Here is a 57,671-nt window from a genome sequence, read left to right on the forward strand (position 1 = left end):
GAGCGTCAGGGCGAGCAGCAGCGTGCCCACACCATCGAAGCCGGGCCGATCAGTCTTCGATCCCCCGCGATCGACGGGCAGGTGGCGGTGCGCGAGAAGAAAAGTCACGACACCCAGCGGCAGGTTGACGAGGAAGATCGCCCGCCAGCCGAGCCCGGCGATCAGGGCGCCGCCGAGCGACGGGCCGAGGGCGGTGCCGACCGCGGACATGGTTCCGAGCAGCCCCATGGCGCTGCCGGTCCTCGCCTTCGGCACCGTCTCGCCGACGAAGGCCAGGGTGAGGGCCATCATGACGGCCGCTCCCAAGCCCTGCGCCGCGCGGGCTGCGATCAGCATCCACAGGGCCGGCGCGACGCCGCACAGCACCGACGCCCCCGTGAACAGGGCGATGCCGGCCAGCAGCAGCCGGCGGCGTCCCATCGTGTCGCCAAGCCGCCCGACGCTGACGATCAGCGTGGTGATGGCGAGCAGGTAGGCGAGGACGATCCACTGGACCTCCTGGAACGAGGCCGAGAACGCCTGCGCCAGCGTCGGCAGGGCGACGTTGGCGATGCTGGTGCCCAGTGAAGACAGCAGCATCGACAGCGAGAGGCTCGCGAGCGCCCAGCGGATTGAGGCGTTCGCCTTTGCGTATTCGCCGGGCGCGGTCGCCGGCTTCGGCATCGTCAGGAGCATCGTTCTTCCCTCCGGCAGGCGGTGGTTTCAACACGCCGGGGAAGCTCAGGCAAACGCCGGCATTGCGGAAGACGCACGGATTGCACTTTATTCGTGCGTCTGACGCCATGTCACGATGCGACCGCGAGGGTGATGCGTGGGACCCGATCTCAACCTGCTCGTCACGCTGGACGTGCTGCTCGCGGAGGGCAGCGTCGCGCGCGCGGCCCGGCGGCTGGGGCTCAGCCCGTCGGCGATGAGCCGGGCGCTGGCGCGGCTGCGCGAGACGACGGGCGATCCGCTGCTGGTGCGGGCCGGGCGCGGCCTCGTGCCCACGCCGCGCGCGCTCGAGCTGCGCGGGCGGGTGAGCCAGCTCGTCCAGGAGGCGGAAGCCGTTCTGCGCCCCGCCGAGAAGCTCGACCTGTCGAAGCTGGCGCGGACGTTCACGCTGCGGACGAGCGAGGGGTTCGTGGAGAACTTCGGGCCTCAGCTCATCGCCCGCGTCGGCAGGGAGGCGCCGGGGGTGCGGCTGCGGTTCGTGCAGAAGGCAGACAAGGACGGCGCGCCCCTTCGCGACGGAGCCATCGACCTGGAGACGGGCGTGGTGGAGGACTCGACCGCTCCGGAGCTGCGTGCGCGGGCCCTGTTCAGAGACCGCTTCATCGGCGTGGTGCGGGCAGGGCATCCGCTCAGCCGCGGCGAGGTCACGACCGCCTGCTTCACCTCCGGCAAGCACGTCTGCGTGTCGCGGAGAGGCCACAGCCAGGCGCAGGTCGATGAACCGCTCGCGGCGCTGGGGCTGGAGCGGGAGATCGGCACCACGGTGGGCGGCTTCTCGACCGCGCTGGCGCTGGCCCGCGCGTCCGACCTGATCGCGAGCGTCCCCGAGCGGCACACGGGCACGTTGCGCGAGGGTGTGCACAGCTTTCCCCTTCCGTTCTCCACACCCGAGATCATCGTTTCGTTGCTCTGGCACCCGCGGATGGGAGGCGATCCGGCGCATCGCTGGCTGCGCGGATGCGTTCGCGAGGTGTGCGCGGAGCAACCCGATCCCCCCAAGGGAGTGTAGCGAGATGACGGTGGACCGGCGTGATCTCAGATGCACCCTCACGGCGCTGCTGGCCGCATGGGTGACGATGGTGTTCGGCGCGAGCCTGCTGATCGCGGCGTTCGGCCCGGGCCCCGGTCCGACGACCGTCCAGGAGCTCGCGCGGGCGGTGTGGAAAGGGGCGGACGACATTGGCCCGGCCGTGAAGCTGCTGCTGATCGTGCTCTTTGCTCTTCAGCAGCTCGGCGGCAGGCGGCGGCGCGATCCCCAGCGCTACGAGAAGAGCCTCGTCGCCGGTGGCATACTCGGGGCGTTCGCCATGCTGTACACCGTTGCCCTGATCCCGCGGTCGTACTCGCGCGGGTTCGGAATCGGGCTCACCGGCACGCGGTTCGACCTCGCCGTCCTGCCCCTCTACCTGTGCGCCGGCGCACTGGGAGGCGTGGTGTTCACCTTGTCGCGCGCGAAGTGCCGCGCAGCCCGTTCGTAGCGGTCACGCGGGTTCGTGCCCGACGGGAGTGCCGCGCGCGGCGTGCCGGCTACTTCGAGGCGACGGACGCCTGCAGCGCGGCCGCCAGCCCCGCGTCGCCGCTCAGGATCTGGGCCCAGGGAAGCTCGAGCCCCTTTCGCTTCCCCTTTTTCGTGATCCGCAGCCTCTCCGGCTCCAGCGTGACGACGTAGGTCGTGCCGTCCACCTCGATCGCGCGCTTGAGCGGCTTCTCCAGCTTCGTGACCATTCGAGCTTTCTCCCGGATAGAGGACCGTCAGACGCGCCGTAACGCCGTCACAACATCGGAGGTCGTACGTGAGCGGTTGCGCACCCATGCGGCGACCGCGGCGCGCCCGGGACCCCCGAAGAGATAGATGGGCACGCTCTCCGCGTGGCGGCAGAGGAGCCTGGCGCTCCCGGAAAAGAGGCCGGCGGGCTCGCAGTAAACCATCTCGTACCAGGGCACGAAGATCGGAGGGTGCCACGGCGCCCACACACGGATTCCAAGCCCGGCCGGCGTTATGAAGACCGTAACGTTGAGGTTCACGCCACGCGCGCGTGCCCATGCGAGGCGGAACACCTCCCCGCCGTCGCCTTTCGCGGTGCGATAGCGCGTGGCCAGACTGCTCCAGCCGTCGAGCACCGGAAGCAGACGGATGAAGGCGATCATCCCCGCCAGCATGAACAACGCGCCAAGGTCAGTGTTCAAGTCCACGCCGGCTTACGGGTGAGGGTTGAGGTCGCGCGTTCGCGGCAGCCGCTACTTGCCGATCAGCGCGCCGATGCCTGCGCCGAGCAGTGCGCCGGCGAGCGCCCCGCCCGCCGCGCCGAGAAACGTGAGCTCGCCAGCGCGGGGATGTGCCCGTTCTATGTTGTCCAACGCGAATCCGCCCGCACCGCCAACGACCCCGCCGAGCACGCCCCCGACGATCGCTCCCGCCTTCCAGTAGCTGCCGCGTGCCGAGGCCGGAGGTGTGAGCGCCGCCTCGATGGGAGCGGCCGATGCCAGCGGGGCGTGTGCTTCAGCTGGCGCCAGGAGACGCGGGTCGTACGCGGCCCGCAGTCCACCGGAGTTGGATGGCTCCGTGCGCGTGGCGCCCTGCGCGTGAACGGACGGCGCCGCGGCGAGGGCGAGGAGGAGCAAGAGCAACGATCGGATCATCATTCCACCGATGTGAGAGGATGGTTCGACGTGGCGGAAGCGAGTGAGTGCTGATGGCCGTTTCCACAGCCCCCGCGTTATGACCTGTTGTTCTGGCCGCAAAGAAGAACCCGGTGCGACCCACTAAGATCCCGCAGCGCTGGCCGGTCGAGTGTACACCACGTTTACCGTGCCTGGCCAGATGAGGCCCTCGCGACACGGCGGAGCAGCGCTGCCCGGTCCACCACGCGGCCGCGGGTGATGACGGCGGAGATCGAGCGGGTGTTGCGGATGTCCGCGAGCGGGTCGCGGTCCAGGAGGACGAGGTCGGCGGCGCGGCCCGGGCGGATGGTGCCGAGCGAGTCGAGCGCGCCCAGGTAGGCGGCGGGCTCGTAGGTGGCCGCGCGGATTGCCTGCATCGGGGTGAGGCCGGCGCGCACGAGGAGGACCAGCTCGTCGTGCAGCGACAGGCCGGGGTAGACGTAGGCGAGCGGCGCGTCGCTCCCGGCCATCAGCCGCACGCCCAGCCGGTGGGCCTCGCCGGTGCGCGCCAGGCTGAAGAACGCCGCGACGACGGCGGAGTCCCGGGGCGTTGCGCGATTCAGCCGCGTCCGCCACACCGCTTGCAGGGTCGGGGGCACCCAGGGGAGCGCGGTCGGGTGCATGACCGCGGTGTCGGTGCGCGCCAGGTAGGGCTGGTAGACGATCAGCGTGGGGGTGAGCCGCGTCCCGGCGCGCGCCATCTCGGCCAGGACGGCGGTGCAGCGCGGCGCATCGTAGCCCGTGCGCATGCGGCGTCCGTGGTCGCGGATCATCGCGAGCTCCGCGGATGGCGGCGCGCCGGCGGGCTTCGTGGACAACTCGCGGCGCAGCGTGGCGTCCTCGCGGCTGCAGGCGCGCATGAGGTCGTCCTCGTGCTCGATGCTGAGCTGGCCCGCGCGGATTGCTTCCAGCGTGGAGACCGAGTGCGGCACGTGCCCGGCGATGACGATCCCGCGGCGCCGCGCCTGGTCCGCCGCCGCGAAGTACGCGGCCCGGTTCAGGCTGCTGTAGACCTTGATGAAGTCCGCGCCCGCCTCCACAAGCGAGTCCACGGCGTGGCGCGCTTCGGCGTCGGTGGCAGCGCGCGCGACCCACGGCGCGCGGTTCACGGGACCGTCCAGCCGTCCGCCGACGACCATACGCGGGCCTTCGACGCGCTGCGCCGCCACCTCGCCGCGCCAGAAGCGCGCGGTGTCGACGTAGAAGCCCATGTCGCGCGCGCCCGTGACGCCCCACGCCAGCATCAGCGGGCCCGAGAAGTCCGCGAAGTCGTAGGCGAAGGCGTGCACGTGCATGTCCCACAGCCCCGGCATCAGCCACCGCCCGCGCCCGTCGATGCGCCGCGTGCCGCGCGGGACCTCCGTTTCTGAGGCAGGCCCCACCTCCACAACCTTCCCATCGCGCACGATCACCGTCTGGTGCGCGCGCACCGTTTCGCTCACCCCATCGATCAGCGCGACGTCGACGATGGCCAGCGCGGGCGGCGCCGCCTGCGCGCCGCAGCCCGTCATCGCCGCGGCCGCGAGGAAGGCGCGGAGCGTCCTTCTCACGCGTGGGGCGAGGCGGATGCGCATCGGCGGGGTGCTGTCGAGGGCAGGGGAGTTGTGGCGAGGAGCCACGATGCAGCATCGTATGGATCGTAGCACCCTCCACCCTCCACGCCAAGGAACGATCCGCCGATGTACAAGGCCGCCTCGCCGCTGCTCCCGTGGTGCGCCGCGCTCGTCGTGCTTCTCGCCGCAGCCTGCGCGCAAGCTCCCCTGCGGCGGCAGGAGGTGCGCATCGCCAGTGGCGGTGTAGTGCTGGCGGGGACCGTCGTGGCGCCGGCGGAGGGTGGGCCGCACCCGGCGGTGCTCCTGCTCCACGGCTCGGGGCCGGACGGGCGCGAGAATCCGTACTACGGCATGCTCATCGACGCGTTCGTCCGGCGGGGGTTTGCGGTGCTCGTCTACGACAAGCGCGGGAGCGAGGAATCGGGAGGCGACTGGCGGCTCAGCCCGTTCGGCGCGCTGGTCGACGACGCGGCTGCTGCGGCCCGGGTGCTTCGCAGGCACCCGTGGGTCGATTCGGCGCACGTGGGCGTCTGGGGTGGGAGCGAGGGCGCCGTCATCGCGCCGGAGGTGGCGCTGCGCGAGCGGCTGGCGTTCGTCATTATGCAGTCCGGCACGGGCGTCACCTTCGCCGAGCAGAACCTTCACCAGACCGCCGGGCAGGTACAGGCGCTGCCGCCGGAGGAACGACGCGCCGCGATGCACCTACAGCGGCTGAAGCACGCCTACGCGCGGACGGGCGCCGGATGGGAGGAGTTCGAGGCGGCTGCCCGGGCGGCGGCGGGGCGGCCGTACTCGGGGCTAGCCGGCCCCACGCGGCGCGACGACTGGTGGTGGTCCTGGTACCGCACGAAGATGGACTACACTCCCGTCCCGGCCCTGGCGCGGCTCCGCGCGCCGGTGCTCGCCGTCTGGGGCGGCGCGGATGCGCTGGTTCCCGTCGCGCGCAGCCGGGCCGCCGTCGCAGCCGCGCGCCGCGCGGCCAACCATCCGGGGGACTCGCTCGTCATCACCCCCGGCGCCGATCACGCGGTCCAGGTCCACGGGCTGCGCGGCGTGTTCCGGCGCGGCCTGCGCAACCGTCCGCTTCACCTCGGCCTGATGGTGAGATGGGCGGCGCGCCAGGTTACGTCGGGCGAGTGAACTCGCGGCAACAACAGCACAAAGTCCGCCTCCGCGGACTCCGGGTCCGATGCCGGGGTGCACGAGCCGGCTTCAGCCGCCTTCCCGTGGTTCCAGCCGGGGGATTATCCCCCGGCGACCCAGCCGCCGCCCTCACTGGTACTGGATGTACAGCGGCTTCGGCTCCAGGCGGAGGAGGTCGCGCGGGGACATCAGGGGGTGGCCCTGCTTGGTGTCGTTGTGGTAGAAGAGCTTGAAGCCCGCGTACTGCACCGGGTCACGCACCACGAACGCCTCGTAGGAGTCGCGTTTCAGAAACGGAGGGCCCCAGCCGTCCATGTGGATGACGAACTGCACCTCCGGGCGCAGGCGGATCGAGGGCGCGTCGGTGAGCATGCGGCGGGTGAACCGGTGCACCACCAGCACCTTGGGCGGCAGGTTGTGCTTGCGGACCAGGTCGGCCAGGAAGCCGGCTGCGTAGTTCACGTCGGCGGCGCTCATGGTGCCCACGCGCGTGCCGGGGCGCTGCCCCCCCTTCATGTAGAACTCCGGGTCGAGCCCCAGGTGCACGTCGGGATTGCGCAGGATCCACTCGAAGCGCGGCAGCAGGTTGCGGATGTTGTCCGTGCCGATCTGAAGGTCAACGAACAGCACGCCGTCCACCTCGCGCGCCCACCGGTGCACCATCCTCACGGTGGAGTCGCGCACGATCGCCCTGTAGTGCCCGGAAGGCCCGGCATCCGCCTGCGCCACCGATGCCACCAGGTGCAGGCAGGGCTTCACCGGGTGCGCCGGGTCCGCCGCGTTCCAGCGGGCCACCTCGCGCTGCAGCCGCTGCAGCATCTCGGCCTTGGGATACTGCCCGAGCGCGCCCATCCGCCGCGACGCCGGGTTGCCGTAGTAGCATACGATGCGCCTGCTGGGCAGGAGCGCGCCCGGGAGCGCGCGTGGGCTCTCGACCGGCCACCCCATGCGCCGCGCCAGTTCCGGGCTCTCCCCCGAGCGGCGCGCCACCGGCCGCGCGGCGGGTGTCGTGTCGCCCGGCGCCGTTGCGTGCAGCGGAGCGGCGGTCAGCGCGGCGGCGAAGAGCGCCGGCGCCAGCAGTGTGCGCGTGGTGATGGTCGGCTTCACGTGGGGGGTGTTCCGTAGAATGAGATGCAGGCTCAGGGCACCCACATTTACAACCGGCGCCGCTCCGCCGCCAGAGTGCGCAGCCGCCGGTCCACCGACGCGCCCGCGAACCTTCCGCGCCTTTTGGCTTGTTAATTGATGCGAACCCCGCGGCCAGCGGCAGGCGCTACTCCCTCCACCTGTCGCCGATCAACTGTCGAGGGAACGACGAGGAGATCTCTATGCCGAAGCAGAACGCGGCGCCCCGCCCGCCCAATGGGCCGAGCACGACAGGCGAGGAGTCGGGGAAGGGGCGGGGCAACAATCCCCCGAAGAGCCCGCCGAAAAAGTAGCCAGCCGAGCCCCCGGGGAACATCCCTGGGGGCTCACGGCTTTCCAGGAGAGCGCGCGGTCAGTCCGCCTCGAAGGCGTAGCTGTCGCCGAACCCGCCCTTGGTGAGCGTGCCGGTGGTGCCGTCTGGCAGCGTGATCCTGTACTTCTGCCCCGACGAGAAGAGCCCGGAGACGTCCTCCAGGACGTAATCCTCGGCGAAGACGTTGCGCGTTTCCAGCTTGCCTCCCCAGGTCTCGTGGAGCTCGCCCAGGTCTTTCCCAAAGAAGCCGGGCTCCTCCAGGTGGAGAGCCCCGTCTCTTTCGACGATCCGGTACCGATCGGCCATGTGGATGCGGGGAAGGGGTCGCGGAGTGAATCGGCGGGACTGAAAATGCTCGCCCGGCGCGGGCGTTTCAAGGACGAAATTTCACCGTCCATCCACTTCACGTCTTATCACGCCTTTTTTCTGAATCGAAATCCTTGACCATAGCACGGGGGCGTGCATAGGATTCGGCGCAATTGGCGCGGGTGTCTGGAAACTCAAGGAGAGGGGTGTAATGCGAAAATGCACATTTTGCAAAGCGGCGCACCTCGGAACGCCGAGCACCTGTTCGGAGTGCGGGCAATCCATACCTTCCACGACCCCGCTGTACAAGGCGACGGCCATTGCCTGTTTCGTGCTCACGGGACTCACCGTCGCCATCAATGCTGAACCCGCTCCTGACCCTGCGTTTGCGTTCGGTGGCGCACTCGGTGGTACTTTCGTCTTCACGGTTTTCGCGATGCTGTTGTTCGGTTGGACCCGGCGCTCACGGCGCTATGTGCCGTTCGCAACGCTCGTGCTCGCGGCGGTCGTATCCGCCAGCGAAACAGCGCGGCGAGCCGAGGAGGAACGAGCAGACGTAGACCGCAGGTTCATGGCGATGTTCACCGGAGGAGTGGCGGAGTTCGCCGCCGGCGACACGGTGCCCCCGGACTCTCCCGATGCCAAGCTTGCCTGGGCTGTGCAGCGTACGCTCAGTGAGATGTCGCGAACCATCCGGAATCCCCGGCAACTCGGCGTGGAGGTCGACACGATTCCGCCGAGCGCGTGGCTTACCCCGGAGTACGTGGCCACGGCGGACGCACACCCGGAAGTGGAACGCCACTTTCGGGGCTACATGGCGTACACCCAGCGAGCGAACGAATACCTGGGGAGAGATGTTCTCGGCATCTTGCAACGGAATCTGCGCGAGGCCGGGGTTCCACGCTCGGCCAGCGCAAGCGTGGTCCGGGGCTTCCGGCAGGCGTACACCTCTCACAATCAACTTCCCGTCTTATCGCGTGCGGCTGGAACGGCGGTTGAGGTGCATCAACTGCTCGCGTCAGCAGCACCGAGGATCAAGGTGGACCCGAACTCGGGAGAGGCGACGTTTGAGAATCGCGCAGACTATGAGCGGTTCCGGGAGCTCGCCGCGCTGTACGACGCACGCAACGATTCGGCGAGTCGCATCGTCGCGGAAAATGGGGCAAGCATCCGTGCACAATTTGGCTCTGCCAGCGGAGCGAATCGTTGACTGGGGGCTAACTTCCTGCTGAGGGGTGCGTGACATCCGCTCTCACCCGAACAGCGCCACCAGCGTCGCGCCGCAGCTGATCAGGAGCGCGCCCGCCAGCCGCGTGCGCGCCGCCGCGCGCTCGCGGAGGAGCACGATCCCCAGCACGGTCGCGAACAGGATTCCGGTGGAGGTGATGGCGATGACGTAGCCCGTCTGCGTTGCGCGGAAGGCGAGGTGGAGGGCGGCCTGCTGCAGCGCGAAACAGCATCCCGCGAGCACCACGAACCGCCCCCACGGCGTCCCCGCCGCGGGGAGGCCGATCCCCGCCGGCGCCTTCCACGCCATCCAGGGGAGGAGCGCCGCCAGCGCCAGGGCCGTGCCGAGCGCCAGCGTGGCGGCCCACGGAAAGGGCCCGACCGCGTCGATCCCCATCTTGTGCACCAGCGTCGCCAGGCTCCACGAGCACGCCGACGCTACGGCGAACCAGCTCGCCCGCTCCCGGGCCAGCGCCCGCAGCGGCTGGAGCAACGACGCCCCCGGCGCGAGCCCCACGCAGTACACCCCCACCGTCACCAGCGCGACGCCGAGCCCCGCTTCGCGCGTGGGCACCTCGTCCAGGAAGACGACCCCGCCCGCCATCACCAGCGGCGGAAGCAGCCCGAGCAGCGGCTGCACCAGCGACAGGTCGCCCGCGCGCAGGGCGAGCGTGAGGAAGATCGTGCCCAGCACCTCCGGAACCAGCACCATCCCCGCCGCGCGCCAGTAGGCGGGCGACAGCTCAGGCCACACCCCCAGCGCCGCCACGAGCCCCAGCAGGATCATCCCCGCCACCAGTCGCGCCGACACCGTGGTCACGATGGCGCCGCCGTGCCCCACGGCGCGCTTCAGCGAGAAACTCGTCCCCGCCGAACAGCACGCGGACATCAATGCAAGGAAAACCCACATCTGCGTCATCCCGAAACGGCAATCTCACACAGAGCCACGGAGGGAACAGCATGTACGCGGAGGGTCACCAGGACCTCTCTTCCGTTCTTGCAGTCTCCTCTGTGGCTCTGTGTGAGGCGGCAGTTGCTGTTCTTCACAAAGGAGCCGGCGCGTCCAACGCGGTGCCGTAGAAGGTGAGGAAGCTCTCCACGAGGCGCTCGGCGGACTCCTCCGGCGGGAGCGGCGCGTGCGCCCACACGTGGTGGATGGCGCCGAGGACGTAGTGCAGGCGCCGCGCCGACTCGTCCGCGGGGAGGTCGGGGCGCGTGGCGGCAAAGGCGGCGCGGAAAGTCTCCACGAACGGCGCCTGGTGGAGCCGGTACTGCTCCCACACGCGCGGGTCCGTGTCGGCGCGCAGGCGGCTGGCGAGGCGGGCGAAGTGAGGGTGCCGGAAGCGGAGCTCCAGCGCAGGCACCGCCAGCGCGTACAGCACCCCGGACGCGGTGCGGGGCGCGCGCTCCTCCAGGAGGCGCAGGCGCACGGCGTTCAGGGGCTCCAGGCGGCGCGCCAGCAGCGCCTCGATCAGCGCCTCGCGCGAGCCGAAGTAGTAGTTGATGGCGGCCACGTTCGCGCCCGCCGCCGCCGTGATGGCGCGCACGGAGGTCTCCGCGACGCCATTCTCGGCGAAGAGCCGCTCCGCCGCGTCCAGGAGCGCCTCGCGCGCGCTCTTTCGCGCCTCGCCGCTCATGCCTCGACGGCCAGCGGCGGGCCTGCCGCCTCGCGCATCGCGTCGCGCGGGCGGGCGCGGGTGGATGCGTGCACCAGGAGCGTCGCCACACCCATCGTACCCACCGTGAGCGCGAGTGAGCGGGGCGAGTGGTCGTAGAAGGCGCCCACCACGTATCCCGAGAGCGCCCCGCCCACCGTCTGGAGCGAGCCGATCACCGAGGACGACACTCCGGCCAGGCGGCCGTGCGGGGCCATGGCGGCGGCGGTGGCGTTGGGCTGCACCAGCCCCATCCCCAGCATGTACAGCATCATCGGCCCCAGCACCCCCGGAAGCCCGCCGAGCCCCAGCGAAGCCAGCGCCGCGATCGTCACCCCCGCCCCGAACACCAGCAGCACGCCGATGCGCAGGAGGCGCGCGGATTCCATGCGCGTCACCAGGATGCGGTTGAGGGTGGCGCCCGCCAGCAGCGCCCCAGCCGGCAGGGCGAAGAGGAGGCCGAAGAGCTCGCGCGGAACCCCGAACGCGTCGATGAGCACGAAGGGCGAGCCGCTGATGTACGCGAACATCCCCGCGTACGAGAAGCAGACCGTCAGCACGTTGCGAAGGCTGGCGCCGTGCGTCAGCACCGCGCGGTAGCTCTCCAGCAGCGCGGGCGGGCGCTCCGCGTGCGGCCTGCGCGTCTCGGGAAGGAGGCGCCAGCACACCGTCCACAGGATGAGCCCCGCCGCGGCGAGCACCAGGAAGATGGACTGCCAGCCGGAGAACGCCAGGATGTAGCCGCCCACGGTGGGCGCCACCAGCGGCGCCACGATCATGACCTGCGTGATCTGCGAGAGCACTCCGGACGCGTCCCGCTCCTCGAAGCTGTCGCGGACGATGGCGCGCGCCAGGATCGGCCCGACGCTCGCGCCCAGCCCCTGCACGAAGCGCCCGGCCACCAGCAGCGCCAGCGACGGGCTGGCGGAGCACGCCAGCCCCGCCGCCACGAAGAGTGCCAGCCCCGACAGCAGCACCGGCTTCCGCCCCACGCGGTCCGAAAGCGGCCCGCAGACGAGCTGCCCGACCGCGAATCCAACCAGGAAGAGGCTGAGCGTGAGCTGCGTCGACCCCACGTCCGCGCCGAACACCCGCTGGAGCTGGGGCATCGCCGGCAGGCTCATGTCGATGGAGAGCGCCGTGATCCCCGTCAGCCCCGCCAGCATCGCCACCAGCGGGCCGCGCCCGATCCGTCCCGAAACAACGACCGACATCTATCACCTCGATCAAACAAGCGTTTCAAACAGGTGCTTTATGATCGCGGGATTGCGTGCGGGTGTCAACCGCGTTAGAAACCATCCGGGCTCGGTGCGCGTCCAACAGACGTGCGCGGGCGCCCGCCGCCGGCAACGCTTTGCGCCAACATCTCCCTGGGACCCGTCATGCGCCGAACCGCTCTTGCCGCCGTGTTCGCCTTCGCGGCTCCGCTGTCCGCGCAGACCAACGACCTCCGCGTGGAGCCGTGCGACGTGCCGGGCGCGGGGGCGGCGCGCTGCGGCACGCTGCAGGTGTGGGAGAACCGGGCGGCGCGCAGCGGGCGCAAGATCCCCATCCGCTTCATCGTGCTCCCCGCGACCGGTGCGGCCACCAGGGACCCGGTCGTGCCCATCGCCGGCGGGCCGGGGCAGGCGACCAGGGACCTGGCGGCGCGCGTGGCGGACGAGCTGCGCGAACTGAGGGACACGCGCGACATCCTCCTGGTGGACGCGCGCGGCACCGGCGGCTCCAACAAGCTCCGGTGCTCCCTTTACGGCCCCTCCCTCGCCGAGTACCTGGGCGACTTCTACCCCGCCGACCGAGTGCGCCGCTGCGCCGCGGAGTGGAGCGGAAAGGCGGATCTGGGCGCGTACACCACCGACAACATGGCGGAGGACCTGGACGAGCTGCGGGCCGCGCTGCGGTACGAGCGGCTGAACCTGTACGGCACCTCGTACGGCACGCGCGCCGCGCTCGTGTACATGCGCAGGTACCCGCGGCGCGTCCGCGCCAGCATCCTGCACGGCGTGGTGCCCACCGGCTCCCGCATGCCGAGCCACATCGCCGCCGACGCGCAACGCGCCATCGACGGGGTACTGGGCGAGTGCGAGCGCGACGCCGCGTGCAACGCGGCTTATCCGGATCTCAAGAACAAGCTGCGCACCGTGGTGGAGCGGCTCGCCCGCGAACCCGTCGAGGTCACCGTCAGCGACCCCCGGAGCGGCGAGCCTGTGAGGCTCACCCTCACCCGCAACCTCTTTTCCGAGGGGCTGCGCTACATGACCTACGTCGCCAGCGCGGCGTCGCTCGTCCCCGCCGTGATCCACCAGGCCAGCCGCGGCGACTTCGGGCCCGCGGCCGAGCAGGCGCTCTTCGGCCGGCGCTTCATCATCGACGAAGGAAGCCACGGCCTCTACCTATCCGTCACCTGCGCCGAGGACCTCCCCTTCTTCGAGGAGGCTGAGGCGGTGAGGGAGGCGCAGGCAACGTTTCTGGGCGACTATCGCGTCAGGAACCAGAAGGCGGCGTGCGCGGCGTGGCCGGTACGTCCCGTGGAGCGCTCGTACCTGGAGCCGGTCCGCTCCGACGTACCCGTCCTGGCGCTGACGGGCCAGTGGGACCCGGCCACCCCGCCCGCGCAGGGCGACGAGGCGATCCGCAATCTCCCCAACGGCCGCCACATCGTCGTCCCCAGCGCGGGGCACGGCTTCGATGGGCTGCAGGGCACCAGGGGCTGCCTGGGGCCGCTCCTGGTGGCCTTCATCCGCACGGCGGACGCAAAGGGGCTGGATGCGTCGTGCGTCGCCTCCATCCGCCGCCCGCCCTTTCCGGTGCGCGCGCTGGCCACCACGCCCATCGCCATGCCGCCGGCGGAGCTGGAACGATTCACCGGCGCCTATACGGGAGAGCACGGCCTCCGGATGGAGATGAGGGTGCGCGACGGGCAGCTCCGCGCCTTCTTCCCCGGGCGAGAAACCGGGATGGTCGCGGTCGGCGCCGCAACCTTTCGCTTGCTGGGAGTGCCGCACCGGTCATTCACCTTCCATCGCGACGGCGGCGCGGTGACGGGCTTCACCCTGGAGGAGGGAGGCGGCCCACCGCAGCGGTTCACCCGGACCGGATCGGCCAATTGATGGGGAGCGGGATGCCTGTAGCCGCAACACTCTTGCGCCCGGCCGGTCGCGGTCGCATTTGTATCAGAGTCGCCACCAAACGTTTTTTCCCGGGCACGGGCCGGAGGCCGCACTCCGCACCCGGGCGTCCGCGGTCCAGACCACGCCACACCAGAGCGTTCGATGAGCCAGGACCGCAAGGACTCCACGATCTACCGGTTGCTCGTCAACGGCGGCGGCCAGTACTCCATCGTTCCGGTCAATGGCGCCGTCCCGGCGGGGTGGCGCGACGTGGGGAAGGCGGGGCACAAGGACGAGTGCCTGGCGTACATCGACCGCGCGTGGCCGGAGATGCGCCCCCGGCGCGGGCGCGTAGCCATGCACGCCCAGGGGCTCCGGTAATCGCCGGTTCCACCGCGTTTGGCTGATCCCGTCTGGGCGGCGCCCCCCGCCGCCCTCGCCCTGCACCCGCACGACGTGCACGTGTGGCGCGTGCGGCTCGACCTAACGCCTCACCTTCTCTCGAAGCTCTCCGCCGCCCTCGACGCCGACGAACAGGCGCGTGCGGCTCGCTTCCGTTTCGACATCCACCGCACGCGGTTCACGGCGGGGCGCGCCATCCTGCGCCACCTCCTGGCGCGCTACCTGGAGATCCGCCCGGACGAGATGGTCTTCCGCTACTCCGCGCACGGCAAGCCGTCGCTGGACGGGAGCGCGGCCGACTCGGGGTTGCGCTTCAACTTCTCCAACGCCGGCGGTATGGGGCTCGCCGCATTCGCCCTCGGCCGCGAGGTGGGGGTGGACCTGGAGGAGCTGGTGCGGGTGGCGGACTTCGCGTCGATCGCGGAGCGCTTCTTCTCCCCCGCCGAGAACGAGGCGCTGCTCGCCTTGCCGCCGAAATCGCGAGATGCGGCGTTCTTCACCTGCTGGACGCGCAAGGAAGCGTACATCAAGGCGGTGGGCGAGGGGCTCTCCATTCCGCTCGACTCCTTTGACGTCACCCTGGCGCCCGGCGACCCGCCCCGCCTGCTCGCCACGCGCGGCGAGCCCGGCGGCGAGCTCCGGTGGAGCCTCCACGAGCTCCATCCCGGCCCCGGCTTCGTGGGCGCGCTGGCGGTGGAAGCTCCCGCGCCGGCGGTGCACTGGTTCGATTGGGAGCCTCCCGCCGCGTAGTTCGACACGTAGGCATGCACGAGGAGGGGCGGCGCGCTATGTTGGGGCGTCGGCCAATTCCCCTTCATCCGAGCACGCTGATGACGAGACCTGCCTTCACCCGGCGCTGGTTCGTGGGCGCCGCCCTCCTCGCGCTCGCGGGCTGTGCGCCGGGCGCGAGCGTCCCCGCGCCCGCCGCCGAGCGCGCGACCACCGTGTTCGTGGTGCGCCACGCCGAGCGCGCGGCCGAGCCCGCCGCCGATCCGGGGCTGACCCCCGCGGGGCAGGCGCGCGCCGAAGCGCTCCCGCAGGCCGTGCGCGATGCGGGCCGCGTGACCGCCATCTACAGCACGCAGCTCCGCCGCACCCAGGCGACCGCGGCGCCGCTCGCCGCCGCCATGGGCATCGCCGTAACGACCCGCCCCGCCAGCGCCGCCAACTCCGCCACCTACGCGCAGGACCTGGCCCGCGAGATCCTCTCCCGCCACGCGGGCCAGACGGTGGTGGTGGTCGGCCACAGCAACACGGTGCCCGCCATCGTGGCGGCGCTGAGCGGCGGCCCCGCCCCCGCCCTCACCGAAGCCGACTACGGCGACCTCTTCCGCGTCACCATCCCGCGGACCGGCGCGCCGCGCGTGGAGCGGGGCCGCTTCGGGCCGTAGGGCGCGGGCCCCCTCCCCGCTCGTGAACTCGCTGCCCCTCCCCCAATAACTACCTGGGGGAGGGGCGTTTGCGTCGATCCGTGCGGTGCTTCAATGGCGGCTGCACGCACGGATCCCGTAGGGGCGCGATTCATCGCGCCCGTGCCCGGCGCCGCATCGCCGCCCGCTCCCGGCGCAATATCCGTGGGGACGGACCTGCGTGTCCGCCCTCGCCCAGCATGACTCGACGCCCGCCTCACGCATCGATCCTGTAGGGGCCGCCCCACGTGGCTGCCCGTGCCCCGTGCACGCGCCGTGGCCGCCTTCCAAAATCAAACGGCCTGCTCGAAAATCCACCCGCCGTCGTTCAATCCGTCACGAACCTGTAGATCGTGCGCGAGGTGTAGCGTTCGCCCGGGCGCAGGATGACGGGGGGGAAGGCGGGGTGGTTGGGAGAGTCGGGGAAGTGCTGCGGCTCCAGGCAGAGCCCGCAGCGGTGGGCGTAGCGCACGCCGTTCTTGCCGCGTGCGCCGCCGTCCAGGAAGTTGCCGGAGTAAAACTGGATCCCCGGCTCCGTGGTGTGCACCTCCAGCGTGCGGCCGCTGGCGGGGTCGTGCACGCGCGCGGCCAGCGAGGGCCCAGCGCCGTTGCGGCGGAGCACGAAGTTGTGGTCGTAGCCGCCCGCGTGCGCCAGCTGCGCGTCGCCGTCGTCGATGCGCGCGCCGATGGGGGCGGGGCGGCGGAAGTCGAACGCGGTGCCCTCCACCGGCCTCAGCTCGCCGGTGGGGATCAGCGTGGCGTCCACCGGGGTGATGAAGTCGGCCTCCACCTGCAGCTCGTGGGAGAGGATGTCGCGTGTGGGGTCGCCGGTCAGGTTGAAGTAGGAGTGCTGCGTCAGGTTCACCGGAGTGGGGCGCTCCGCGGTCGCGGCATAGTCCACCACCAGCTCGTTGGCGTCGGTCAGGCGGTAGGTGACGCGGGCGTGGAGCGCGCCCGGGTAGCCCTGTTCGCCGTCCGCGCTGGAGTGGGCGAGGGTGAGGGCGCCATCCGCCTGCTCGGCCTTCCAGAGCACCTTGTGGAAGCCGCGCCGCCCGCCGTGGAGGTGGTTGGAGCCGTTGTTCACGTCCAGCGCGTGCTCGACGCCGTCCAGCGAGAAGCGTCCGTCACGGATGCGGTTGGCGTAGCGCCCGATCAGCGATCCGAAGTACGCGTCGTCGGCGAGGTAGCCCTCCAGCGAGTCGTAGCCCAGCACCACGTCTTCCACCCGCCCCACGCGGTCCGGCACGCGTAGCGAGACGATCGCCCCGCCGAAGGCGATCACCCGCGCCTCCATCCCGCCGGAGCTTCGCAGCGTGAACGCCTCCACCGGCTCTCCGCCGGGGAGCCTCCCGAAAACCGAGCCCCCGCCGATCTCCGCACTCACCAATCCGCCTCCAGCCAAGGGCGTAAAAGCCTCACACAGAGGGCACAGAGGGAACCGCAAGACGCAGAGAAACCTTTCTGTTCCTTCTTGCTGTACCCTCTGTGTCTCTGTGTGAGGCAAGCAGTTAGGGCGTGCACTCCCCCGAAGGGCGCGCCAGGAGCCGTCCCGACTCGGCCGGGGAGCCGAAGTTGGGCGAGTTGTCCGCGTTCCAGGTGAACTTCTGCATGCGGATCACCCGGTCCCACCCCGGCGTGGTGCTGGTCTTGGCGTGGTACACGATCCAGTCCTCCGTGCCGTCCGGAGAGACGGTGAAGCTGGCGTGCCCCACACCGGGAACCCCCGGGATCGGCTGGAAGACCGGCCCGCTCTTCGTCCAGCTCGCCGCGCGAAGCGGGTCGGCGCCCGTAAGGCGGAGCTGCCCGAGGCGGTAGTGCTCCAGCCACGACTCGCGCGTGGAGTAGATCAGAAATGTCTGCCCCCCGTGCTTCAGGAACTGCGGCCCCTCCTGCAGGTCCAGCTCGGTGCCGCGCTCCCACGGCTCCACGGGCGAGCTGATGCGCACCCGGCTGCCGCTGATGGTGTAGGGGTTGGACATCGGCGCCGCGTACAGGTGCTGCGGAGTTCGGTCGGTGGTGGCGTCGTTCTCCCATCCCGACCACACGGCGATGCGCTGCCCGTTCACCTCCCCCACCGTCAGGTCGATCGCCCAGCGGCTGGGTGCGCCCCCGGCCAGGTCGTCGCCCGTGTAGAGCATCCCGCGGTCCACGTAGGCGCCCTGCGGGTCCGTTCCCACCGACTCCAGCACGCCCGCGCGCTGGTGCACGTACGGCGGCCCCGCCCGCCCGCCCGCGTAGTAGATGTACCAGCGGTCGCCGATGCGGTGAAGCTCCGGCGCCCAGATGTTGGTGCGGTTCCACCCCGAATCCGGCGCGGCCCACACGCGCACACCCGTCCCCGCCACGTCGGTGAGGTTCGCGGAGCGCGACACGTAGATCCCGTTGTCGCGCGACTGCACCATGTAGTACGCGCCGCCCTCGCGCACCACCCACGGGTCCGCCCCCGCCGCGCGCGGGTTGCTGAAGGTGCACTGCACGGGCTGCACGACGGGCGGCGGCGTGCTCTCGCCCGAGCAGGCGGCCAGCAGCAGCGCCAGCGCGGCGCAGGTAGAGGAGAGGGAACGGTTCATCGTACGACCCGTGGATGTGAGTGCAACGACGCTGCGGACGGCCGCCTGGACGGCCGTCCGCAGAAAGTCAGCCAGAGCCCCGCGTCACCAGCCGTCGTTCTGATCGACGTTGGGGTTCAGGTTGGTCTCCGTCGCCGGGATGGGGAGCACCGCCCGGAACGGTTGGAACAGATTGAAGTCCGGGTCGCGCGTCTTCAGGATGTTGATCCTGGCCGGGTCGGTCAGCCATCCGTGCCGCTTGAGCCAGAGGAAGCGCTCGTTTTCCAGCCCCATCTCCTTCAGGAACTCCGCCTCGATGCGGTCGCGCATCTGCGCCTGCGACAGGCCGTTGGGGAGCGGCGCCAGCCCGGCGCGAATGCGCACCCGGTCCACGAAAGGCTTGGCCGCCGGCGTCTGGCCGCTCTCGTTCAGCGCGTCGGCGTGCATCAGCAGCACACCGCCCAGCCGCAGCACCTTGATGTTGATCGGGTTGTCCCAGTCCTGCTCGCGCTTCTGGTACTCGCCGTACTTCTTCCAGAAGGCCTCGTTCGGCCGGTCCGGGTAGCGGGTGGCCCACGGGGTGCCGTACACGTCCATCCCGCCCGGCCGGTTGTAGAAGAGCGTGGCGTCCAGCCGCGGGTCCGGGGCGCCGCCGGTGGTGGTCTCCGCGCGGAGCTGGTCGAAGTACCAGCGCGTCGGCTCGCCGTCGCAGAAGCCCACGCCGCAGGGCCCCATCATCTTGATGATGTTCTGCCCGCGGCTCCCCGCCGCCAGCACTTCGGGGCCGCCGAACTGCACCTCGAAGATCGTCTCGCGGTTGTTGTCGTTGGCGTCCAGGAAGTTGTCGCCGTAGTTGCCGAGCAGCTGGTAGTTGGGGATTACCTGGGCGAAGCTCTGCGCGGCCGCCCCCCACTTCCCCTGCTGGAGCTGCGCGCGGCCCAGCAGCGCCAGGGCGGCGCCGCTGGTGGCGCGCCCCGCCTCGCTCGCCGGGTACGACGCCGGGAGCGCGGCGCGGGCCTCGGTCAGGTCCTTTTCCACCTGCGTCCACGCCTGCTCCGGCGTTACCTGCATGGGCCGGTCGGTGGGCACGGCCGGCTCCAGCACCATCGGCACGCTGCCGTACAGGCTCACCAGGTTGAAGTACATCAGCGCCCGCAGGAACTTGGCCTCGCCCACGATGCGGTCGCGGACGGCGGCGTCCATCTGGATGCCGGGGACGTTGGCGATCACCTGGTTGGCGCGGAAGATCGTCTGGTAGTGGTGCTGCCAGATCTCCCGGTTCACCTCGAAGTCGTAGCTCCCCAGCACCGACTTGGTGAAGTTCGCCAGGTCGCCCCACGGGCTGCGGCTGTAGCCGATGTCCGAGCGCATGTCGAAGGCGAACTGCAGCCAGCGGCCGTAGGTGCCGTTCTCCTGCAGGCCGCGGTAGGCGGCGTTGACCCCCAGCTGCGCGTCCTGCTGCGTCTTCCAGAAGCTGTCGGTGGTCTGCTGGTTGGGGTCGGTCTGGGTCAGGTCGGCGCATCCCGCGAGCATGGTGGCTCCCAGGACCAGCGCCGAAGCCGTCCGGCTGATCTTTGTCATGGCTCGGGTGGCCTTCGTTGGGGTGCGCATCAGAGGTTCAGGTCGATGCCGAGGGTGACCGACCGCGGGTTGGGATAGATCGTCCCGTCGTCGATCCCGCGCGTAAGGGCGTTGCCGGCGTTGATCTCCGGGTCCCAGTTGGAGAAACCCGTAAAGGTGTGCAGGTTCTGGATGTTCAGGAAGATGCGCGAGCCCTCGCGGTCCACCCCGAAGCGGCGGGTGAAGCGCGCCGGGAGCGAGTACCCCAGCACCAGGTTCTGGATGCGCAGGAAGGAGCCGTCCTCGATCCAGCGGTCCGTGTTGCTGCGCGCGTTGTCTGCCCCGGCGGCGCCGAAGACGGCGCGCGGGTCGCGGGCGCCGGGGTTGGTGGGCGTCCACGGGTCAAGGTCGGCCCGGTAGTTGGAGTTCTCGTCCAGCCGGTCCGTCCAGAAGCGCGCCACGTTGAACACCTCGGCCCCGCGCGAGCCGCGCATCGCCAGCCCCACGTTGAAGCGCCGGAAGGTGCCGTTCAGCGACAGCCCGCCCTCGAAGTCGGGGATGGGGCTCCCGGCCACGTAGCGGTCGTCGTCGTTGATCACGCCGTCGTCGTTCAGGTCGGCGTAGCGGATGTCGCCGGCCTTCGCGTTCGGCTGCACCACGCGGCCGGTGGAGTTCTTGTACGCCTGCACCTCGGCGTCGCTCTGGAAGATGCCGGCGGTCTGCAGGACGTAGAACTCGCCGATGCTGCCGCCCACCGCCGTGCGCGACACGTTGCTGAAGCCGGCGAAGATCGGCTGCCCGCCGTTCCCCAGCGCCGTCACCCGGTTGTTGATGGTGGTGATGTTGGCGCTGGTGGTGAGCTGCAGGTCGCCGCGGTCGATGCGGTACTCGGCGCCCAGCTCGAAGCCCCGGTTGCGGATGCTCCCCGCGTTCACCGTGGGGGCGGCGGTGGCGTCGTTGAACGCCGTGCCCAGGCTCCACGGCAGCGGCGCGTTCACCAGCAGCCCGTCGGACTTGGAGACGTAGTAGTCGGCCGTCAGGAGCAGCCGATCGTCCAGCAGCCCCAGGTCGACGCCGACGTTGGTCTGCGTCTGGTCCTGCCAGCGGATGTCGGGGTTGGCCAGCCGGAGCTGCGTGGCGCCCGACGCGATGGAGCCGCCGAACAGGTAGCTCTGGTTGGAGATCACCGACGCCGCGTACTGGAAGTCGCCGATGTCCTGGTTGCCCAGCGAGCCGTAGCTGGCGCGCAGCTTCAGGCTGGGCACGCCGGTCCCCAGCAGCGGCAGACCCTCGTAGAAGCTCTCGTCGCTCACCACCCACCCGGCCGAGCCGGACACGAAGGTGCCGTACTTGTTCCCCGGCCCGAAGCGCGACGAGCCGTCGCGGCGCACCGTGCCGGTAAGGAGGTAGCGGTCCGCGTACGAGTAGTTGGCGCGGGCCAGCAGCCCCAGCAGGCCGCTCGGGATCTCGAAGCCGCGGTTGTTGAAGTTGCTCGTGCCGGCGTCGATGGAGGTGATGTTCTCGTTGGCGAAGCCGCGGCGGTACGCCTCCAGCCGCTCGAACCGGCCGGACTGGTTGGACACGCCGGCCACCGCGCTGATGGAGTGCTCGCCGCGCGTGGCCTCGGAGTTCAGCAGGTGCTCCATCAGCAGCACCATGTTGTTGTCGCGCCGGTCCGTACCCTCGTTGAAGGTGGGCACGGTGTTCTGGCGGATCTGCTGCTGGCGCACGAACTGGCGGTAGCTCAGGTCCTCGTAGTCCACGCCCAGGTTCACCCGGTAGCGCAGCCAGGGGAGGAACGAGTACTCGCCGAAGACGTTGCCCAGCACGCGGTTGCTGACGTCGCGGTTGTCCTCGCGCTCGAACGCGCCCACCGGGTTGGTGCCAAAGGTGGCCAGCGCTCCGCCGCCCGAGCCGTAGCCGTAGCCGCTGGCGTTGTTGGGGTCGCGCACCGGGATCCCCGGCTGCAGGCGCACCACGTCCACCAGCGGAAAGCCCACCAGGTTGTTGCGCGTGCTGCGGGCGAGCGTGGCGTTCTGCCCCACGCGCCAGCGGCGGCCCCGCGCCTCGGAGTTCACCCGGAACGAGAACCGCTCGAAGTCGGTCTCGATGATGGTGCCCTTCTGGTTGAAGTAGCCGCCGCCGATCAGGTAGCTAGAGTTGTCGCCGCCACCGGAGACGTTGGCGTTGTAGTCCTGCACCGCGCCCTGCTGGAAGACGGCGTCCTGCCAGTCCGTGTTGTTGCCGATGGCGCTGTTGTCCGCCGCCATCCCCGCGTTCACGCGCGACATGTTGTTGATCTCGCTCCAGCGCGCGCCGCTCACGAACTCGATGCGGCGCGGAACCTCCTGGTAGCCGTAGTACGAGTTGACCGACACCCGGGGCGTGCCCGCGCGGCCGCGGCGGGTGGTGATGACGATCACCCCGTTGGCAGACTGGGCGCCGTACTGCGCCGCCGCCGACGCGTCCTTGAGCACCTGCACGGACTCGATGTCGCGCGGGTTGAGGTTGGGGTTCTGCCGCGTGTACATCCCGTCCACCACGTACAGCGGCGCGACGTTGCCCAGGAAGTTCTGTCCGCGCACGATCACCTGCGACTCGCGCCCCGGCTGGCCGGACGACGCGATGGTGACGCCCGCCACGCGCCCGCGGAGCGCCTCCTCCAGCGTGGCCGTCTGGCGGTCGCGCAGCGTGGCGGCCGACACCTCGGACACGGCGTCGCTCACCGTGGTGCGGCGCTGCTGCGTGTAGCCCACCGCCACCAGCCCCTCCAGCCCCACCGCCTGCGCGGCGAGGGTGACGTTGACGGTGGCGGGCGTGGCGGCGGACACCGTCACCGCCTGGGTGCGCGCGGCGTGGCCCAGCGCCGTTACGCGCAGGGTGTGGCTGCCGGGCGCGATGCCGGTGAGCGTGAAGCTGCCGTCCGGCCCGGTGACGGTGCGGCGGCCGGAGCCCACCACCTCCACGGTGGCGCCGGGGAGGGCGCGGCCGCCCTCGGCGGTCACGGTTCCGCTGATCTGGCCGGTGGCCTGTGCCGCCAGCGCAGCGGGGACGGCGGGGCCGAAGCCGGCGGCGGAGAAGGAGCCGAGGCACGCCAGCGCGCAGAGCACCTTGGCGGCGGTCCTGCTCTTGGGTACGACAGGGGTGTTCATGAAATCCCCTCCGGGGGTGCGGGTGATGGTGCGGTGAGGAAAGGAGCGCCTGGCGCCGGACGGCGTCCGGCGGCTGCTCGTGCTGCGGGGGGTGCCCGGCTGTGGCTGCTGGCGGTCATGGGCTCCGCGGGTGGCGGGTCACCGGAAGGGCCGTCCGGAAGGGCGGCCCGGTAAAGCGGGCGCGGGTGGAGCGCCCTGTCGCGGACGCGCCACCCACGCGATTTCCTCTTACCGCGCCGGCGGGGCGCGGAACAGCATCGTATCCGGGATGCGCTGCCGCGGCATCCGGGGGCCCTCCACGAACAGCTCCAGCACCATCGCGCCGTACGCCTGGTGGTAGCTGAGGGTGAAGGGGTGGAGCCCGGCCCGCAGCGCGATCGCGCCCTCGTCTTCCTGCGTGGCGGGCGACTGCCCCATCGACCACATCACCTGCTCCTCGCCGATCCACAGCGCCATGCCGTCGTCCGAGCGCGCCGCAAAGGTGTAGACGCCGGTGTCCGGGACTCGCAGGTAGCCGGTGAAGCGGAATCCGAACAGCTCGTCCCTGTCGCGCGGCGCCAGGGAGAAGCCGGGGAGCGTTCCGTTGCCGGTGGGCTCGGGGTCTCCCGGACGCGCCTCGAGCCGCTCCACCCGCTGGCGCACGGGCCAGTCGAGGCGGAACGGCGGCTCGGGGGAGTCGTCGCGGAAGTACGCGTATTCGATCCCCGGCACCACGCTCACCTCGCTGACCGGCGCGCGCCCGTCCGTCTTTCGGAACTCCGCCGTTGCCGCGGCCACGGGACGCCCGTCCACGAACGACGTCACGCGCACCGTGGCGCCGGCGCGGAGGGTGAAGGGCTGAAAGAGGGGGCTCTCCGCCGTCGGCTCGGTTCCGTCCGTGGTGATGCGCAGCTCGGTGGGGGTGCCCTGGTGGACGGAAACCTCCACCGAGTCCGTAAACACGCCGTACTCGGGGAGGATGAGGGGCGCCAGGCCCCGGTTGACCGCCGACAGGCGCGCCGCGTCGAACTTGAGGACGGCGCGGTCGTAGCTGAAGAGGCCGTTGACTTCCGTCTCCACGTCCGTGAGCTGCGTGTAGACGGCCGCGCTCATCCCGTGCGTGTCGCGCAGGCGGTACATCCGCTTCATCAGCAGGTCGTACTCGTCGTTCATTTCCGGCTGCGACTCGAAAGCGCCGCCGTACCCCCAGTTGTCCTCGTCGCGCTCGCGCCAAAGGTGGCCCTCCACCGGCAGCCCCAGCCCGCCGTACTCGCCCACGACGGTCGCCTTTTTGGGGGATGGCACCAGCGCCTGCGGGCCCCGGTAGCGGTGGACGTCGATCACGTCGCCGCTCGCCGTGTGCTGCCAGCCGCTCGCGTCGTCGATCAGGCGCGAAGGATCGGCCCGCCGCATCGCCGCCACCGTCTCGCGCGTCCCCTCCTCCGACCACTGACCCCACTTCTCGTTGAACGGCACCCAGACGATGACCGAGGGGTGGTTGTGCAGCCCCTCCATCATCGCGGCCAGCTCGCGGGCGAAGTGGCCGCGCGCCTCGTCCGTGTCGTTCCAGCCGCACGGCATGTCCTGCCACACGGGAAGGCCGATGCGGTCGGCGTGGTGGTACCAGCGGGAGGGCTCCACCTTGATGTGCTTGCGCGTGAAGTTGAACCCCAGCGCCTTCGTCCGCTCCACGTCCCAGCGCAGCGCCTCGTCGGTGGGGGCGGTGTACAGTCCGTCCGGCCACCACCCCTGGTCCAGCGGCCCCACGTGGAACCACGGCTCGCCGTTCAGCGCGATCCGGGTGAAGCCGCGCCCGTCGCGCTCCAGCCCCACCGTGCGCATCCCGAAGTAGCTGTCCACTTTGTCCGCTACCCGCTCGCCGTCCAGCAGCGTCACGCGCAGGTCGTAGAGGAACGGATCGTCCGGCCCCCACAGCCGCGGCGCGGGCACGGGGATGCGCATCTCGCTCCCGGCCACGCCCCGCGCGCGCCCCACCTCGCGCCCGTCCGCCAGCGCCACGGCCTCCACGGCCGCCCCCGCGGGGGCGCGCACGGTCAGCCGCAACGCCTCTCCCGCCACGTCGGGCGTCATGCGCAGCGACTCGATGGAGGCGGCGGGGACGGGCTCCAGCCACACCGTCTGCCAGATGCCGGTGACGGGGGTGTAGAAGATCGGGTGCGGCTCCGTGGCCTGCTTCCCGCGCGGCTGTCCGAAGCCGTCCGTGGGATCGTCCACCGCCACCACCAGCTCCTGCTCGCGTCCCGCCCGCAGCGCTTCGGTCACGTCCACGCTGAAGGCGTCGAAGCCGCCCGTGTGCTCCGCGAGCTGCCGCCCGTTCACGAAGACCCGCGCGCGCCAGTCCACCGCGCCAAAGTGGAGGAGGAGCCGCTCCCCCTCCGCGCGCTCCGCCCGAAAGGTGCGGCGGTACACCACCCGTTGCGCGCGCCGCCCCACACCGGAGAGCGCGGACTCGACGGGAAAGGGCACCAGGATGCGCTCGGGGAGGGCGCGTCCGAAGGGGAGCGCGTCGCCGTCGCCCAGCGCGGCGAACTGCCAGAGCCCGTTCAGGCTCTGCCAGCGCGGGCGCACCAACTGCGGGCGCGGGTACTCGGGGAGGGGATTCGCCGGATCTACATCGGCCGCCCAGCGGGTGAGCAGTGAGCCCGGCGCGGGGCGCCACGACGGCTCCGCGCGCGCGGCAGCCGGCGGCATCCCGATCCATGCTCCCATGCCGGCCACCGTAGCGGCGTTCATCGCGATGCGGGGCTCAGAGTGCGCCGCGCGCCGTCCGTCGCGCCGGTCCCGTCGCCGCCCGTCCTGCCGTCGCCGCTCGTCCTGCCGTCGCCGCTCGCGACGCGCACGAGCACCGGTCGCTCCGCCACGGGCCCGGCGAGTGCGCGGGTGGAGTCGCGCACCACCAGCTCTGCCTCCAGGTACACCTTCTCGGGCGGCACCGCCTCGCGCGATTCGATGTGGCGGATGAGGAGCTGCGCCGCGAGCCGCCCCATCTCGCCCTTGGGCATGCGCACCGTCGTCAGGCGCAGCGGCAGGTAGTCGAGGAGGGCGATGTCGTCGAACCCGATCACCGACACGTCGCCGGGAACGCTCAGCCCCAGCTCCGCCAGCGCGCGGCAGAGGCCGATCGCCACCAGGTCGTTGTAGCACGTAACCGCCGTGGGGCGCTCCGCGGCCGGCCGTTCGCGGAAGTACTCCAGCCCCGTGCGGTAGCCGTCTTCCAGGTGGGCGCCGGCGCGCACCACGTCGTGGTCGGTGAAGATGACGTGCGACCCGCTGCACGCCCGCCGCACCCCGTCGATGCGCTCCTGGCTGTGCGACGAGTACCCCGGCCCGGCGAAGTGGACGATGCGGGTGTGCCCCTGCCCGATGAGGAACTCCACGGCCTTACGGGAGGCGGCCTCGTTGTCCACGTCGATCAGGCTCCCCGGTACGCCACGCACCTCCTCCAGCAGGACGAAGGGGAAGTTGCGCCGCTTCAGCTCGAACAGGTGCGAAAGGTCCGCGTCCGCGTCCAGCACCGGCGTCAGGATCAGGCCGTCGACCTCCTTGCGCTGGAGCAGCTCCACCGCGCGCCGCTCCGCCTCGTGGCCGCCCTCCGTGCTCATCACCAGCAGCGTGTAGCCCGCCTCGTCCGCCGCCGCGCGCGCGCCGGTGATGACCTCGCCGTAAAAGGGGTTGTCGATCTCCTTGATGACCAGCGCCAGGCTGCGCACCTGCTGCCCCGTGCTGCGCCGGTCGGGGCCGCTCTTGCGGTAGTTGAGCGACTCGATCACCGAGAGGACGCGCTCGCGGGTGGAGCGCTTCACGGTGCCCGTATCGTTCAAAACGGCGGAGACGGTGGCCTTGGAGACCCCCGCCAGCCGCGCGACGTCATTGATGGTGGACTGCTTGGTGGTCATGCGGATGGGTCGGGGAGTGCGGAGGCTACGGCTTGGACGCCGGGCCTGAACATCTCTGAACGGGTTCGATTGGTTCAGGTTAGAGGCTGGCATCGGGGCTGTCAAGCATCATGTTACGCCGCCAGGGAGCACGCCGAGGCCGCACACTCCGCGTGCTTCCGCCCGAAAGTGTGCGCAAACGCTGCATCTCGTTGCGCCGCAGCGAAGTCGCCGATCCTCCGCGCTGCGCCACCGGGAACGCCGCCGAAAAGGTTCTTGACAGCGCGCACCCCGCCGCCGTACTGTCCCTGAACCGATTTGAAACGTTTCAAGAAAGTTCGTATCCGCGGACCGCCCGGTGACGCATCCGGTCCGGACCGCCGGAAATCCAGCCCCCCACCCGACCGAGCTTCCCGATGCCCCTGCCCCGGTTCCGTACCCTGATGCGCGCGAGCGTGCTTCCCGTGCTCGCCCTCGCCGCGCTGGCCGGCTGCCGCAAGAGCGCGGACGACGGCAAGTTCACCGTGGGCTTCTCGCAGATGGGGCACGACAACCCCTGGCGCATGGCGCAGACGGCCAGCCTTCGCGCCGAGGCGGCGAAGCGCGGGGTGGAGCTGGTGGTGACCGACGCGCAGGACCAGACGGCCAAGCAGGTGGCGGACGTGGAGGACCTGATCGCGCGGCGCGTGGACGTCATCCTGCTGGCTCCGCGCGAGTTCGAGGGGCTGGCCCCGGCGCTGCAGGCCGCCCGCGACGCCAACATCCCCGTGATCCTGGTGGACCGCGAGGCGGAGGGAACGCCGGGCGAGGACTTCGTCACCTTTTTGGGCTCCAACTTCGTGGACCAGGGGAAGCGGGCCGCGGAGTGGCTGGTGAAGGAGACGGGGGGCACCGCGGGGATCGTGGAGCTGACCGGCACCCCCGGCTCGTCGGTGGCCGCGGACCGCGCCAAGGGGTTCCGCGAGGTCATCGCCCGCCACCCGGGGATGAAGATCCTCGCCTCGCAGACGGGCGAGTTCTCGCGGGCGCAGGGGCAGAGCGTGATGCAGAACATCGCGCAGTCGCTGGGCAAGCAGATCACCGCCGTCTACGCGCACAACGACGAGATGGCGCTGGGCGCGATCCAGGCGCTGCGGGCTGCGGGGTTCACCCCGGGCACGCAGGTAAAGATCGTCTCCATCGACGGCCAGCGCGCCGCCCTCGAAGCCATCCAGCGCGGCGAGCTCGGCGCCACCGTGGAGAGCAACCCCCGCTTCGGCCCCATCGCCTTCGAGACGATCGAGCAGGTGCGCAAGGGCGAGACGGTCCCCACGAAGAAGCTGATCGAGGACCGCTTCTTCGACCGCACGAACGCGGCGCAGTTCGTGGCGGAAGCGTATTGATGAAAAGCAGTGCTAAGTGCCAAGTGCCAAGTGCTCAGTAACTTCGCCCAGGCACTTAGCACTTAGCACTTAGCACTTAGCACTTAGCACTTAGCACCAGGCACTCCCTTTCGCACCCACGCACCCCTCCATGACCGAACCCGCCCCCGAAATCCTCCGCCTCGAAGGCATCGTCAAGCGCTTCGCGGGCGCCACGGCGCTCGACGGCGTGGACTTCACGCTGCGCAGGGGCGAGGTGCACGCGCTGGTGGGGGAGAACGGGGCGGGGAAGAGCACGCTCATCAAGATCATGACCGGCGCGTACCGCCGCGACGGCGGGCAGATGTGGCTGGAGGGCGAGCCCGTGCACTTCGGCTCGCCTGCCGACGCGCAGGCGGCGGGGGTGATCGCGGTGCACCAGGAGATCCACCTGCTCAGCTTCCGCACCGTCGCGGAGAACGTGTACCTGGGGCGCGAGCCGCGCAGGTGGGGGTTCGTGGACTGGCGGCGCATGAACGCGGAGACGGGCGCGCTCCTCCGGCGGCTGGCGCTGGACATCGACCCGGTCGCCACGCTGGGCGCGCTCAGCACCGCGCAGCAGCAGATGGTCGCCATTGCGCGCGGCGTGTCGCTCGGCGCCAAGGTGCTGGTGCTGGACGAGCCCACCAGCTCGCTGGCCGAGCGCGAGGTCGCCATCCTGTACGACCTGATCCGCCAGCTCCAGGCCGAGGGGACGGCCATCGTCTACATCAGCCACCGCTTCGACGAGCTGTACGCCGTCTGCGACCGGGTCACCGTGCTGCGCGACGGGAAGCTCGTGGGCACGCACAGCCTGGCGGAGCTGGAGCGGCTCGACCTGGTGTGCCTGATGCTGGGGAAGCCGCGCGAGGCGCTGCGGCAGGGCACCACGGCGTTCACGGGGCACCCGGTGGAAGCATCCGCCGCGGCGCCGCTGCTGCGCACCGAGGGGCTGCGGCGCGGGCAGAAGCTGCGCGGCGTAACGCTGGACGTGCGCAAGGGCGAGATCCTGGGAGTGGCCGGGCTGCTGGGATCGGGGCGCACCGAGACGGCGCGCGCCATCTTCGGCGCCGACCCGCCGCAGGAGGGCGCCATGCAGATGGACGGCAAGCGCCTCGACCCCCGCACCCCCGACGACGCGATCGAGGCCGGGATCGCCTTCGTATCCGAGGACCGCAAGGGCGAGGGAATCATCCCCGAGCTCTCCGTGCGCGAGAACCTGACGCTGGCGGCGCTCCCCACCCTCACGCGGGCCGGGGTGGTGGACCGCGCGAAGCAGCGGGAGATCGTAGACCGCTTCATCCGGCGGCTGGGGATCAAGTGCACCAGCGCCGACCAGAAGATCCGCGAGCTCTCCGGCGGCAACCAGCAAAAGGTGCTGCTGGCCCGCTGGCTCTGCATGAACCCCGCGCTCCTCATCCTGGACGAGCCCACCCGCGGCATCGACATCGGCGCCAAGGCGGAGATCCAGGCGCTGATCAACGAGCTGGCCGGCACCGGGCTCGGCGTGCTGATGATCTCGTCGGAGCTGGAGGAGCTGGTGGAGGGAAGCTCGCGGGTGGTGGTGCTGCGCGACGGCCAGAACGTGGCCGAGCTGCGCGGCGCGGAGATCTCGCAGCAGTCGATCATCCACGCGATGGCCGAGGGAAGCGCGGCCGCCGCCCCCGCCCTGGAGAGCTGACCGATGGAGGCATCCGCAGCCGCGCGCCCCACCCCGGGCGCCGGGACGATGGGCCGCTGGTGGGGGGCGATGGGACCGACGGGCGGAGCCGTGGTCGCGCTGGTCGCCATCGTGGCGGCCAACGCCATCTTCACCCCCAACTTCGCCACGACGGGCAACTTCTGGAACGTCCTCTTCCAGCTCTCCGTCACGCTGCTGGTGGCGGTGGGGATGACGCTGGTGATCGCCACCGGCGGCATCGACCTCTCCGTGGGCTCGGTGATGGCGATCTCGGCGGCGGTGGCGGCGGTCACGCTGGACCGGGGGCTGGCCGTGGCGGTGCCGGCGGCGCTCCTGGCCGCGATGGCGGTGGGCCTGCTGAACGGCGCCTTCGTCTCCTACTTCAAGGTGCAGGCGATCGTGGTGACGCTGGCCACGCTGCTGGCCGGGCGCGGGCTGGCGCAGGTCATCAACCGCGACGGCGCGCTGATCGCCATCGACAATCCGGGCTTCCTGGCGCTGGGGCGCGGCCACATAGGGCCGGTGCCGGTGCAGGTGCTGGTGGCGGCGCTGGTGGTGGCGCTCGCCGTCTTCGTGCTGCGCGCCACGCCGTTCGGCAGGTACGTGCTGGCGGCCGGCGGCAACCCGGCGGCGGCGCGGCTGGCCGGCGTCCCCGTGAGCCGCACCGTCGTCTCCGTCTACGTGATCAGCGGGATGCTGGCGGGGCTGGCGGGGCTGGTGCAGGCGGCGCGGCTGGGGGCGAGCGCCGCGGCGCGCATCGGCCAGAACGTGGAGCTGGACGCCATCGCCGCCGTGGTGGTGGGGGGCACTTTGCTGAGCGGCGGGCGCGCCACGCTGCTGGGCACCGTGGTGGGCGCGCTCATCATGCAGGTGATCGCCACCAGCTTCAACATGCTGCTCGTGCCCTACGCCTGGGCGCTCGCCTTCAAGGCGTTCATCATCCTCTTCGCCGTCTACCTCCAGCGACCGAGGCGCGTCTAGTGGAACACCAGGGGCAGATGGGAGGCCCGGCGCTCGGCGTGCGGGCCGCGGAGGCGGGGAGCCAGCCGCCCGGCGCGGGGAGTGGCATCCCCGCGCGCAGGACTCCGGCGCTGCGCGCAAAGGCCGCGTCGCTCCTGCAGCGGCAGGGCGCGGTGGTGGCGCTGGTGGCGGTATGCGTCTTCGGCACCATCCGCTACGCGCCGTTCGCCACCTCCGAGAACCTCCTCAACGTGCTGCGGCAGAACAGCATGCTCGGGATGGTGGCGCTGGGGATGACGCTGGTGGTGCTGACCGGCGGCATCGACCTGTCGGTGGGCGCCGTGCTCGCCGTGGCGGGGATCGTGGCCGCCTCGCTCTCGGACCAGGGGACGGCGGTGGCGGTGGGGGGCGGCCTCGCGGCCGGGGCGCTGCTGGGGACGATCAACGGCCTCCTCATCACCCGCGCGCGCATCCAGCCGTTCATCGTGACGCTCGCCATGATGATCGCGGCGCGCGGCGTGGCGCTGGGCGTCACCGGCGAGAACTCGGTGCGGGTGGACCGCGCGGCGCAGGGCTTCCTCTGGCTGGGACGTGGCCGGGTGCTAGGGATCCCGGTGCCGGTGGTGCTCGCCGCGCTGGCGTTCCTCGCGGGATGGGTGATGCTTCGCTACACGCGCTTCGGCCGCTACATCTACGCCGCGGGCGACCACCAGGACGCCGCCCGGCTGCTCGGCCTCAAGATCGACCGCGTGCTGATCGCCACCTACGCGCTGAGCGGCCTGCTGGCGGGGCTGGCGGGGGTCGTCCTCGCCGCGCGGCTGGGTGCGGGGCAGCCCGTGGCCGGCACCGGCTGGGAGCTGGACGCCATCGCCGCGGTGGTGGTGGGCGGCACGCTGCTCAGCGGCGGGCAGGGGGGCGTGGGCTCCACGGTGGTGGGCGTGCTGCTCCTGGGCGTGATCTTCAACCTGTTCAACCTGGAGGGCACCATCACCCCCTGGTGGCAGGGCGTGCTGCGCGGCGTCTTCCTGCTGGGCGTGGTGGTGGTGCAGAGCCGCCTCCAGAAGCGGGCGGCGCATGGTTAGGGGTGAGATGGGTGAGATGGCGAGTGAACTCGCGGCAACAAAAGCACAAAGTCCGCCTGCGCGGACTCGGGGTCAGGCATTGGCCCAGGCGGCGGAGTCCCCGAAGGGGGACTTCCCGCGGTTGTTGCAGCGGTTTCAACCGCCGGGGGTGGTACTCGCCCTTCTCGCTCTCGCCGCCTGCGCCACGCCCGCGCCCCGCGCGCCGGATGCGGGGACGTACACAAACCCCGTGCTGGACGTGGACTTTCCCGATCCCACGGTGATCCGCGCGCCGGATGGGATGTACTACGCGTACGCCACGCAGGGGGAGCGCGACGGCACGCCCGTCAACATCCAGGTGGCGCGGTCAGGCGACCTGGTGGCGTGGGAGCGGCTCGGCGACGCGCTGCCGGCCAGGCCGCGCTGGGCGAGCGAGACGCAGGACTTCTGGGCGCCGCACGTATCCGAGCACGGCGGCACCTACTACCTGTACTACTCGGCCAAGCCGGACGCGGCGGTGCGCGACACCAGCCGCGGCCTGTGCCTGGCCGTGGCGACGGCCCACCGCCCCGAGGGCCCGTTCGTGGACAAGGGGGAGCCGCTCCAGTGCGGGCGCAGCTTCATCAACATCGACCCGATGTCCTTTGACGACCCGGCCACCGGAAAGCGCCTGCTCTACTGGGGGAGCGGATTCGGGCCCATCAAGGTGCAGGAGCTCGCCGCCGACCGGGTGTCGTTCGCGCCGGGGAGCAGCCCGGTGGACCTCGTTCACACGGTGCCAACTTCTGACTCCACCGACTACCAGCGGCTCGTGGAAGGGGCTTGGGTAACGTACCGCGCGCCCTTTTACTACCTGTTCTACTCCGGCGACAACTGCTGCGGCCCGAAAGCGCACTACGCCGCCATGGTCGCGCGCTCGCGCAGCGCCACCGGCCCGTTCGAGACGCTGGCGAGCGCCACGGGCGCGCGCAACAGCGTGATCCTGGAGCGCGCCGGCTGGTGGGTGGCGCCTGGGCACAACTCCGTCATCACCGACGCGCGCGGCGACGATTGGATCGTCTACCACGCCGTCGACGCGCGGCGGCCCCGCAACAAGCCCACCGACGACGTCAACTCGCGGCGGGTGATGCTGATCGACAGGCTGGTGTACGCGAACGGCTGGCCGCGCGTGGACCGCGGCCCCTCCGCCACGCCCCGGCCGCGTCCGGTGACGCGCTAGCCCTACTTCCTGAACGGAGCGCCTACGCCGCATCTGCCTCCGCGCCGGACCCGGGGCGCGTAGTGAAGGAGACGACCGACGCCAACCGTGCCGTACCGGCCCCCGCGCCGGGATCCGTACAGGGATGGCTACGGAACATGGGCCAGTGGCGAGCGGGCGGCGTGGATCGCTTCCTTCACTCCGCACCCCAATACGGCGCGGGAGCACGGATCGGGCGGTGCTCCGTTCAGGAGGTTCAGGGTGGGCGCGGCGTCTCCGGTGCGGAGACACAGATTGGGCGGTGCTCCGTTCAGGAGGTTCAGGGTGGGCGCTCCGGGGGTGGGCAGTACGGTAGCCCTTCGGCATCCCAGCGCAGCTCGACCAGGCAGGCATTGCGCGGCGCCGTGGGTGAGCCGAAGCGGGCGTGGGTGACGAGCCAATCGCGGCCGTCGAGGGCGCGGAACCAGGCGCAGTGGCCGGGGGCGTAGAAGCCGTGCTCGGGCATGGTGTGGAGCACGAAGCGCCCGCCGTCGCGCGTCACGTTCACCAGCCGGCCCCCGTCGTCCTCGGCCAGCGCGCCCACGGCGTAGAAGCCGAAGTAGCAGCCGCCGCTGTACAGGTACACGCGCCGGCCGCCCGGCGACACGAGGCCGCCGACCGGCCCCTCCACCGTGCTCCACGCGACACGGTCGGTGCGCCAGTCCACGCCGGGGATCGTTTTCCACGGCATGCTGCGGGCGGCGTCGAAGAGGTGCCAGCTTTCGGACGGGCGCGCGAGCAGGGCGGGGGGCGAGAGGGTGCGCGTGAGGTCGCCGCTCACCGCGACCTCCACGATGCCGGTGCCGTACGGCTCGTCGTCCGTGAAGTCGGTGGCGTATGCCATGCGCAGCGAGCCGTCGGGCGCGGAGTACACGTCCGCGTCGATGGCGAAGTCGGTGTCCGGCGTCAGCACGTGGCCGCTGTCCACGAACGGGCCCTCGGGGCGCTCGCTGTCCGCGCGGCGGATGACGTGGCCGATGTGCGCCTCCGGGCCGATGCCGATGCCGTGCGAGTACAGCATGACGTACGGGCGCGGCAGGCCGGGGACGAAGCGCACGCTCGGCGCCCAGTACGCGTGCCGGGTGGCGTCGCCGCGCAGGGTGGGCCCCAGCGGGTGCCAGGTGGCCAGGTCGTGCGAGCCGAAGGCGGGAAAGGCGCCCGCCGAAGCCACGCCGCCGCGCCCATCGCTGGTCTCGTCGCGCGTGACGTAGACGTAGTAGCGGAATTCCGCCGCCACCCCCTCCGGGATGGCGAGCAGGTACGGATCGCCCTGGTCGGCGTCTTCCGGAAAGAGGGGCCGGTAGCTGGCCGGCGCTGCAACACGCTCTGGGGAATGCATCGATGAATCGCACTCGTGGTCGGATCATGCTCGCCCGCAATGGGCCCGCCCTGCTCGCCCTGGCCCTGCTCGCCGCGTGCGCCCCGGCACCCGCGGCCACCCCGGCGCCCTCGGCCGCCGCGTGCACCTTCACCAACCCCGTGGCCCGCGGCGCGGACCCGTGGGTGGAGCTGAGCGACGGCTGGTACTACATGGCGCAGTCCAGGAACCCGGAGGGGCAAAATAGCAGCGTGTGGGTGTTCCGGTCGAGGAAGCTGACCGATCCCATGCGCGACAGCGTGCGGGTGTGGACCGCGCCTGACAGCGGCTGGAACCAGACGCACGTCTGGGCTCCCGAGATCCGCCGCGTGGACGGCCGCTGGTACATCTACTACGCCGCGGGGCGCCCCGGGCCCGCCGACGCGCCGTTCATCTACCAGCGCGCGGGCGTGCTGCGCGCCGCCGGCGACAACCCGCAGGGCGCTTGGGAGGACCTCGGCCAGCTGGACACCGGTGGCGACCCCGCCACGCGCGCGGACGACGTGTGGGCCATCGACTTCACGGTGCACCGGCTGAACGGGCAGCTCTACGGCTTCTGGTCCGGGTGGGAGAACAACACGCCGCTGGCCCGCACGCCGCAGTACATCTACGTGGCGCGCATGACCAACCCGCACACCATCAGCGGGCCGCGCGCGCAGATCTCCGCCCCCACCGAGAGCTGGGAGCGGCGCGTGGACCCCACGGACGGGCTGGACCTGAACGAGGGGCCGCAGATCCTGGAGCGCAACGGGCAGGTCTTCATCATCTACTCCACCCGCGAGTCGTGGACGCCGGCGTACCGCCTGGGCCAGCTTCGCCTCAACAGCCCCACGGCGGACCCCATGCAGCGGTCGAGCTGGACCAAGTCCGGCCCCGTCTTCGCGGCGGCCAACGGGGTGCACGGGCCGGGGCACAACGGCTTCGCCAGGTCGCCGGACGGCACGGAGGACTGGATCATCTACCACGCCAAGATCGACACGCTCCCCAACTGGAACCGCGTGATCCGCGCGCAGCGCTTCACCTGGCGGGCGGACGGGTCGCCGGACTTCGGGGAGCCGGTGGCCTCCGGGGTGGAGCTGCGGGTGCCGTCGGGCGAGCCGTGTGAGCGCTGACGAGCGCATGGAGCTTCCGCACGCCCTGCCCGGCGCACTTCGCGAGCAGCCGCACCGGCGCTTCAACCCGCTGAGCGGCGAATGGGTGCTGGTGTCGCCGCACCGGGCGCTGCGGCCGTGGCAGGGGCAGGTGGAGGAGCTCGCGCCCGCACACCGCCCCGCGCACGACCCCGCGTGCTACCTGTGCCCCGGCAACGAGCGCGCGGGCGGCCACCGCAACCCGGAGTACACGGGCGCCTTCGTCTTCGACAACGACTTCGCCGCGTTGCGCCCCGGCGCGGAGCCGGCGGAGATGGACGTGGACGGCCTGCTGGTGGCGCGCGCCGAGCCGGGGGTGTGCCGGGTGATCTGCTTCTCCCCGCGCCACGACCTTTCGCTGCCGGAGCTGGAGCCCGCGGCCGTGCGTGGCGTGGTGGACGTGTGGGCGGAGGAGTACGCGCGCCTCGGCAGCCGCCCGGAGATCGGCCACGTACAGATCTTCGAGAACAAGGGGGAGATGATGGGGTGCAGCAACCCGCACCCCCACGGGCAGATCTGGGCGCAGGAGTCGGTGCCGCAGGGCCCCGCCCGCGAGACGCGGCGCATGGGCGAGCACTGGGAGCGCCACCGCCGCACCCTGCTGGCCGACTACCTGCGGCTGGAGGAGGCGAGCGGCGAGCGGGTGGTGCTCGCCAACGACGCCTTCGTCGCCCTGGTCCCCTTCTGGGCGGTGTGGCCGTTCGAGACGCTGGTGGTCGCCCGCCGTCCCGTGGCCTCGCTGCCGGAGCTGGACGACGCGGAGCGCGACGGGCTGGCCGATATCCTGGGGCGCCTCACCCGCCGCTACGACAACCTGTTCGGCGTCTCCTTTCCGTACTCGGCCGGGGTGCACCAGGCGCCCACCGACGGCCGCGCGCACCCGGAGGGGCACCTCCACATGCACTTCTACCCGCCGCTGCTGCGCTCGGCCACCGTAAAAAAGTTCATGGTGGGCTACGAGATGCTGGGCGAGCCGCAGCGCGACGTCACCCCGGAGAGCAGCGCCGAGCGCCTGCGCGCCCTCGCCGAGACGCGGGGCGCGCGATGAGGGTGCTGGTGACCGGCGGCGCCGGCTACATCGGCAGCGCCGCGGTGGTGGAGCTGCTGGCCGCGGGGCACGAGGTGACCGTCTTCGACGACCTGTCGCAGGGGCACCACGAGGCGCTTCACCCCGCCGCCGCCTTCGTGAACGGCACCCTGGCCGACCGCGCGGCGATCGACGATGCGCTGGCGGAGCACCGGCCGGAGGGGATCCTCCACTTCGCGTCGCACACGCTGGTGGGCGAGTCGATGGAGAAGCCCTTTCTGTACCTGGGCGACAACGTGCGCTGCGGGCTGAACCTGCTGGAGAGCGCCGCCGCGCACGGGGTGCGGCGCTTCATCCTCTCCTCCACCGCCAACCTGTTCGGCATCCCGGACCGCGTACCCATCGGCGAGACTGCGCCCATCACCCCCGGCAGCCCCTACGGCGAGGGAAAGTACGTGCTGGAGAGGATGCTGCACTGGATGGACGACCGCTTCGGGATGCGCTACGCCGCGCTGCGCTACTTCAACGCGGCCGGCGCCGTGTCGCCCGATCTGGGGGAGGACCACGACCCGGAGACGCACCTGATCCCCCTGGTGCTGCAGGTGGCGCTGGGCCAGCGTGAGCGTGTGATGGTCTTCGGCGACGACTACGACACGCCGGACGGCACCTGCGTGCGCGACTACGTGCACGTCAGCGACCTAGCGCAGGCGCACGTGCTGGCGCTGCACGCGCTGGACGAGGGGAGCCGCACCTACAACCTGGGGAACGGCCGCGGCTTCAGCGTGCGCGAGGTGATCGAGACCGCCCGCGCCGTCACCGGCCACCCCATCCCCGCCGGCGTGGGCCCGCGCCGCCCCGGCGACCCCGCGGTGCTGGTGGCCGCCAGCGATCGCATCCGCGCGGAGCTGGGGTGGGCGCCGCGCCACCCGGAGCTGCGCGACATCATCGAGAGCGCCTGGGCCTGGCACCGGTCGCACCCGCACGGCTACGCCGCACCCTGACCCGCACATGACGAGCAACGACTCCCTCCAGGCCACCGTGGTGCGGGCGTTCGAGGAGCGCTTCGGCGAGCCGCCCGCCGCGGTGGTGCGCGCGCCCGGACGGGTGAACCTGATCGGCGAGCACACGGACTACAACGAGGGCTTCGTCCTTCCCATGGCCATCGACCGCGCCGTGTGGATCGCCCTCCGCCCGCGCACCGACCGCATCGTCTCCGTCCACTCGCTGGACTTCGACGAGGAGCGGTCGTTCGACATCGGCCATCTGGCCAGCAGTGGGAACGGGTGGATCGAGTACCTGCAGGCGATGGCGTGGGCGCTCCAGAAAAAGGACCGCGGCCTCGTGGGCTGGGAGGGCGTCACCGCGGGGGACGTGCCGATCGGCGCCGGCCTCTCGTCCAGCGCCGCGCTGGAGCTGGCCACCGCGCGCGCCTTCGCGGCGATGGCTGGCTTCGACTGGAACCCGCGCGAGATGGCGCAGCTCGCCCAGCGCGCGGAGAACGAGTGGGTGGGGGTCTACTGCGGGATCATGGACCAGATGATCTCCGCCTCGGGTCGCGCGGGGCACGCGCTGCTGATCGACTGCCGCTCGCTGGATACGCGCGCCGTCCCCCTGCCGCCGGGGACCTCGGTGGTGATTCTGGACACCGCCACCCGCCGCGGGCTGGTGGACTCGGCGTACAACGAGCGGCGGCGGCACTGCGAGCAGGCGGCCGGCGTCCTGCACGTCCGCGCCCTCCGCGACGTGACGCCGGAGGCCTTCGAGGCCCGCGGCGGCGAGATGGAGCCGGTGATGCGCCGCCGTGCCCGCCACGTGGTCACCGAGATCGCGCGCACCGTGGAGGCCGCCGGCGCGCTGGAGCGCGGCGACGCCGCCACCGTGGGCCGGTTGATGGACGCCAGCCACGCCTCGCTCCGCGACGACTTCGAGGTCTCGCGCGCGGAGCTGGACACCATCGTGGAGCTGGCGCAGGCGCACCCCGGCTGTTACGGCGCGCGCATGACGGGCGCCGGCTTCGGGGGCTGCGCCGTGGCCCTGGTGCGCGCCGACGCCGCCCCCGACTTCGCGCGCGCCGTGGCGGACGAGTACCGCGCCCGCGCCGGCCTGGAGCCGCGCGTCTACGTCTGCTCCGCGTCGGACGGGGCGAGCGTGGAGGCCCTCACCCCCCCGGCCCCCCTCTCCCGATAACAGGAGAGGCTGGCGCCTCTGTTATCGAGAGAGGGGGGAGGCTCGCAGGGATCTCCGCGGGTCGCGCACATCCTTGTAGGGGCAGGCCCCGCGTGGCTGCCCGTGCCCACCCTGTCACCGTTGCCGGCCCAAACGCACCCGGAGCACGCCGTTGATCATCACCGACGTCACCACCCTGAAGCTGCACTACACGATGGACGTGGCGATGGCGGATGCCATCCACTACATGCCGTCGCGCCCCACGCTGCTGGTGCAGGTGCACACCGACGCGGGGATCGTGGGGCTGGGAGAGGCGGCGGCGTACGGCGGGTTCCTGGAGAGCACCGAATCGCTCATCATCGGGGAGCTGAAGCGCACCGTCTTGGGCCAGGACCCATTCCGCATCGAGCGGCTCTGGCAGATGATGGCGTCGCGCGCCCACCAGCGCGGCCGCCGCGGGATGCTGATGCAGGCCATCTCCGGCGTGGACATCGCGCTCTGGGACATCGTGGGGCAGGCCACGGGCACCCCGCTCTACCGGCTGCTGGGCGGCTACCGCGACCACCTGCCCGTGTACGCCTCCGCCGGCTTCTACGCGGCGGACAAGGATGCGGCGGCGCTGGCGGAGGAGGTGGGCGGCTACGCGGAGCGGGGCTTCGGCTGCATCAAGATCAAGGTGGGCCGCCAGCCTGACGCCCTCCTCAACCCCCTGCCGGACATGAACGCGCCGGACTACGCCACCGTCAGCTTCGAGGAAGACGTGGAGCGCGTCCGGGCCGCGCGCGCCGCCATGGGGCCCAAAGTGAAGCTGGCGATCGACGCCAACAACGCGTGGACCCCGTCGCTCGCGCTACGCTTCATGGAAGCGGTCAAGGACCAGGACATCTACTGGCTTGAGGAGCCGGTGGGGACGGAGGACATCGAGGGCTCCGCGCTGGTGGCGCACCGGGTGACCACGCCGGTGGCCGGCTACGAGACGGAGTCGTCGCTCCCCGGCTTCCGCGAGCTGATCTCGCGTCGCGCGGTGGACATCGTGCAGCCGGACGTGATCTGGTCGGGCGGCATCACGGAGACGCGCAAGATCGCGGCGCTGGCGCACGCCTACGGCCTTCCGGTGATCCCGCACAACTTCTCGTCCGCGGTGGCGGCGATCGCCAACATGCACTTCATCGCCTCCATCCCCAACGGAAGCTGGCTGGAGCTGGACCAGAACCCCAACCCGCTCCGCACCGAGCTCTTCCAGGAGCCCCTCACCGTGCGCCCCGACGGCACCATCGCCCTCCCCGAGCGCCCCGGCCTCGGCGTCGTCCTGAACCCCGAAACGGTGGAGCGGTATCGCGTCGAGCGGCACGGGCCATAGGGGCAGGTACGGCGTGGCGGAAAGCACGGGCAGCCACGTGGGGCGGCCCCTACGGGATTTGTGCGTTGCGAAATGGTCGAGACGAGGGCAAGGGTGGGCGCGTTGAATCGCGCCCCTACGAGACATTGGTGCGGCGCGCGGAGTTCCAGCCCCCTCTCTCGATGACAGGAGGGCGCAGCCCTCTCCTGTTATCGGGAGAGGGGGCAGTCGGGTGTAACGAGACGGGGGTGAGGGCCCCCGCACCATCCCAACACCAGAGGCGGCGTGCGGCTAGACAACAAGGCGGCGGTGATCACGGGCGCGGGATCGGGGATTGGGCGGGCGATGGCGCTCCTCTTCGCGCGCGAGGGAGCCCGCGTGCTGGCCGCGGACCTCGACGGTGACGCGGCGGAGGCGACCGCTGCGATGGTGCACGCCGAGGGCGGGCTCTGCCTGCCGCACACGGTGGACGCGAGCGAGCCGGAGCAGGTGCGCCGCATGATCAAGCGGATAATCTCCGAGATGCGCCGCATCGACGTCCTGTGCAACAACGCGGGGATCGGCTCCACCACCGACGCCGTGGAGTGCGAGCCGGAGGATTGGGACCGCGTGATGGCCGTCAACGTCCGCAGCGTCTTCCTGGGGTGCAAGTACGCGCTGCCGCACATGGTGAAGCGGGGGCGCGGCGCCATCGTCAACACCGCCTCGGTGGCGGGGATGGTAGGGGTGCCGAAGCGCGCATCGTACTGCGCCAGCAAGGGCGCCGTCATCGCGCTCACCCGGCAGGTGGCGATGGACTTCGTGAAGCAGGGGATCCGCGTCAACTGCGTCTGCCCCGGCACGGTCGACTCGCCCTGGGTGGAGCGCCTGCTGGCCGGCGCCGAAGACAAGGCCGAAGCGCGCGCAGCCCTCGAAGCCCGCCAGCCGATGGGCCGCCTGGGCACGCCCGAAGAGGTCGCCGCCGCCGCGCTCTACCTGGCCTCCGACGACGCGGCGTTCGTGACCGGCACCTCCATCGTACTCGACGGCGGCTGGACCGCCGCCTGACCAAAGGGAAAGCAGATGCAGTCCGAAGCACGTCTCGAAAGCCACGCGATGCGGATCGGCGGGGAGTGGCGCGGCGCCGCCGGCGGCGCGGTGCGGCCGGTGGTCAACCCGGCCACCGGCGAAGCGTTCGCCGAGGTGCCGGAGGGGACGCGCGACGACGCCCGCGCCGCACTGGAAGCGGCCCGCGCCGCGCAGCCCGCCTGGGAAGCGCTCAGCGGCGTGCAGCGCGCCGCGTACCTCACCCGCATCGCGAGGGCGATCGAGGCGGACGCCGAGCGGCTGGCGCGCGTGGTGGTGCGCGAGCAGGGGAAGCCGCTGGTGGAGGCGCACGGCGAGATCGGCGGCACGGCGGGCTTCTTCGACTACTTCACCTCCTTTGCGCGCGCCCCCGCCGGCGAGATCCTTCCCTCCGACGCGCCGGACGAGGACATCTGGATCCGCAACGTTCCCTACGGCGTGGTGGCGGCCATCATCCCGTGGAACTACCCGGCGGCCCTCTTCGCCCGCAAGGTGGCGCCGGCGCTGATGGCCGGGAACACCATCGTGGTGAAGCCGCACGAAGACACTCCGCTCAGCGCCCTGGAGCTGGCCCGCATCTGCGAGGCGGCGGGGCTGCCGCCCGGCGTCGTCAACGTGGTGACGGGCGCCGGGCGTGAGGTGGGCGACGCGCTGGTCCGCGACCGCAACACCAACCTGGTGACGGTCACCGGCTCCGTGCGCGCCGGCCGCGAGATCCTGGCCGCCGCCGCCGAGAACATCACCGTCGTCTCGCTGGAGCTGGGCGGCAAGGCGCCCTTCATCGTGATGGAGGATGCCGACGTGGAGCTCGCCGTGCGGCACGCCATCCACGCGCGCTTCGTGAACTGCGGCCAGGTGTGCACCTGCAACGAGCGCACGTACGTCCACCGCAGCGTCTTCGACCGCTTCCTGGAGCGCTACGTCGCCCTGGCCGGCGGGCTGCGCATAGGGGACCCCATGCGCTCCGACATCGACCTGGGCCCCAAGGTCAACGAGGCCGAAGTGGTCAAAGTGGACGAAATGGTAGCGCGTGCTCGCCAGCAGGGGGCGGAGGTCGTGCTGGGCGGCCGGCGTCCCGAGGGCGGCGAGTTCGGTCGCGGCTTCTGGTACCAGCCGACCGTGCTCACCGGGGTGCGCAACGACATGGAGATCATGCAGCAGGAGGTCTTCGGCCCCGTGTCGCCGGTGATGGCGTTCGACGACTTCGACGAGGCGATCGCGCTCGCCAACGACACGCCGTACGGCCTGAGCGCCTACCTCTTCACGAGCGACCTCAAGAAGATGATGCGCGCCGTGAAGGGGCTGCGCTGCGGCGAGGTGTACATCAACAAGATCGGGCCCGAGCAGTTCCAGGGCTTCCACGCCGGCTACGGCCTCAGCGGGATGGGCGGCGACGACGGACACCACGGCTACGCCCACTACTTCCGCAAAAAGACCGTCTACGTGAGCTACGGCGATGGGTCCACGGAGGGGATGATGCCGTACGGCTCGGCCGCCGCCCCGCTGCCGCCGCAGTAGCCGTGCGCGTCTCGCTCGCCTACGGCCGCGGCCGGCTGCAGGTGGCCGTCCCCGACGACGCGGTGGTGATCTCGCCCCACGAGCTCCCGGGGCTGCGGGACGAGCACGCGGCCTTCCTGGAAGCCGTGCGCGCTCCCACCGCCGCGGCGCCGCTGCGCGAGCTGGCCACGGAGCGGTCCACCGTCGCCATCTCCATCTCGGACATCACGCGCCCCACGCCCAGCGAGCGCCTGGTCCCCTGGATCATGGCGGAGCTGGCGCACGTGCCGCGCGAAAACTTCGTGATCCTGAACGGCACCGGCTCGCACCGCCCCAACACGCGCGACGAGCTGGTGACGATGCTCGGCGCGGACATCGTGGGCACGGTGCGCATCGTCAACCACGACGCCTTTGCGGAGGCGGGGCTCACCCGCGTGGGCGACACCCCACTCGGCGGCGAGGTGTGGGTGAGCGACGAGTGGCTGCGGGCGGACGTCCGGATCGTGACGGGCTTCGTGGAGCCGCACTTCTTCGCGGGCTTCAGCGGCGGCCCCAAGGGGGTGATCCCCGCGCTGGCGGGGATCCGCACCATCAAGCACCTCCACAGCGCGCGCATGATCGGCGACCCGGGCTCCACCTGGGCGCGGCTGGAGGGGAACCCGGTGCAGGAGGAGATCCGCGCGGCGGTGGCGATGGCTCCGCCGCACTTCCTGGTCAACGTCGCCATCAATCCGCAACGCGAGATCACGGGCGTTTGGGCGGGCCACTACCTGCAGGCGCACCAGGAAGCGTGCCGCTTCGTGGCGCGCCACGCCACCCGCGCGGTGGACCGCGCCTTCGACGTCGTCCTCTCCACCAACAGCGGCTACCCGCTGGACCAGAGCGTCTACCAGGCGGTGAAGGGGATGAGCGCCGCGGCGCGCATCGTGAAGCCCGGCGGCGCCATCGTCGTCGCCGCCGAGTGCAGCGACGGCCTTCCCGACCACGGCAGCTTCAAGGACCTCCTGCGCATGCGCGAGTCCGCCGAAGACCTCCTGCGCATGATCGAGGAGCCCGGCTTCGAGATGCACGACCAGTGGCAGGCGCAGTGTCAAGCGCTGGTGCAGCGCCGCGCCGAGGTGCACCTTTTCTCCGCCCTGCCGCCGGACACCGTGCGCTCCGCCATGCTCATCCCCAGCGCCGACATAGAGGCGACCCTGAGCCAACTGCTCCACCGCTACGGCCCCGCCGCCCGCGTCGCCGTTCTGCCCGAGGGCCCGCAGACCGTAGCCCACGTAACCGCGTAGAAGAGAACACCGCACCAACCCTTTCCAACCTCCCCCTCCCCCAGGCAGTTTTGGGGGAGGGGGATGCGTCGCGGAGCGACGCTGGGGGAGAGGGCCCACACAACCGGAGCACCCGATGAAGCTGGTGACGTACGAAGCAGAGGGCCGCGCGCGGATCGGCGCGCTCGTCGAGGGCGGAGTGGTGGACCTGGGGACGGTCGCGGCGGACATGCTGTCGCTGATCGAGCGCGGCGAAGCGGGGCTGGACGACGCCCGCGCCGCCGTGGAAGCCGCGAGCGACGTCCTCCCGATGGAGCGCGTGCGGCTTCTCGCGCCGATCCCGCGGCCGCGCAAGAACATCGTGTGCCTGGGGATGAACTACGCGGAGCATGCGTACGAGTCGGCCCGGGCGAAGGGGCTGCCGGAGAAGCTCCCCGAGCACCCCGTCTTCTTCACCAAGTCCCCCACCACCGTCATCGGCCACGGCGCCGAGATCCCGCTCGATCCCGCGATCACCACGCAGCTCGACTGGGAGGTGGAGCTTGGCTTCGTGCTGGGTCGCACGGGAAAGAACATCGCCAGGGAAGACGCGCTCGGCTACATCTTCGGCTACACCGTCATCAACGACATCTCGGCGCGCGACCTCCAGAACCGGCACCAGCAGTTCTTCAAGGGGAAGAGCCTGGACGGCACCTGCCCCATGGGCCCGTGCATCGTCACCGCCGACGAGCTGCCGGACGCGGGGGATCTCGCTCTCTCGCTGCGGGTGAACGGAAAGACGATGCAGGACAGCCGCACGCGCGACCTGGTCTTCGACATCCCCACCATCATCGCCGTGCTCTCGCGCGGGCAGACGGTGGAGGCGGGCGACGTGGTCTCCACCGGCACGCCCAGCGGCGTGGGGATGGGGCTCGATCCGCAGACCTGGCTCAAGCCGGGCGACGTGCTGGAGGCGGAGATCGAGCGCATCGGCGTGCTGCGCAACACGGTCGCCGCCGCGTAGCCGTGCAGCCGTACCCCGGCCCGGCGGACCCCGCGCTCCTCGCGCTCAACCCATACGAGGCGCGCACCGCGGCGGCGATCTTCGAGCGGATGTTTCCGGCCGACGAGCATGGCCCGGGCGCCGCCGAGCTGGGCGTGCTCGCGTACCTGGACCGCGCGCTCGCCGGTGCCTACCGCGACCGCGTGGACGAGTACCGCGTGGGGCTGGCGAGCTTCGACCGCGTCGCCTGCCGCCGCCACGACCGCCCCTTCGCCGAGTGCGCGCCCGCCGAGCAGGACGCGCTCCTGGCCGAGCTGGAGGCGGGGACGCTGGACGGCTTCCACGTGCCGCCGCCGCGCGACTTCTTTGCGATGCTGCGGCAGCACCTGCAGGAAGGGCTCTTCGCCGACCCCGCGTACGGCGGGAACCGGGGGAAGGCGGGATGGCGCTTCCTGGGGCACCCGGGCGTCTGGTTCGAGAACACGGCGGAGGAGAACCTCGCCACCGAGCCCGCCACCAAGAACGGGATCATTCTGTCGCTGGCCGACGTGGGCTACTCGCTGGACGGCGGCCCGCGCGAGCCGGTGGAGATCCCCGGCTACGATCCGCAGCGCGGCGCCGAGCCCCCCGCCGGCGCCGCCGACGTCGTGCTGGTGGGCGTGGGCGCTGCGGGGGCGATGGCGGCGTCCATCCTCTGCGCGGCGGGGCTGCGCGTGGTGGGGCTGGAGGCGGGCCCCTGGCGCACGAAGCGCGACTTCGTGCCGGACGAGCTGGGGTCGTCGTACTACTGCCGCGGCGGAATGGGCCCCAAGTTCCTGGCCGAGACGCCGCGCTGGCGCCGCAACGAGAACGAGCCCACCCGCCCCGCCACCTTTACCCTGGGGCGGATGATGAACGGCGTGGGCGGCTCCGTCATCCACTGGGGCGGTGCGCTCCGTCGCTGCCATCCGCACCACTTCCGCTTCCTCTCCCACTTGCGCGAGACCGGCGCGGACCGGCTCCTTCCCGAGGGGCACACGCTGGCCGACTGGCCGGTCTTGTACGACGAGCTGGAGCCTTATTACACCGCGCTGGAGCAGCACATCGGCGTCGCGGGCGACGCGCGCGCCAACCCGTTCGTGCCGCGCGCCGGCGAGTACCCGCTGCCGCCGGTGCGCCCCTTTCGCATGGGCGAGCTCTTCCGCCAGGGGGCCGAGGCGCTGGGGCTGCATCCGTACCCCACCCCCGTGGCCGTCAATAGCGAGCCGTACAACGGCAATCCTGCCATCACCTACTGCGCGTGGAGCGGCGGCTTCGGCCCCTTCAATGACGAGCGCTGGCACCCGGGGCAGACCTGGGTCCCACAGGCGCTCGCCACCGGCAACTTCGACCTGCGCACCCACTGTCGGGTCCTCCGTGTGCTGACCGACGGCGACGGGCACGCAAGCGGCGTGGAGTACGTGGACGCCAACGGCACCGCGCGCGTGCAGGAGGCGCGCACGGTGATCCTGTGCAGCTACACATTCGAGAACGTGCGGCTGATGCTGCTTTCCGGGAGCACGCGGCATCCGAAGGGGGTGGGGAACGACGCGGGGCAGGTGGGGAAGCACGTCATGAGCAAGCTGTGGTCGGACGTCTCGGGCCACTTCCCCGGCGTGGTCTTCAACGCCCACACCGGCCCCGCCGCGCAGATGTGGAGCCTGGACGACTACATCTCCGCGGGCTTCGACTCCGCGGCGCACGGCTTCATCGGCGGCGCGGCGCCCAACGTGGAGAACCAGCGCCTCCCCATCCAGATCAGCCGCGAAGCGCTCCCGCCGGAGGTGCGCTCGTGGGGCCGCCCGTACCGCGACCACCTGCGCGAGTGGCAGCACGTCGCCGCCGTGCGCCTGCAGCCGGACACGCTGCCGTACCACGCCAACTACCTGGAGCTGGACCCTCGCCACCGCGACCGCAGCGGCCTGGGGCTCCCCCTGCTTCGCATCACCTACGACATGCAGCCCAACGAGCACCGCATGTCGGAGTTCATGGAAGGCGAGGCGGAGAAGATCCTGCGCGCCATGGGCGCTGCCCGCACCTGGCGCGGGCCCCGCTTCGCCGGCGTGGTGAGCAGCCACGAGCTGGGCGGGTGCCGGATGGGCCACGACCCCGCCACCTCGGTCGTCGATCCCGATCTCGAGGTCCACGACACGCCCGGGCTGCACGTCTTCGGCACGGCCGTCTTCCCCTCGTGCCACGGCGTCAACCCCACGCTCACCATGTGGGCAGTCTGCGCCCGCGCCGCGGAGCGCCTCGCCGCCCGCTTGCGCGGGTAACCGCACATGTCCGCCATGCCCCGCCTCGCGACCGGCCGCCACCCCGGCCCCCAGCTCAGCCCCGAGCAGATCATCGCTACCGTGAGCGCCCTGCGCACGCGCATCCACGAGCGCTTCCCCGGCAGCGGCCTCGAGCGTCTCTCGGCCGACCTCCTGCGCATCGCCGAAGCGACGGGGGAGCAGCTCCGCTGGGTGGCGCGCCCCCACCTGCCATTGCGGGTTGGCGGATGGGCGGCGATCGCGCTCCTGGCGATCGCGCTCGTCTCGCTGGTGCTGCGCATCGACACGCCCGCCCGGGGGTTCACCATCGTGGAGCTCCTCCAGACGACCGAGAGCGCCATCAACGACGTGATCCTGCTGGGCGCCGCCGTCTACTTCCTGGCGAGCGCCGAAGCGCGGGTCAAGCGCCACCGGGCACTGCGCTTCATCCGCGACCTGCGCGCCGTGGCGCACATCGTGGACATGCACCAGCTCACCAAGGATCCGGGCACCCTGGTCAACGTGGGCAGCGACACGCCCTCCTCCCCGCGCCGCACCCTCAGCCGCTACGAGCTCTCCCGCTACCTCGACTACTGCTCGGAGATGCTGGCCCTCAACAGCAAGCTCGCCGCCCTCTACGCCCAGAACTTCGACGACCCCGTCGTCCTCGCCGCCGTCGACGAAGTCGAGACGCTGACGACCGGCCTCTCCGCAAAGGTTTGGCAGAAGATAGTGATCCTGAACTCCGCGAACGCGGAATAGAGTCCTGCGATACACGCGGGCGGCAGGTACGAGGCAAGGGAGGGCGGACACGCAGGTCTGCCCCTACCGGATGCGCGCGACACGGGCGGATCTGTGCGTACGCCCCTCCCCCAGGTAGTTATTGGGGGAGGGGCCGCGAGGTGACGAGCGGGGGAGGGGGCCCGCGCCTTCCCCCACCCCCCCCGCGGGTGTTACCATCAGAACGCAGGCCCGCGGTCAGAAGAGCAAGCACTCACGCTGGGAGGGGAAGCCATGAGGAAGCCGGTGAGCAAGCACGCGTTGCGCAGGTCGCTCGAGCAGGTCATGGGCGAGGGGATGATCCGCATCGACGAGCCGATCGGGACGGTGGTGGACCGTCTCTGGCACTTCGTGGAAAAGGAAGCGTTCGAGGGCGACGCGCGAAAGAAGCAGACCGCCCGTCCGCCCGAGCCGGTGGACGTCTGAGCACCCCCGCCGGGCGGCGCGCCCGCGACGAGCCGGGAGAGGGCACCGTGCAGAGCCCCGGCGAAAAGCGCCGGGGCTCTCTGCGTGGCGAGATCCTCTTCAGCCTCGCCTTCCTGTGCGGCGCCGCGCTCCTACTGGCCGTCTGGACGCTCACCGTGGTCCGCGTGGCCGCGCCAAACTCCAGCCTCCTGGTGTGGATCCTCCTGGCGGTGGACGTGCTCGCCTTCGTCTTCCTGGGAAGCCACCTGATCCAGCGCCACGTGATGCGCCCCATCTCGCAGGCAGTCGGAGCCGCGGAGGCCATCGCGGGGGGCGACTACGAGCGCCGCGTTCCCCTGGGCGACACGCGGGAGATGGCGGCGCTCGCCGGCGCCATCAACCGCATGACCGACCAGCTCCTGGAGAACCAGGAACGCCTCTCGCACAACGTCCATTCGCTGGACGAGACCAACCGCATCCTCCTTGCCACGCAGCGCGACCTGGTGCAGGCGGAGAAGCTGGCCTCCATCGGCCGCCTCTCGGCCGGCGTGGCGCACGAGATCGGCAACCCGCTGGGCGCCGTGCTCGGCTACACCTCGCTCCTGCGCAAGCGCGGCGCGGAGGCCGAGCTGGTGGACGGGCTGGAGCGCGAGGCGCGGCGCATCGACCGCATCGTCCGCGCCCTGCTGGACTACTCCCGCCCCGCCCCCGCGCACCGCGAGCCCGTGGAGGTCAACGAGTCGCTGCGCCGCGTGCTCGGCCTCCTGCGCGCGCAGGAGCGGCTGGGCGAGGTGGAGGTGGAGATGAAGCTCGATCCCGGCGACACGACGATCGTGGCCGAGCCGCACCTCCTCGACCAGCTGTTCCTCAACCTGATGGACAACGCCTGCAACGCGATGGACAGGCGCGGGAAGCTGGTGGTGAGGACCATCGTGGAGGAGTACCGCATCGACCGCCCGATCCCCTCGCGCCGCGCGGACGACCCGCCGGGGATCACCTACGCGCACCTGCGCCGCCCGCGCTTCGCGTCCGTGCGCGACGCCACGCGCATCGAGCCCGGCACGCCGATCGTGCGGACGGTGATCTCGGACACGGGGGTGGGAATCCTGGCCGAGAACATCGAGCACATCTTCGACCCGTTCTTCACCACCCGCGCGCCGGGCGAGGGAACGGGGCTCGGGCTTGCCATCGTCGCCAGCACCGTGGCAGAATTCGGGGGGCGCATCGAAGCCTCCTCCGCGGAGGGGGGCGGCGCCGTCTTCTCCGTCTGCTTCCCCACCGTCCAGGCCGAAACGTGAGCAACCGCAGGGTGCTGGTAATCGACGACGAGGCGGGGCTGCGCCACACCCTTCTCCTGATCCTGCGCGACGAGGGCTACCAGGTGCAGGTGGCCGAGGACGGCGAGGCCGGCCTGCGCGCCGCCGCCGCCGAGGACCCCGAGCTCATCCTGTGCGACGTGCGCATGCCGCGCCTGGGCGGTGTCGAGTTCCTGGAGCGCTACAAGGCGGCCGGCGGCGGCGGGCTCGTCATCATGATGAGCGCCTACGGCAGCATCGACGCCGCCGTCGAGGCGATGCGGCGCGGCGCGTACGACTACATCTCCAAGCCCTTCAACGCGGACGAGGTGATCCTCACCCTCCGCAAGGCCGAGGAGCGCGAGCAGCTGCGCCGCGAGGTCGCGCGCCTGCGCAAGGAAGTCGGCCAGCTCACCGGCACCGAGGGCGTGGTCGGCAGCTCCGCGGGGATGCGCGAGGTGCTGGAGCTGGCCGGCCGCGTGGCCCCCTTCCCCTCGACCGTCCTGATCACCGGCGAGAGCGGGAGCGGTAAGGAGGCCATCGCCCGCACCATCCACCGCTCCTCGCCGCGCAGCGCGCGCGCCTTCGTGGCCGTCAACTGCGGCGCCATTCCCGAAAACCTGCTGGAGTCGGAGCTCTTCGGCCACGAAAAGGGCGCTTTCACCGGCGCCGACCGCGCGCGCGAGGGCGTCTTCGAGGAAGCCGACGGCGGCACCCTCTTCCTGGACGAGATCGGCGAGCTCCCCCTGGCGCTCCAGGTGAAGCTCCTGCGCGCGGTGCAGGAGCGCACCATCCGCCGCGTGGGCGGCACGGGCGAGCGCGCGGTGGACGTGCGCGTGCTGGCCGCTACCGCGCGCGACCTGATCGAGGAGGTGAAGAGCGGGCGTTTTCGCGACGACCTCTTCTACCGGATCAACGTGGTGCAGATCCACGTGCCGCCGCTGCGCACGCGCCCGGAAGACATCCCGCTCCTGGCCGCGCACTTCCTGCGCATGCACGCCCGCCGCCTGCACATCGACTCGCCGGAGCTCCCCGCGAGCGTCCTCCCCATCCTGGCCGCCTACCCCTGGCCCGGCAACGTGCGCGAGCTGGAGAACGTCCTGGAGCGCGCCCTCGTCCTCTCCGGCGGCCGCATCACCGAGGAGCACCTCCCCTCGCACGTGCGCAGCGGCAAGGAACTCTTCGAAGTCCGCGACGACGAGAGCGACCTCTCCGTCAAGCGCCGCCTCCCGGCCCTGGAGCGCACCCTGATCGCCCGCGCCCTGGAGCGCTGCGGCGGCAACCGCACCCGCGCCGCGGAGATCCTGGAGCTGTCGGTGCGCGCGCTGTCGTACAAGATCCAGGATTACGGGCTGGATTGAAGGGCGGGGGAATGGGGAATGGGGAATGGGGAATGGGGAGTGGGGAATGGTAGGGCCTGCGCCTAAGGCGGGCGGCGGCGCGGTGGCCACGCGGGGCTGCCCCTACGAGGTGACGGTGTGCGGCGACGAGGGGCGGAGCCGCGCCGGCCACGGGCGCGATGAATCGCGCCCCTACCGGACCTGTGCGGCGCAGACGGAGTTCTCCCCCTCACCCGCCCTGCGCCCCCGCAGGCGGGGGAGGGGGCCGGGGGGAGGGGGCCCTCTGCGCGCCGCGATCATTGCCACGACGCACCGAGGGGGCAGCGAGGCGACGAGCGGGGGTGAGGGCCCTCCGCGCCCGTTGCCTTTTGCCCACAATCCCGCTATTATCAAGGCTTTCGATCGTCCGGAGGAAGCGGCGATCGGCGTACCCCGAACAGGGAGCGGGTGCATCATGAAGGCGGACATCCATCCGAATTACAAGACGACTCAGGTGCGCTGCGCGTGCGGCAACACCTTCCAGACCCGCTCCACCACGGACGAGATCTCGGTGGAAGTGTGCTCGCAGTGCCACCCGTACTTTACGGGCAAGCAGAAGCTGATGGACACCGCCGGGCGCATCGAGCGCTTCCGGCAGCGCTACGCGGGCGGCGAGGCGGCGAAGTAAGCAGCGCCCACGCAGAACAGGGAGAGCCGGGGACAGCAGCCCCGGCTCTCCGAGTATCCGGACCGTAACAGCACCGCCCCGAAGCCGCGCGAGTGCCGGTTCCCGAACCCAGCACCCGCACCTTCGAAGACCGCCCCATGGACGACCGCATCCGCGAAGTCGAGCGCCGCTACCAGGACCTCTCCGACCAGCTGGCGGACCCCGCGATCCACGCGGACCCCAAGCGCCTGCGCGACCTCTCGCGCGAGCACGCGCAGCTCACGCAGACGGTGGAGACCGCCGCCCGCCTGCGCGCCGCCGAAGAGGAGCTGGAAGGCGCCCGCGCACTGGCCGAAGAGGGCGACGACGCGGAGATGGCCGCCATGGCCCGCGCCGAAGTCGCCGAGCTGGAGGAGCAGACCGCGCGTCTCTCCGAAGAGCTCAAGCGGCTCCTGATGCCGCGCGACCCGCTGGACGACCGCGACGCCGTGGTGGAAGTGCGCGCGGGCACCGGCGGCGACGAGGCGGCCCTCTTCGCCGGCGAGCTCTTTCGCATGTACCAGCGCTTCGCCGACCGCCGCGGGTGGAAGATCGAGGTGCTCTCGGCGTCGGAAGGCGGGTCGGGCGGCTACAAGGAGGCGATCTTCGTGGTGCGCGGGCCGCACGCGTACGGCGACCTGCGCTACGAGAGCGGGGTGCACCGCGTGCAGCGCGTCCCCGCCACCGAGAACCAGGGGCGCATCCACACTTCCGCCGCCACCGTCGCCGTCCTTCCCGAGGCGGAAGAGGTGGACGTGCAGATCAATCCGGGCGAGCTCAAGATCGACGTCTATCGCTCCTCCGGGCCCGGCGGCCAGTCGGTGAACACGACCGACTCGGCCGTCCGCATCACGCACCTCCCCACGGGGCTGGTGGTGACCTGCCAGGACGAGAAGAGCCAGCACAAGAACAAGGACAAGGCGATGGGCGTCCTCCGCTCGCGCCTGCTGGACATGCGCGTGGCCGAGCAGGAGTCCGAGCGCGCCCGCGACCGCAAGACGCAGGTGGGCACCGGCGACCGCTCCGCCAAGATCCGCACCTACAACTTCCCCCAGAGCCGCGTCACGGACCACCGCATCGGCTACACCACGCACGCCCTGCAGCAGCTGCTGGACGGCGACGTGGGCGAGCTGGTGGACAACCTCAAGCTCGCCTCGCAGTCCGAACGCGCCGCGTGAACGCTCCCAGGGTTTGGACGGTGATGGAGCTTCTGCGGTGGACCGCGGAGTTTCTCGGGGAGAAGGGGTTCCACAACGCGCGCCTGAACGGCGAGCTGCTCCTCTCCGGCGTGCTCGGGGTGAAGCGGCTCGACCTCTACCTCCAGTTCGACCGGCCGCTGCGCCCGGAGGAGCTGGCGGAGTTCAAGGCGCGGCTGCTGAGGCGTGCGAAGCGCGAGCCGTTGCAGTACATTGAAGGCGAAGCCCACTTCCGCGAGCTCCGCCTCCGCGTCGATCCGCGCGTGCTGATTCCGCGGCCTGAAACCGAGCAGCTCGTCCAGCGCGTATTGGAGTGGGCGGCCGGTCGCCCCGGCCTCGCCGCCGCCGACGTGGGGACGGGCTCCGGCGCCATCGCCCTGGCACTCGCCACCGAGGGCCCGTTCGAGCGCGTGGTGGCGACCGACGTGGAGCCCGGCGCCCTGGAAGCGGCCCGCGCCAACCACGCCCTCGCCGCCCCCGATGCGCCCGTGGAGTTCCGCCTGGGCGACGGGCTGGCCCCCCTGGCCGGCGAGCGCTTCGACGCCCTCGTCTCCAACCCCCCCTATGTCGCCAACGCCGAGCGCGCTTCGCTCGACACCGAGGTGCGCGACTGGGAGCCGGCCTCCGCGCTCTTCGCCGGCGAGGACGGGCTGGAGGTGATCCGCCGATTGGTGGCCGGCGCTCCGGGTGTGCTCCGCCCCGGTGGGCTTCTGGCGCTGGAGATCGGCGTCGATCAGGGCGCCGCAGTGGCGGAGCTGGTGCGCGCGGCGGGGGGCTTCGGCGTCCCGCGCGTGGAAAAGGATCTCGCCGGGCGCGACCGCATCGTCCTGGCCGAGCTGGAAACTTCAACGGAGCAGCACGGATGGAAATGATCTGGGAGAAGGCGCGCGAAGTCGGCCGCCTGGTGGCGCAGAGCGACCAGTACAAGGCGTTCAAGCGCGCCAACACGCAGATGTCGGATGATCGCGAGCTGGTGGCGAGCCTCAACCGGCTCAACGAGCTGCAGATGGGCTTCGCCCGCGCGATGGAGGAGGGGACCGAGCCGCCCGTGGAGGAGCAGGAGGAGTTCGAGCGGCTCGCCGGCACGGTGCAGGTCTCGCCCGTGTACCAGAGCTACGCCTCCGCGCAGGCCAACTTCGACCGCCTGATGGTCCGCATCCAGGAAGAGATCGCCAAGGGCGTCGAGGCCGGGGAGCAGAGCCGCATCATCCTCCCGTCCTGAGCCTCGCGGCCTGATGAAGTTCCAGCCCAGCGCGCTCCGCCCCCTCATCGCGCCGCTCATCGAGCGGCCGATGGGCGCGCTCGGACGCATGGGGGTGAACCCGAACGTGGTGACCACCATCGGCTTCCTGGTCACCTGCTCGGCCGGTCTCTCGTACTTCATGGGGGGCATACGGCTGGGCGGGGCGCTGGTGCTGCTGGGCGGGCTGCTGGACATCGTGGACGGCGCCATCGCGCGCGGCGCAGGCCTCGCCACCAAGTTCGGCTCGTTCTACGACTCCACGCTGGACCGCGCCGCCGAAGTGGTCGTCCTCATCGGCGTGATGTCGCTGTACCTGGGCCCCGGCCGCAACATCGGCGAGCCCTGGATGGTATACGTGGTGGTGCTGGCGCTGGCCGGCTCGCTGATGGTGTCGTACACGCGCGCCCGCGCCGAGGGGCTGGGGATCGACCTCAAGGTGGGGCTGATGCAGCGCGCCGAGCGGATCATCCTGCTGGGCGGCTCCACCATGATCTTCGGGTCGTGGCGGCAGGGGCTCGTGCTGACCTGCGTGATCTGGGCGATGGCCATCCTCACCAACGCCACGGCGATGTACCGCATCTACTGGGTGTACCGTCACCTGCAAACTCCGGCGGCCCCCGCTTCCACGCGGCCGCACCGGACTTCCACACCCGCCAACAGGTAGCGATATCGTGCGCACCGAACAGTACACGCCGCGCCCCGCCGAGGGGCGCCTCGGGATTCTCCTCCCCGGCCTCGGGGCGGTCTCCACCACCCTGATCGCCGGCGTGGAGCTGGCCCGCCGCGGTCTGAGCCGCCCCATCGGCTCGGTCACCCAGATGGGCACCATCCGCCTGGGGAAGCGCACCGAGGGCCGCCACCCGCTGATCAAGGACTTTGTCCCCCTCGCCGGGCTGGACGACATCGTCTTTGGCGCCTGGGACCCGTTCCCGCAGGACGCCTACGAGAGCGCGCTCAATGCGGGCGTGCTCAACAAGTGGGAGCACATCGAGCCGATCAAGGACTTCCTCCAGACGATCAAGCCGATGCCCGCGGCGTTCGACCAGCGCTACGTCAAGAAGCTGGAGGGGATCAACGTCAAGCCCGGCAAGAGCAAGCGCGCCTGGGCCGAGGCCCTGCGCGAGGACATCCGCCGCTTCAAGGAAGAGAAGGGGTGCGACCGCCTGGTAATGGTGTGGTGCGGCTCCACCGAGGTGTACATCCAGCCGGGTGAGATCCACCAGTCGCTGGAGGCGTTCGAGCGCGCCATCGACGAGGACCACGACCAGGTCGCGCCCTCCATGCTGTACGCCTACGCGGCGCTGATGGAGGGCGTCCCCTACGCCAACGGCGCGCCCAACCTGTCGGTCGACTTCCCGGCGATGGTGGAGCTGGCGCAGCAGAACGGCGTGCCCGTGGCCGGCAAGGACTTCAAGACGGGCCAGACGCTCATCAAGACGGTGCTCGCGCCCATGCTCAAGGCCCGCATGCTGGGGCTGGACGGCTGGTTCTCCACCAACATCCTGGGGAACCGCGACGGCGAGGTGCTGGACGACCCGGAGTCGTTCAAGACCAAGGAAGAGAGCAAGCTTTCGGTGCTGGAGCACATCCTTCAGCCGGAGCTGTACCCGGAGCTGTACCGCAACTTCTACCACAAGGTGCGGATCAACTACTACCCTCCCCGCGGCGACGCCAAGGAAGGGTGGGACAACATCGACATCCGCGGCTGGCTGGACTACCCGATGCAGATCAAGGTGGACTTCCTCTGCCGCGACAGCATCCTGGCCGCCCCCATCGTTCTGGACCTGGCGCTCTTCCTGGACCTGGCCTCGCGCAGCTCGCTGCACGGCATCCAGGAGTGGCTCTCGTTCTACCTCAAGAGCCCAATGACCGCCGAGGGCCTGTACCCGGAGCACGACCTCTTCATCCAGCAGATGAAGCTCAAGAACACCCTCCGCTGGCTGATGGGCGAGGAGCAGATCACCCACCTCGGCCTCGAGTACTACCTCGACAACGTGCAGGAGCTGGCGGCGGTCTGAACGTTGGTTGGTGATGTGAAAAGGGCCGCGCTCCCGGGGTGGGGGCGCGGCCCTTCTCCTTGTGTTGCTTTGAGCAAGTGGTGGTCGAATCTGTTCGTCAGGCTGCAGCGCTCCGCGGACCCCATTCGTTTAGCAATTGGTGACTCAGGGCCATAAGACGAGCTGCGGCGTCCTCGACGTCATCAGCCGCGAAACCATGAGCAACTCGGTTCCGGATCTCAAGTGCCTGCATAGCCTCGTCGAACTGAGCCATGGAGATTTCACCGTACGAATACAGGTGTTTCAGCAGCGCTGACGTCGCGAAACGCTCGATCGGCAGAAGGGCTCTTTCCGCCTGGTGCCGGAGGAGCCCCTCAAAGACTGCCCAGCTCGATAGGAGGGCTGCGGCACTCAGCCCAAGCTCAAGCAACTGACCCGCTGTCCTCGCGTGTTCTTTCAGTTCCTGCCAGGAGAGAAGCCGTTCGGCAGCCGCGGGAGTGTCCCCGATCTCCAGGTCTTCAGCGGTCACCAGAAGGAAGCGCCAGTTCGGGTGCTGTCCTACCTCTTCCGCCAGCTCGCGGACCCGTTCCACCGAGATGTGGTTGTTGCCGGTCTTGACTTCGATCAGGAAGTGCTCGTCGCCCTTTTCCGCGAGCAGATCCGGGCGGTAGCTGCCGAGATCAAAAGGCAGTTCGCCGGTGCTCGGCTCCACACGCACGCTATAACCCTGCTCCGCGTACCTGGCGGCGATCTCGGAGACCTTCCTGTCGTGGACGTCTCGTGTTTGGGTCCTCATAGCAGTTCCTCCAGGGGCTGCGCGTCACGCAGCCTTACGTAGACACATTCTCTTCCCGTAAGCAACCCCGTGAGAAGAAGTGGAGGAAGGCGCATTGGGTCAAAGCTGCCTGTGAGTAAGCGCCTGTGGCTTTCTACGGCGACGATCAAGCTGTCGTCCGACAACACGAGACCGACGAGTGCATCCTGGATCGGCTTGATGATATTGTCTACGTCTGCCGGCTGCACGCCAGACAGGTACACGAGCGTAAGATGCAACTCTCCCGTCTGGATCGGGGGGCGAACTCCCCAGGCCGTATTGGCCCGCCGGGCCACGAACTCCTTCCAGGTTCGCAAATTCGCCCGGTTCCCCTGAAGCGACATAGGGCGACGAAGAATCAGGAACTCGAGTTCCGTCACCCTTGATGCTCCCGCCCTGCCTCAATCCCCCGCGCCAGCATTTCGTCTCTCCCTCAGGGTGGTACTCGGGTCTGCTTCGAAGCTGTCCACACTGTACACTTTGATCCAACTAAACACAAGGGCTGAAAAGGAGCGTTGCCGCTCCCGATTTGGATTTGCGGATGCGGGTTATGGAACCGGGGTCCCGAACGCAGACTCCACCGGATTGCCGGTCCAGTTGGCGGGGCGGGGGACGCCGAGGAGCCAGAGGGCGGTGGCGGCGCTGTCCATGGTGCTGACGGGGGAGGTAATCTCGCCGGGGCGGACGTTGCGACCCCAGGCGATCCAGGGGATGAGCACATC

Annotated in this window: 53 protein-coding genes (1 of these 53 running past the window's edge); 33 read left to right on the forward strand and 20 right to left on the reverse strand. The window is 70.9% G+C overall.

The window, feature by feature from the left end:
• The coding region (locus VF584_24835) for an MFS transporter (GenBank protein HEX8213425.1) at window positions 1–675 on the reverse strand (675 nt) is incomplete at its 3' end.
• A gap of 136 nt (window positions 676–811) precedes the next feature.
• Between VF584_24835 and VF584_24840 the strand changes: the two genes are divergently transcribed.
• Together VF584_24840 and VF584_24845 are read left to right on the forward strand one after the other, a co-directional pair.
• Window positions 812–1,723, forward strand: a complete 912-nt coding sequence (locus VF584_24840) for a LysR family transcriptional regulator (protein ID HEX8213426.1) — start codon at window positions 812–814, stop codon at window positions 1,721–1,723.
• A gap of 4 nt (window positions 1,724–1,727) precedes the next feature.
• The gene (locus tag VF584_24845) at window positions 1,728–2,192 is read left to right on the forward strand and encodes a hypothetical protein (protein ID HEX8213427.1); all 465 of its coding nucleotides are present in this window, start codon (window positions 1,728–1,730) and stop codon (window positions 2,190–2,192) included.
• Between the two features lie 49 nt (window positions 2,193–2,241).
• On the opposite strand, the gene VF584_24850 is transcribed toward VF584_24845, so the two are convergent.
• The 4 genes from VF584_24850 to VF584_24865 all read right to left on the reverse strand — a co-directional run bounded on the left by VF584_24850 (window position 2,242) and on the right by VF584_24865 (window position 4,994).
• A complete protein-coding gene (locus VF584_24850; GenBank protein HEX8213428.1) occupies window positions 2,242–2,439 on the reverse strand; it encodes a hypothetical protein in 198 nt (65 codons plus the stop codon).
• Window positions 2,440–2,466: 27 nt separating this feature from the next.
• Window positions 2,467–2,862, reverse strand: a complete 396-nt coding sequence (locus VF584_24855; protein HEX8213429.1) for a hypothetical protein — start codon at window positions 2,860–2,862, stop codon at window positions 2,467–2,469.
• Window positions 2,863–2,952: 90 nt separating this feature from the next.
• A complete protein-coding gene (locus VF584_24860; GenBank protein HEX8213430.1) occupies window positions 2,953–3,354 on the reverse strand; it encodes a hypothetical protein in 402 nt (133 codons plus the stop codon).
• 164 nt (window positions 3,355–3,518) lie between these two features.
• Window positions 3,519–4,994 carry an amidohydrolase family protein gene (locus VF584_24865; GenBank protein ID HEX8213431.1) on the reverse strand — a complete coding sequence of 492 codons (1,476 nt, stop codon included), beginning with the start codon at window positions 4,992–4,994 and terminating at the stop codon, window positions 3,519–3,521.
• 60 nt (window positions 4,995–5,054) lie between these two features.
• On the opposite strand from VF584_24865, the gene VF584_24870 reads away from it, so the two are divergent.
• Window positions 5,055–6,068 carry an alpha/beta fold hydrolase gene (locus VF584_24870; GenBank protein HEX8213432.1) on the forward strand — a complete coding sequence of 338 codons (1,014 nt, stop codon included), beginning with the start codon at window positions 5,055–5,057 and terminating at the stop codon, window positions 6,066–6,068.
• A gap of 132 nt (window positions 6,069–6,200) precedes the next feature.
• Here VF584_24870 and VF584_24875 read toward each other — a convergent pair whose 3' ends face one another.
• Window positions 6,201–7,178 carry a hypothetical protein gene (locus VF584_24875; GenBank protein HEX8213433.1) on the reverse strand — a complete coding sequence of 326 codons (978 nt, stop codon included), beginning with the start codon at window positions 7,176–7,178 and terminating at the stop codon, window positions 6,201–6,203.
• 391 nt (window positions 7,179–7,569) lie between these two features.
• A complete protein-coding gene (locus VF584_24880) occupies window positions 7,570–7,836 on the reverse strand; it encodes a hypothetical protein (protein HEX8213434.1) in 267 nt (88 codons plus the stop codon).
• Between the two features lie 211 nt (window positions 7,837–8,047).
• Here VF584_24880 and VF584_24885 point away from each other — a divergent pair, with 211 nt between their 5' ends.
• Window positions 8,048–9,046, forward strand: coding sequence for a hypothetical protein (locus VF584_24885; GenBank protein ID HEX8213435.1), 999 nt, complete (start codon window positions 8,048–8,050; stop codon window positions 9,044–9,046).
• A gap of 42 nt (window positions 9,047–9,088) precedes the next feature.
• Here VF584_24885 and VF584_24890 read toward each other — a convergent pair whose 3' ends face one another.
• The 3 genes from VF584_24890 to VF584_24900 all read right to left on the reverse strand — a co-directional run bounded on the left by VF584_24890 (window position 9,089) and on the right by VF584_24900 (window position 11,932).
• Entirely contained in the window at window positions 9,089–9,973 is an 885-nt protein-coding gene (locus VF584_24890) for an EamA family transporter (protein ID HEX8213436.1), read from the reverse strand.
• A gap of 133 nt (window positions 9,974–10,106) precedes the next feature.
• Entirely contained in the window at window positions 10,107–10,700 is a 594-nt protein-coding gene (locus VF584_24895; protein ID HEX8213437.1) for a TetR family transcriptional regulator, read from the reverse strand.
• A complete protein-coding gene (locus VF584_24900) occupies window positions 10,697–11,932 on the reverse strand; it encodes a multidrug effflux MFS transporter (GenBank protein ID HEX8213438.1) in 1,236 nt (411 codons plus the stop codon). Before VF584_24900 ends, VF584_24895 begins: the two co-directional genes overlap by 4 nt.
• A gap of 168 nt (window positions 11,933–12,100) precedes the next feature.
• Here VF584_24900 and VF584_24905 point away from each other — a divergent pair, with 168 nt between their 5' ends.
• From VF584_24905 to VF584_24920, 4 genes are all read left to right on the forward strand, one after another.
• On the forward strand, window positions 12,101–13,828 hold the full coding sequence (locus VF584_24905; protein ID HEX8213439.1) for an alpha/beta fold hydrolase: 1,728 nt from the start codon (window positions 12,101–12,103) through the stop codon (window positions 13,826–13,828).
• 162 nt (window positions 13,829–13,990) lie between these two features.
• Window positions 13,991–14,209: an MbtH family protein gene (locus VF584_24910; GenBank protein HEX8213440.1), complete on the forward strand. Its 219-nt coding sequence runs from the start codon at window positions 13,991–13,993 to the stop codon at window positions 14,207–14,209.
• 18 nt (window positions 14,210–14,227) lie between these two features.
• Window positions 14,228–14,980 (forward strand): 4'-phosphopantetheinyl transferase superfamily protein, encoded by a 753-nt coding sequence (locus VF584_24915; GenBank protein HEX8213441.1) that lies wholly within the window; start codon window positions 14,228–14,230, stop codon window positions 14,978–14,980.
• An 80-nt stretch (window positions 14,981–15,060) separates the two neighbouring features.
• On the forward strand, window positions 15,061–15,621 hold the full coding sequence (locus VF584_24920; protein ID HEX8213442.1) for a phosphoglycerate mutase family protein: 561 nt from the start codon (window positions 15,061–15,063) through the stop codon (window positions 15,619–15,621).
• A 346-nt stretch (window positions 15,622–15,967) separates the two neighbouring features.
• Here VF584_24920 and VF584_24925 read toward each other — a convergent pair whose 3' ends face one another.
• The 6 genes from VF584_24925 to VF584_24950 form a co-directional block, all read right to left on the reverse strand.
• Window positions 15,968–17,023 carry an aldose epimerase family protein gene (locus VF584_24925; protein ID HEX8213443.1) on the reverse strand — a complete coding sequence of 352 codons (1,056 nt, stop codon included), beginning with the start codon at window positions 17,021–17,023 and terminating at the stop codon, window positions 15,968–15,970.
• Window positions 17,024–17,147: 124 nt separating this feature from the next.
• Window positions 17,148–18,209 carry a glycoside hydrolase family 43 protein gene (locus tag VF584_24930; protein ID HEX8213444.1) on the reverse strand — a complete coding sequence of 354 codons (1,062 nt, stop codon included), beginning with the start codon at window positions 18,207–18,209 and terminating at the stop codon, window positions 17,148–17,150.
• Between the two features lie 84 nt (window positions 18,210–18,293).
• Window positions 18,294–19,769: a RagB/SusD family nutrient uptake outer membrane protein gene (locus VF584_24935; protein ID HEX8213445.1), complete on the reverse strand. Its 1,476-nt coding sequence runs from the start codon at window positions 19,767–19,769 to the stop codon at window positions 18,294–18,296.
• Between the two features lie 29 nt (window positions 19,770–19,798).
• On the reverse strand, window positions 19,799–22,900 hold the full coding sequence (locus VF584_24940; protein HEX8213446.1) for a SusC/RagA family TonB-linked outer membrane protein: 3,102 nt from the start codon (window positions 22,898–22,900) through the stop codon (window positions 19,799–19,801).
• Window positions 22,901–23,128: 228 nt separating this feature from the next.
• Window positions 23,129–25,633 (reverse strand): PA14 domain-containing protein, encoded by a 2,505-nt coding sequence (locus VF584_24945; GenBank protein HEX8213447.1) that lies wholly within the window; start codon window positions 25,631–25,633, stop codon window positions 23,129–23,131.
• On the reverse strand, window positions 25,630–26,796 hold the full coding sequence (locus VF584_24950) for a LacI family DNA-binding transcriptional regulator (GenBank protein HEX8213448.1): 1,167 nt from the start codon (window positions 26,794–26,796) through the stop codon (window positions 25,630–25,632). Before VF584_24950 ends, VF584_24945 begins: the two co-directional genes overlap by 4 nt.
• A 395-nt stretch (window positions 26,797–27,191) precedes the next feature.
• Here VF584_24950 and VF584_24955 point away from each other — a divergent pair, with 395 nt between their 5' ends.
• The 5 genes from VF584_24955 (at window position 27,192) to VF584_24975 (ending at window position 33,075) form a co-directional block, all read left to right on the forward strand.
• Complete coding sequence (locus VF584_24955; protein HEX8213449.1) at window positions 27,192–28,157, forward strand: ABC transporter substrate-binding protein; 966 nt, start codon at window positions 27,192–27,194, stop codon at window positions 28,155–28,157.
• Window positions 28,158–28,287: 130 nt separating this feature from the next.
• Window positions 28,288–29,835 (forward strand): sugar ABC transporter ATP-binding protein, encoded by a 1,548-nt coding sequence (locus VF584_24960; GenBank protein ID HEX8213450.1) that lies wholly within the window; start codon window positions 28,288–28,290, stop codon window positions 29,833–29,835.
• A 3-nt stretch (window positions 29,836–29,838) separates the two neighbouring features.
• Complete coding sequence (locus tag VF584_24965) at window positions 29,839–30,816, forward strand: ABC transporter permease (GenBank protein ID HEX8213451.1); 978 nt, start codon at window positions 29,839–29,841, stop codon at window positions 30,814–30,816.
• A 17-nt stretch (window positions 30,817–30,833) separates the two neighbouring features.
• Window positions 30,834–31,877 carry an ABC transporter permease gene (locus VF584_24970; protein HEX8213452.1) on the forward strand — a complete coding sequence of 348 codons (1,044 nt, stop codon included), beginning with the start codon at window positions 30,834–30,836 and terminating at the stop codon, window positions 31,875–31,877.
• 124 nt (window positions 31,878–32,001) lie between these two features.
• Window positions 32,002–33,075 (forward strand): glycoside hydrolase family 43 protein, encoded by a 1,074-nt coding sequence (locus VF584_24975; protein HEX8213453.1) that lies wholly within the window; start codon window positions 32,002–32,004, stop codon window positions 33,073–33,075.
• 298 nt (window positions 33,076–33,373) lie between these two features.
• On the opposite strand, the gene VF584_24980 is transcribed toward VF584_24975, so the two are convergent.
• Window positions 33,374–34,432: a family 43 glycosylhydrolase gene (locus tag VF584_24980; protein HEX8213454.1), complete on the reverse strand. Its 1,059-nt coding sequence runs from the start codon at window positions 34,430–34,432 to the stop codon at window positions 33,374–33,376.
• A gap of 2 nt (window positions 34,433–34,434) precedes the next feature.
• Here VF584_24980 and VF584_24985 point away from each other — a divergent pair, with 2 nt between their 5' ends.
• The 20 genes from VF584_24985 to VF584_25080 all read left to right on the forward strand — a co-directional run bounded on the left by VF584_24985 (window position 34,435) and on the right by VF584_25080 (window position 56,156).
• A complete protein-coding gene (locus VF584_24985) occupies window positions 34,435–35,562 on the forward strand; it encodes a glycoside hydrolase family 43 protein (protein HEX8213455.1) in 1,128 nt (375 codons plus the stop codon).
• A complete protein-coding gene (locus VF584_24990; protein HEX8213456.1) occupies window positions 35,552–36,628 on the forward strand; it encodes a UDP-glucose--hexose-1-phosphate uridylyltransferase in 1,077 nt (358 codons plus the stop codon). Before VF584_24985 ends, VF584_24990 begins: the two co-directional genes overlap by 11 nt.
• Window positions 36,625–37,608: a UDP-glucose 4-epimerase GalE gene (gene galE / locus VF584_24995; GenBank protein HEX8213457.1), complete on the forward strand. Its 984-nt coding sequence runs from the start codon at window positions 36,625–36,627 to the stop codon at window positions 37,606–37,608. Before VF584_24990 ends, galE begins: the two co-directional genes overlap by 4 nt.
• A 7-nt stretch (window positions 37,609–37,615) precedes the next feature.
• Window positions 37,616–38,794, forward strand: coding sequence for a galactokinase (gene galK / locus VF584_25000; protein HEX8213458.1), 1,179 nt, complete (start codon window positions 37,616–37,618; stop codon window positions 38,792–38,794).
• A 151-nt stretch (window positions 38,795–38,945) separates the two neighbouring features.
• Window positions 38,946–40,133: a mandelate racemase/muconate lactonizing enzyme family protein gene (locus tag VF584_25005; protein ID HEX8213459.1), complete on the forward strand. Its 1,188-nt coding sequence runs from the start codon at window positions 38,946–38,948 to the stop codon at window positions 40,131–40,133.
• Window positions 40,134–40,397: 264 nt separating this feature from the next.
• Window positions 40,398–41,159 (forward strand): SDR family oxidoreductase, encoded by a 762-nt coding sequence (locus VF584_25010; protein HEX8213460.1) that lies wholly within the window; start codon window positions 40,398–40,400, stop codon window positions 41,157–41,159.
• Window positions 41,160–41,174: 15 nt separating this feature from the next.
• A complete protein-coding gene (gene aldA / locus VF584_25015) occupies window positions 41,175–42,695 on the forward strand; it encodes an aldehyde dehydrogenase (GenBank protein ID HEX8213461.1) in 1,521 nt (506 codons plus the stop codon).
• Between the two features lie 2 nt (window positions 42,696–42,697).
• Window positions 42,698–43,960, forward strand: a complete 1,263-nt coding sequence (larA, locus tag VF584_25020) for a nickel-dependent lactate racemase (GenBank protein HEX8213462.1) — start codon at window positions 42,698–42,700, stop codon at window positions 43,958–43,960.
• Between the two features lie 115 nt (window positions 43,961–44,075).
• Window positions 44,076–44,942, forward strand: a complete 867-nt coding sequence (locus tag VF584_25025) for a fumarylacetoacetate hydrolase family protein (GenBank protein HEX8213463.1) — start codon at window positions 44,076–44,078, stop codon at window positions 44,940–44,942.
• 2 nt (window positions 44,943–44,944) lie between these two features.
• Complete coding sequence (locus VF584_25030) at window positions 44,945–47,215, forward strand: GMC family oxidoreductase (protein ID HEX8213464.1); 2,271 nt, start codon at window positions 44,945–44,947, stop codon at window positions 47,213–47,215.
• 6 nt (window positions 47,216–47,221) lie between these two features.
• Window positions 47,222–47,956, forward strand: coding sequence for a hypothetical protein (locus VF584_25035; GenBank protein HEX8213465.1), 735 nt, complete (start codon window positions 47,222–47,224; stop codon window positions 47,954–47,956).
• Window positions 47,957–48,208: 252 nt separating this feature from the next.
• Entirely contained in the window at window positions 48,209–48,400 is a 192-nt protein-coding gene (locus tag VF584_25040) for a hypothetical protein (GenBank protein HEX8213466.1), read from the forward strand.
• Between the two features lie 47 nt (window positions 48,401–48,447).
• Window positions 48,448–49,677 carry an ATP-binding protein gene (locus VF584_25045; GenBank protein ID HEX8213467.1) on the forward strand — a complete coding sequence of 410 codons (1,230 nt, stop codon included), beginning with the start codon at window positions 48,448–48,450 and terminating at the stop codon, window positions 49,675–49,677.
• Complete coding sequence (locus VF584_25050; GenBank protein HEX8213468.1) at window positions 49,674–51,035, forward strand: sigma-54 dependent transcriptional regulator; 1,362 nt, start codon at window positions 49,674–49,676, stop codon at window positions 51,033–51,035. The genes VF584_25045 and VF584_25050 overlap by 4 nt, the downstream gene beginning before the upstream one ends.
• A 433-nt stretch (window positions 51,036–51,468) precedes the next feature.
• Window positions 51,469–51,681: a 50S ribosomal protein L31 gene (gene rpmE / locus VF584_25055; protein HEX8213469.1), complete on the forward strand. Its 213-nt coding sequence runs from the start codon at window positions 51,469–51,471 to the stop codon at window positions 51,679–51,681.
• A 137-nt stretch (window positions 51,682–51,818) separates the two neighbouring features.
• Entirely contained in the window at window positions 51,819–52,877 is a 1,059-nt protein-coding gene (prfA, locus tag VF584_25060; GenBank protein HEX8213470.1) for a peptide chain release factor 1, read from the forward strand.
• On the forward strand, window positions 52,874–53,767 hold the full coding sequence (prmC, locus tag VF584_25065; protein HEX8213471.1) for a peptide chain release factor N(5)-glutamine methyltransferase: 894 nt from the start codon (window positions 52,874–52,876) through the stop codon (window positions 53,765–53,767). Before prfA ends, prmC begins: the two co-directional genes overlap by 4 nt.
• Complete coding sequence (locus VF584_25070; GenBank protein ID HEX8213472.1) at window positions 53,758–54,117, forward strand: YlbF family regulator; 360 nt, start codon at window positions 53,758–53,760, stop codon at window positions 54,115–54,117. Before prmC ends, VF584_25070 begins: the two co-directional genes overlap by 10 nt.
• Before the next feature lie 13 nt (window positions 54,118–54,130).
• Window positions 54,131–54,802, forward strand: coding sequence for a CDP-alcohol phosphatidyltransferase family protein (locus VF584_25075; GenBank protein HEX8213473.1), 672 nt, complete (start codon window positions 54,131–54,133; stop codon window positions 54,800–54,802).
• 7 nt (window positions 54,803–54,809) lie between these two features.
• Complete coding sequence (locus tag VF584_25080; GenBank protein ID HEX8213474.1) at window positions 54,810–56,156, forward strand: inositol-3-phosphate synthase; 1,347 nt, start codon at window positions 54,810–54,812, stop codon at window positions 56,154–56,156.
• Between the two features lie 97 nt (window positions 56,157–56,253).
• On the opposite strand, the gene VF584_25085 is transcribed toward VF584_25080, so the two are convergent.
• The 3 genes from VF584_25085 to VF584_25095 form a co-directional block, all read right to left on the reverse strand.
• Complete coding sequence (locus VF584_25085) at window positions 56,254–56,931, reverse strand: restriction endonuclease (protein HEX8213475.1); 678 nt, start codon at window positions 56,929–56,931, stop codon at window positions 56,254–56,256.
• Window positions 56,928–57,329, reverse strand: a complete 402-nt coding sequence (locus VF584_25090; GenBank protein HEX8213476.1) for a RusA family crossover junction endodeoxyribonuclease — start codon at window positions 57,327–57,329, stop codon at window positions 56,928–56,930. The genes VF584_25085 and VF584_25090 overlap by 4 nt, the downstream gene beginning before the upstream one ends.
• A gap of 168 nt (window positions 57,330–57,497) precedes the next feature.
• Window positions 57,498–57,671 carry the 3' end of an alkaline phosphatase family protein gene (locus VF584_25095; protein HEX8213477.1) on the reverse strand. Its footprint extends 708 nt past the window's final position, so 174 of the gene's 882 nt are visible here — the last part of the coding sequence; the start codon falls outside the window, past its right edge — the gene reads right to left on this strand; the stop codon is at window positions 57,498–57,500.

The sequence above is a fragment of the Longimicrobium sp. genome, assembly GCA_036389135.1.
Classification (GTDB): domain Bacteria; phylum Gemmatimonadota; class Gemmatimonadetes; order Longimicrobiales; family Longimicrobiaceae; genus Longimicrobium.

Coding starts and splice junctions, on each gene's coding strand:
- VF584_24845 (HEX8213427.1), top strand. CDS start 1,728: ATGACGGTGGACCGGCGTGATCTCAGATGCACCCTCACGGCGCTGCTG.
- VF584_24850 (HEX8213428.1), bottom strand. CDS start 2,439: ATGGTCACGAAGCTGGAGAAGCCGCTCAAGCGCGCGATCGAGGTGGAC.
- VF584_24855 (HEX8213429.1), bottom strand. CDS start 2,862: ATGATCGCCTTCATCCGTCTGCTTCCGGTGCTCGACGGCTGGAGCAGT.
- VF584_24860 (HEX8213430.1), bottom strand. CDS start 3,354: ATGATCCGATCGTTGCTCTTGCTCCTCCTCGCCCTCGCCGCGGCGCCG.
- VF584_24870 (HEX8213432.1), top strand. CDS start 5,055: ATGTACAAGGCCGCCTCGCCGCTGCTCCCGTGGTGCGCCGCGCTCGTC.
- VF584_24880 (HEX8213434.1), bottom strand. CDS start 7,836: ATGGCCGATCGGTACCGGATCGTCGAAAGAGACGGGGCTCTCCACCTG.
- VF584_24885 (HEX8213435.1), top strand. CDS start 8,048: ATGCGAAAATGCACATTTTGCAAAGCGGCGCACCTCGGAACGCCGAGC.
- VF584_24890 (HEX8213436.1), bottom strand. CDS start 9,973: ATGTGGGTTTTCCTTGCATTGATGTCCGCGTGCTGTTCGGCGGGGACG.
- VF584_24895 (HEX8213437.1), bottom strand. CDS start 10,700: ATGAGCGGCGAGGCGCGAAAGAGCGCGCGCGAGGCGCTCCTGGACGCG.
- VF584_24900 (HEX8213438.1), bottom strand. CDS start 11,932: ATGTCGGTCGTTGTTTCGGGACGGATCGGGCGCGGCCCGCTGGTGGCG.
- VF584_24905 (HEX8213439.1), top strand. CDS start 12,101: ATGCGCCGAACCGCTCTTGCCGCCGTGTTCGCCTTCGCGGCTCCGCTG.
- VF584_24910 (HEX8213440.1), top strand. CDS start 13,991: ATGAGCCAGGACCGCAAGGACTCCACGATCTACCGGTTGCTCGTCAAC.
- VF584_24920 (HEX8213442.1), top strand. CDS start 15,061: ATGACGAGACCTGCCTTCACCCGGCGCTGGTTCGTGGGCGCCGCCCTC.
- VF584_24930 (HEX8213444.1), bottom strand. CDS start 18,209: ATGAACCGTTCCCTCTCCTCTACCTGCGCCGCGCTGGCGCTGCTGCTG.
- VF584_24935 (HEX8213445.1), bottom strand. CDS start 19,769: ATGACAAAGATCAGCCGGACGGCTTCGGCGCTGGTCCTGGGAGCCACC.
- VF584_24940 (HEX8213446.1), bottom strand. CDS start 22,900: ATGAACACCCCTGTCGTACCCAAGAGCAGGACCGCCGCCAAGGTGCTC.
- VF584_24945 (HEX8213447.1), bottom strand. CDS start 25,633: ATGAACGCCGCTACGGTGGCCGGCATGGGAGCATGGATCGGGATGCCG.
- VF584_24950 (HEX8213448.1), bottom strand. CDS start 26,796: ATGACCACCAAGCAGTCCACCATCAATGACGTCGCGCGGCTGGCGGGG.
- VF584_24955 (HEX8213449.1), top strand. CDS start 27,192: ATGCCCCTGCCCCGGTTCCGTACCCTGATGCGCGCGAGCGTGCTTCCC.
- VF584_24960 (HEX8213450.1), top strand. CDS start 28,288: ATGACCGAACCCGCCCCCGAAATCCTCCGCCTCGAAGGCATCGTCAAG.
- VF584_24965 (HEX8213451.1), top strand. CDS start 29,839: ATGGAGGCATCCGCAGCCGCGCGCCCCACCCCGGGCGCCGGGACGATG.
- VF584_24970 (HEX8213452.1), top strand. CDS start 30,834: ATGGGAGGCCCGGCGCTCGGCGTGCGGGCCGCGGAGGCGGGGAGCCAG.
- VF584_24980 (HEX8213454.1), bottom strand. CDS start 34,432: ATGCATTCCCCAGAGCGTGTTGCAGCGCCGGCCAGCTACCGGCCCCTC.
- VF584_24985 (HEX8213455.1), top strand. CDS start 34,435: ATGAATCGCACTCGTGGTCGGATCATGCTCGCCCGCAATGGGCCCGCC.
- galE (HEX8213457.1), top strand. CDS start 36,625: ATGAGGGTGCTGGTGACCGGCGGCGCCGGCTACATCGGCAGCGCCGCG.
- galK (HEX8213458.1), top strand. CDS start 37,616: ATGACGAGCAACGACTCCCTCCAGGCCACCGTGGTGCGGGCGTTCGAG.
- aldA (HEX8213461.1), top strand. CDS start 41,175: ATGCAGTCCGAAGCACGTCTCGAAAGCCACGCGATGCGGATCGGCGGG.
- VF584_25025 (HEX8213463.1), top strand. CDS start 44,076: ATGAAGCTGGTGACGTACGAAGCAGAGGGCCGCGCGCGGATCGGCGCG.
- VF584_25035 (HEX8213465.1), top strand. CDS start 47,222: ATGTCCGCCATGCCCCGCCTCGCGACCGGCCGCCACCCCGGCCCCCAG.
- VF584_25040 (HEX8213466.1), top strand. CDS start 48,209: ATGAGGAAGCCGGTGAGCAAGCACGCGTTGCGCAGGTCGCTCGAGCAG.
- rpmE (HEX8213469.1), top strand. CDS start 51,469: ATGAAGGCGGACATCCATCCGAATTACAAGACGACTCAGGTGCGCTGC.
- prfA (HEX8213470.1), top strand. CDS start 51,819: ATGGACGACCGCATCCGCGAAGTCGAGCGCCGCTACCAGGACCTCTCC.
- VF584_25070 (HEX8213472.1), top strand. CDS start 53,758: ATGGAAATGATCTGGGAGAAGGCGCGCGAAGTCGGCCGCCTGGTGGCG.
- VF584_25075 (HEX8213473.1), top strand. CDS start 54,131: ATGAAGTTCCAGCCCAGCGCGCTCCGCCCCCTCATCGCGCCGCTCATC.
- VF584_25085 (HEX8213475.1), bottom strand. CDS start 56,931: ATGAGGACCCAAACACGAGACGTCCACGACAGGAAGGTCTCCGAGATC.